Annotated in this window: 47 protein-coding genes (1 of these 47 cut by a window edge); 29 read left to right on the plus strand and 18 right to left on the minus strand. The window is 54.8% G+C overall.

Translation table 11 applies throughout. From position 1 onward, the window contains the following. On the minus strand, window positions 1-119 hold the 5' portion of the coding sequence (locus WKI47_RS20920) for a TetR/AcrR family transcriptional regulator (RefSeq protein ID WP_340229129.1). 448 nt of this gene lie to the left of the window's left edge; the window shows 119 of its 567 coding nt (coding positions 1-119); its start codon is at window positions 117-119; the stop codon falls past the left edge of the window. Window positions 120-348: 229 nt separating this feature from the next. Next, window positions 349-1,257 carry an NAD(P)H-binding protein gene (locus WKI47_RS20925; RefSeq protein ID WP_340229130.1) on the minus strand — a complete coding sequence of 303 codons (909 nt, stop codon included), beginning with the start codon at window positions 1,255-1,257 and terminating at the stop codon, window positions 349-351. A gap of 94 nt (window positions 1,258-1,351) precedes the next feature. On the opposite strand from WKI47_RS20925, the gene WKI47_RS20930 reads away from it, so the two are divergent. Next, complete coding sequence (locus tag WKI47_RS20930; RefSeq protein WP_340229131.1) at window positions 1,352-1,729, plus strand: helix-turn-helix domain-containing protein; 378 nt, start codon at window positions 1,352-1,354, stop codon at window positions 1,727-1,729. A gap of 220 nt (window positions 1,730-1,949) precedes the next feature. Here the strand turns inward: WKI47_RS20930 and WKI47_RS20935 are convergent, their stop codons facing one another. Together WKI47_RS20935 and WKI47_RS20940 are read right to left on the minus strand one after the other, a co-directional pair. Beyond that, window positions 1,950-3,719, minus strand: coding sequence for a carboxylesterase family protein (locus WKI47_RS20935; RefSeq protein ID WP_340229132.1), 1,770 nt, complete (start codon window positions 3,717-3,719; stop codon window positions 1,950-1,952). A gap of 235 nt (window positions 3,720-3,954) precedes the next feature. After that, complete coding sequence (locus WKI47_RS20940; RefSeq protein WP_340229133.1) at window positions 3,955-4,980, minus strand: PocR ligand-binding domain-containing protein; 1,026 nt, start codon at window positions 4,978-4,980, stop codon at window positions 3,955-3,957. A gap of 205 nt (window positions 4,981-5,185) precedes the next feature. Between WKI47_RS20940 and WKI47_RS20945 the strand changes: the two genes are divergently transcribed. From WKI47_RS20945 to WKI47_RS20980, 8 genes are all read left to right on the plus strand, one after another. Beyond that, entirely contained in the window at window positions 5,186-6,322 is a 1,137-nt protein-coding gene (locus WKI47_RS20945; RefSeq protein WP_340229134.1) for a glycerol dehydrogenase, read from the plus strand. Window positions 6,323-6,352: 30 nt separating this feature from the next. Further along, complete coding sequence (gene dhaK / locus WKI47_RS20950; RefSeq protein ID WP_340229135.1) at window positions 6,353-8,107, plus strand: dihydroxyacetone kinase subunit DhaK; 1,755 nt, start codon at window positions 6,353-6,355, stop codon at window positions 8,105-8,107. A gap of 163 nt (window positions 8,108-8,270) precedes the next feature. Continuing rightward, complete coding sequence (locus tag WKI47_RS20955) at window positions 8,271-10,403, plus strand: hypothetical protein (RefSeq protein WP_340229136.1); 2,133 nt, start codon at window positions 8,271-8,273, stop codon at window positions 10,401-10,403. A 1,014-nt stretch (window positions 10,404-11,417) separates the two neighbouring features. Then, the gene (locus WKI47_RS20960; RefSeq protein ID WP_340229137.1) at window positions 11,418-13,238 is read left to right on the plus strand and encodes a diguanylate cyclase; all 1,821 of its coding nucleotides are present in this window, start codon (window positions 11,418-11,420) and stop codon (window positions 13,236-13,238) included. Window positions 13,239-13,430: 192 nt separating this feature from the next. Then, entirely contained in the window at window positions 13,431-15,491 is a 2,061-nt protein-coding gene (locus tag WKI47_RS20965; RefSeq protein ID WP_340229138.1) for a beta-galactosidase, read from the plus strand. 55 nt (window positions 15,492-15,546) lie between these two features. Then, complete coding sequence (locus tag WKI47_RS20970; RefSeq protein ID WP_340229139.1) at window positions 15,547-16,257, plus strand: pirin family protein; 711 nt, start codon at window positions 15,547-15,549, stop codon at window positions 16,255-16,257. Between the two features lie 20 nt (window positions 16,258-16,277). Further along, window positions 16,278-16,628, plus strand: coding sequence for a hypothetical protein (locus WKI47_RS20975; protein WP_340229140.1), 351 nt, complete (start codon window positions 16,278-16,280; stop codon window positions 16,626-16,628). A gap of 310 nt (window positions 16,629-16,938) precedes the next feature. Further along, a complete protein-coding gene (locus tag WKI47_RS20980; protein ID WP_340229141.1) occupies window positions 16,939-17,835 on the plus strand; it encodes a hypothetical protein in 897 nt (298 codons plus the stop codon). Between the two features lie 713 nt (window positions 17,836-18,548). Here WKI47_RS20980 and WKI47_RS20985 read toward each other — a convergent pair. The 3 genes from WKI47_RS20985 to WKI47_RS20995 all read right to left on the minus strand — a co-directional run bounded on the left by WKI47_RS20985 (window position 18,549) and on the right by WKI47_RS20995 (window position 23,115). Continuing rightward, window positions 18,549-21,359 (minus strand): endo-beta-N-acetylglucosaminidase, encoded by a 2,811-nt coding sequence (locus WKI47_RS20985; protein ID WP_340229142.1) that lies wholly within the window; start codon window positions 21,357-21,359, stop codon window positions 18,549-18,551. Window positions 21,360-21,685: 326 nt separating this feature from the next. Continuing rightward, on the minus strand, window positions 21,686-22,642 hold the full coding sequence (locus WKI47_RS20990; protein WP_340229143.1) for an NAD-dependent epimerase/dehydratase family protein: 957 nt from the start codon (window positions 22,640-22,642) through the stop codon (window positions 21,686-21,688). After that, on the minus strand, window positions 22,639-23,115 hold the full coding sequence (locus tag WKI47_RS20995) for a MerR family transcriptional regulator (protein ID WP_340229144.1): 477 nt from the start codon (window positions 23,113-23,115) through the stop codon (window positions 22,639-22,641). Before WKI47_RS20995 ends, WKI47_RS20990 begins: the two co-directional genes overlap by 4 nt. A gap of 397 nt (window positions 23,116-23,512) precedes the next feature. Here WKI47_RS20995 and WKI47_RS21000 point away from each other — a divergent pair, with 397 nt between their 5' ends. Together WKI47_RS21000 and WKI47_RS21005 are read left to right on the plus strand one after the other, a co-directional pair. Beyond that, a complete protein-coding gene (locus WKI47_RS21000) occupies window positions 23,513-24,307 on the plus strand; it encodes a MerR family transcriptional regulator (protein ID WP_340229145.1) in 795 nt (264 codons plus the stop codon). After that, window positions 24,294-24,797 carry a hypothetical protein gene (locus WKI47_RS21005; protein WP_340229146.1) on the plus strand — a complete coding sequence of 168 codons (504 nt, stop codon included), beginning with the start codon at window positions 24,294-24,296 and terminating at the stop codon, window positions 24,795-24,797. The genes WKI47_RS21000 and WKI47_RS21005 overlap by 14 nt, the downstream gene beginning before the upstream one ends. A 307-nt stretch (window positions 24,798-25,104) precedes the next feature. On the opposite strand, the gene WKI47_RS21010 is transcribed toward WKI47_RS21005, so the two are convergent. Both WKI47_RS21010 and WKI47_RS21015 read right to left on the minus strand, forming a co-directional pair. Then, the gene (locus WKI47_RS21010) at window positions 25,105-27,540 is read right to left on the minus strand and encodes a GH36-type glycosyl hydrolase domain-containing protein (protein WP_340229147.1); all 2,436 of its coding nucleotides are present in this window, start codon (window positions 27,538-27,540) and stop codon (window positions 25,105-25,107) included. Between the two features lie 430 nt (window positions 27,541-27,970). Beyond that, the gene (locus tag WKI47_RS21015; RefSeq protein ID WP_340229148.1) at window positions 27,971-28,699 is read right to left on the minus strand and encodes a hypothetical protein; all 729 of its coding nucleotides are present in this window, start codon (window positions 28,697-28,699) and stop codon (window positions 27,971-27,973) included. Window positions 28,700-28,846: 147 nt separating this feature from the next. Between WKI47_RS21015 and WKI47_RS21020 the strand changes: the two genes are divergently transcribed. Continuing rightward, a complete protein-coding gene (locus WKI47_RS21020) occupies window positions 28,847-29,638 on the plus strand; it encodes a DUF3891 family protein (RefSeq protein WP_340229149.1) in 792 nt (263 codons plus the stop codon). A gap of 96 nt (window positions 29,639-29,734) precedes the next feature. On the opposite strand, the gene WKI47_RS21025 is transcribed toward WKI47_RS21020, so the two are convergent. The 5 genes from WKI47_RS21025 to WKI47_RS21045 form a co-directional block, all read right to left on the minus strand. After that, window positions 29,735-30,316 (minus strand): hypothetical protein, encoded by a 582-nt coding sequence (locus tag WKI47_RS21025; protein ID WP_340229150.1) that lies wholly within the window; start codon window positions 30,314-30,316, stop codon window positions 29,735-29,737. A gap of 66 nt (window positions 30,317-30,382) precedes the next feature. Further along, window positions 30,383-31,237 (minus strand): WYL domain-containing protein, encoded by an 855-nt coding sequence (locus tag WKI47_RS21030; protein ID WP_340229151.1) that lies wholly within the window; start codon window positions 31,235-31,237, stop codon window positions 30,383-30,385. Beyond that, complete coding sequence (locus tag WKI47_RS21035; protein ID WP_340229152.1) at window positions 31,230-32,516, minus strand: helix-turn-helix transcriptional regulator; 1,287 nt, start codon at window positions 32,514-32,516, stop codon at window positions 31,230-31,232. Before WKI47_RS21035 ends, WKI47_RS21030 begins: the two co-directional genes overlap by 8 nt. Window positions 32,517-32,753: 237 nt before the next feature. Beyond that, on the minus strand, window positions 32,754-33,356 hold the full coding sequence (locus tag WKI47_RS21040; protein ID WP_340229153.1) for a PBECR4 domain-containing protein: 603 nt from the start codon (window positions 33,354-33,356) through the stop codon (window positions 32,754-32,756). Between the two features lie 290 nt (window positions 33,357-33,646). Continuing rightward, on the minus strand, window positions 33,647-34,027 hold the full coding sequence (locus WKI47_RS21045; protein ID WP_340229154.1) for a hypothetical protein: 381 nt from the start codon (window positions 34,025-34,027) through the stop codon (window positions 33,647-33,649). Between the two features lie 605 nt (window positions 34,028-34,632). Between WKI47_RS21045 and WKI47_RS21050 the strand changes: the two genes are divergently transcribed. From WKI47_RS21050 to WKI47_RS21080, 7 genes are all read left to right on the plus strand, one after another. Next, window positions 34,633-36,156, plus strand: a complete 1,524-nt coding sequence (locus WKI47_RS21050) for a TROVE domain-containing protein (protein ID WP_340229155.1) — start codon at window positions 34,633-34,635, stop codon at window positions 36,154-36,156. Continuing rightward, window positions 36,153-37,379, plus strand: a complete 1,227-nt coding sequence (locus tag WKI47_RS21055; RefSeq protein WP_340229156.1) for an RtcB family protein — start codon at window positions 36,153-36,155, stop codon at window positions 37,377-37,379. The genes WKI47_RS21050 and WKI47_RS21055 overlap by 4 nt, the downstream gene beginning before the upstream one ends. A 108-nt stretch (window positions 37,380-37,487) precedes the next feature. Continuing rightward, on the plus strand, window positions 37,488-37,799 hold the full coding sequence (locus WKI47_RS21060) for a hypothetical protein (protein ID WP_340229157.1): 312 nt from the start codon (window positions 37,488-37,490) through the stop codon (window positions 37,797-37,799). Then, window positions 37,783-38,484 carry an RNA 2'-phosphotransferase gene (locus tag WKI47_RS21065; RefSeq protein WP_340229158.1) on the plus strand — a complete coding sequence of 234 codons (702 nt, stop codon included), beginning with the start codon at window positions 37,783-37,785 and terminating at the stop codon, window positions 38,482-38,484. Before WKI47_RS21060 ends, WKI47_RS21065 begins: the two co-directional genes overlap by 17 nt. 29 nt (window positions 38,485-38,513) lie before the next feature. Continuing rightward, window positions 38,514-39,350: a TatD family hydrolase gene (locus tag WKI47_RS21070; protein WP_340229159.1), complete on the plus strand. Its 837-nt coding sequence runs from the start codon at window positions 38,514-38,516 to the stop codon at window positions 39,348-39,350. Between the two features lie 420 nt (window positions 39,351-39,770). Continuing rightward, a complete protein-coding gene (locus WKI47_RS21075) occupies window positions 39,771-40,139 on the plus strand; it encodes a hypothetical protein (protein ID WP_340229160.1) in 369 nt (122 codons plus the stop codon). Window positions 40,140-40,233: 94 nt separating this feature from the next. Continuing rightward, window positions 40,234-40,866 (plus strand): AAA family ATPase, encoded by a 633-nt coding sequence (locus WKI47_RS21080; RefSeq protein ID WP_340229161.1) that lies wholly within the window; start codon window positions 40,234-40,236, stop codon window positions 40,864-40,866. Between the two features lie 81 nt (window positions 40,867-40,947). Here the strand turns inward: WKI47_RS21080 and WKI47_RS21085 are convergent, their stop codons facing one another. The 3 genes from WKI47_RS21085 to WKI47_RS21095 all read right to left on the minus strand — a co-directional run bounded on the left by WKI47_RS21085 (window position 40,948) and on the right by WKI47_RS21095 (window position 42,967). Next, complete coding sequence (locus WKI47_RS21085) at window positions 40,948-41,199, minus strand: hypothetical protein (protein WP_340229162.1); 252 nt, start codon at window positions 41,197-41,199, stop codon at window positions 40,948-40,950. After that, window positions 41,192-42,169: an exonuclease domain-containing protein gene (locus tag WKI47_RS21090; protein WP_340229163.1), complete on the minus strand. Its 978-nt coding sequence runs from the start codon at window positions 42,167-42,169 to the stop codon at window positions 41,192-41,194. The genes WKI47_RS21085 and WKI47_RS21090 overlap by 8 nt, the downstream gene beginning before the upstream one ends. A gap of 153 nt (window positions 42,170-42,322) precedes the next feature. Beyond that, window positions 42,323-42,967, minus strand: coding sequence for an NAD(P)-dependent oxidoreductase (locus WKI47_RS21095; protein WP_340229164.1), 645 nt, complete (start codon window positions 42,965-42,967; stop codon window positions 42,323-42,325). Between the two features lie 305 nt (window positions 42,968-43,272). Between WKI47_RS21095 and WKI47_RS21100 the strand changes: the two genes are divergently transcribed. The 3 genes from WKI47_RS21100 (at window position 43,273) to WKI47_RS21110 (ending at window position 46,402) form a co-directional block, all read left to right on the plus strand. Continuing rightward, window positions 43,273-44,253, plus strand: coding sequence for an ABC transporter ATP-binding protein (locus WKI47_RS21100; RefSeq protein ID WP_340229165.1), 981 nt, complete (start codon window positions 43,273-43,275; stop codon window positions 44,251-44,253). After that, window positions 44,253-45,779, plus strand: a complete 1,527-nt coding sequence (locus tag WKI47_RS21105; RefSeq protein WP_340229166.1) for an ABC transporter permease/substrate-binding protein — start codon at window positions 44,253-44,255, stop codon at window positions 45,777-45,779. Before WKI47_RS21100 ends, WKI47_RS21105 begins: the two co-directional genes overlap by 1 nt. Before the next feature lie 68 nt (window positions 45,780-45,847). After that, entirely contained in the window at window positions 45,848-46,402 is a 555-nt protein-coding gene (locus tag WKI47_RS21110; RefSeq protein ID WP_340229167.1) for an STM3941 family protein, read from the plus strand. A gap of 323 nt (window positions 46,403-46,725) precedes the next feature. Here WKI47_RS21110 and WKI47_RS21115 read toward each other — a convergent pair whose 3' ends face one another. Continuing rightward, the gene (locus tag WKI47_RS21115; RefSeq protein ID WP_340229168.1) at window positions 46,726-47,463 is read right to left on the minus strand and encodes a superoxide dismutase family protein; all 738 of its coding nucleotides are present in this window, start codon (window positions 47,461-47,463) and stop codon (window positions 46,726-46,728) included. 270 nt (window positions 47,464-47,733) lie between these two features. On the opposite strand from WKI47_RS21115, the gene WKI47_RS21120 reads away from it, so the two are divergent. The 7 genes from WKI47_RS21120 (at window position 47,734) to WKI47_RS21150 (ending at window position 57,597) form a co-directional block, all read left to right on the plus strand. Beyond that, on the plus strand, window positions 47,734-48,711 hold the full coding sequence (locus tag WKI47_RS21120) for a sugar ABC transporter substrate-binding protein (protein WP_340229169.1): 978 nt from the start codon (window positions 47,734-47,736) through the stop codon (window positions 48,709-48,711). Then, window positions 48,708-50,174, plus strand: coding sequence for a sensor histidine kinase (locus tag WKI47_RS21125; RefSeq protein ID WP_340229170.1), 1,467 nt, complete (start codon window positions 48,708-48,710; stop codon window positions 50,172-50,174). Before WKI47_RS21120 ends, WKI47_RS21125 begins: the two co-directional genes overlap by 4 nt. Continuing rightward, the gene (locus WKI47_RS21130) at window positions 50,149-51,705 is read left to right on the plus strand and encodes a response regulator (RefSeq protein WP_340229171.1); all 1,557 of its coding nucleotides are present in this window, start codon (window positions 50,149-50,151) and stop codon (window positions 51,703-51,705) included. Before WKI47_RS21125 ends, WKI47_RS21130 begins: the two co-directional genes overlap by 26 nt. Further along, window positions 51,702-53,003 carry a D-xylose ABC transporter substrate-binding protein gene (gene xylF, locus WKI47_RS21135; protein ID WP_340229172.1) on the plus strand — a complete coding sequence of 434 codons (1,302 nt, stop codon included), beginning with the start codon at window positions 51,702-51,704 and terminating at the stop codon, window positions 53,001-53,003. Before WKI47_RS21130 ends, xylF begins: the two co-directional genes overlap by 4 nt. A gap of 621 nt (window positions 53,004-53,624) precedes the next feature. Next, entirely contained in the window at window positions 53,625-54,701 is a 1,077-nt protein-coding gene (locus tag WKI47_RS21140; protein ID WP_425355495.1) for a sugar ABC transporter substrate-binding protein, read from the plus strand. An 88-nt stretch (window positions 54,702-54,789) separates the two neighbouring features. Further along, window positions 54,790-56,358, plus strand: a complete 1,569-nt coding sequence (locus tag WKI47_RS21145; RefSeq protein ID WP_340229174.1) for a sugar ABC transporter ATP-binding protein — start codon at window positions 54,790-54,792, stop codon at window positions 56,356-56,358. A gap of 63 nt (window positions 56,359-56,421) precedes the next feature. Next, complete coding sequence (locus tag WKI47_RS21150) at window positions 56,422-57,597, plus strand: sugar ABC transporter permease (protein WP_340229175.1); 1,176 nt, start codon at window positions 56,422-56,424, stop codon at window positions 57,595-57,597. Window positions 57,598-57,671 lie beyond the last annotated feature (74 nt).

Genomic DNA, 57,671 nt, shown 5'->3' on the forward strand with positions numbered 1-57,671 from the left:
AACGTCATCATCGCGATGCCGGACTCGCTGACGATTTTTTTTAACCCGATTGCATGAAAGCCGTGATTGTAAAAAAGTATTTCCGCGACATGAAGCAGGTCTTCTTTTTTCGCGCTCATGGTGAAGCCTCCTTTTTAGATAGAACGTTCATTCTATTTTAACGGCAAAACGGCTTTGCGAAAAAGAAAGAATATACCGGCGGCTTGCCTAATTTAATTTTTTCGTTTGTCTGAATCGCACATCTCTCATAAAAAGCAAAAAGAGCAGAGCGACATGCGCTGCTCTTTTTTGAAGCTTTTCCACATATCGTCCTCTTCAAAATATCGCCTTCAAAGCATCGTCTGCCGCTTAAGGCATATCCGTATCCGAAGTAAAAGCTTCTTCCAATACGCTTGCCAGACTGCGCGGACGCCGGCCGGACAAGCGCTCGACGTCGCCGGTCACGATATCGAACAGACCGTTCGCGAAGTCGCGTTGGATATCGAGAATGGCGTTTGTCGCGATATCGGGCAGACCCGCGGCTTGAAACCCGGCGATCATGTCGGCTTCCGGCACGATCGCGAAAGTCACGGGACGGCCGCTTGCCCGCGATACGGCTTCGGCGCGCTGCGCGCCGGTCAACGAACGGTCGCCGGTGATCGCGTAGAAAGCGCTGCGGCGAACGCTACCTGCCAGCAGTCCGGCGGCAGCGGCGGCCAGATCGTCCCGCGAAACGAACGCCGCTTTATTTTCCGCCAATCCGTTCAAAACGCCGGTGTGTGCCGCGATCTGCGCTTCCTGGGCAAACGTCTCGGCAAAATAATTCATCCGTAAGATGCTCCACGAAGGCGCGTGATGAATCAAATGACGTTCGCTCGACCAATAGGTTGAAGCGTTGCTCGGCGTCTCTGTCTCGTACGCGGTAGTCGAAGACACCAGCACGATATGGCCGACTCCCGCTTTCATCGCCGCGTCGATCGCCGTATTGAGCTGCTCGGCGCGTCTGCCCGGCAGCAGTTCCGGCGAAGGAATCAGCAGCAGTCGATCCAGTCCGGCGTAAGCCGCGGGAAGCGTTCCCGGACGATCGTAGTCGCCGATGCGCCATTCGAGGCTCGCAAGTTCCGCCGCAGCGGCAGCGTCGCCGGAACGTGGAACGGAAACCGGCTGTTTCGGCGATCGGCTGATCGCGATCAAGGCATGAGCCGCCGTTCCCTTTTTCAAATCGTCCAATACCGCCGAGCCTAACTGACCATTGGCCCCGCTTATGCCGATATTCATGAATGATCGCTCCGTTCTGGTAGATTTAATGGTATACGTTGTATACTTGGTTTATTCTAAATACCGCTTGGGAAGCTGACAAGGAGGCACATTTTTGACACCAGAGCACATTCTTGATCCCGACGAGCGCGTCAACTGCCAGGCATTGGGCGGCGTGTTGGCGCTAATCGGGGACAAATGGACGATCATGATCGTAGGGGAGTTGTCGGACGGCCCTGTGCGTTTCAACGAATTGAAACGACGGATCGGAGGGATTACGCAGCGGATGCTGACATTGGCTTTACGACGTTTGGAGCAGGAAGGACTGGTTTCCAGAACCGTGTTGCCGACCGTTCCGCCGGGCGTCGATTACGAGCTGACGGAATACGGAAAAACGCTGATCGAACCGCTGACAGCGCTCGGCGACTGGGCGGGCAAGCATCACGCGCGCCGCCGGAACGAAGAATGGCACGCTGCGCGAAGCGAGGAGTAAGTGCAAGTTTCGTGCGGAAGGAAGCCGTAAATAAGCCGGGAACCCTAACGGATACAACCTTTTTCGCGAACAGCAAAAAGACTGCCGATAGCTTGCCGGCAGTCTTGACTTAGCGGGAAAGCTTGACGCGGCCGAAACCTTTCGGGTTCCCGCGACCGCGAGGCTTTTCCGGTTGCTTTTTTGCGTTTCGCTGTTCACGCTTGCGCCGAGGCACCGCTTTTTACTGCTGCACCCACATCGACTTGTTGCCGAAGCTTTGGTCGAGCTTGCCGCTGAACCAGCGGCCGTTCAGCACTTTGGCGATCAGCTCGGCTTTGTCGGCTTCGGAGACCGTGCGGTCGGCGCGCATGGCGGCCAGCACCTGGTCGTAGCTGAAGTCCGGCGAAGACGCGTACGCGATCGCTTTGCGGCGGTTGGCGTCCAAGATCAGCATGGATTCGCCGTTCAGCGAAGATTGCGGCGTCCAGGTGTTCCATTCCGTCAGTCCGGCGCCGTTCGGATCGCCGTTATGCACGAAGTTCGAGATGTATTTGCGGAATACTTTGCCCAGATCCACCGCGCCCGGCAGATCGTACGCGCTGCCGATCACCGAATCGTAGTTGGCATTGTCGGGCGAGAGCAGCGGCACGAACACGCCGTGGAACGCGCCCAGCGGACTCATCGCGCTTCCGGCCACGTACGCGTCGCTGCCGAAGTCGATCTGCATGCCGTAGATGTCCGCGCCGTAGCTGCCGAACATTTTTTGCGCCGAATCCTGCACGTTGAACAGGCTGTACAGTTCGCCGCCGTATTTATTGATAAAGTCGTATTTGGCGATCACGTTCGCGTCCGTATTGATCGAGCCGTCCGCGATATTTTTCGCGAAATACGTATCGAAGCGGCCGAACAGCGAAAATTCGTTGGCGCCCGTCAGCATCAGCAACGGCACGTCGTTATACGTTTTCGTGTCGAAACCTTCTTTCGGCAAAACGGTTCCGTCCGTGTACAGATGCGGGAACACGCTCATGCGGATACCGGCGTTGCCCATCAGCATCGACAGCTTTTCGGCCGGGATCGAGTACAGGTAATCGCGGACGTCGGAGCTTGGGGTGAGCAGCCAATCGTACGCTTCTTGTTCCGTCGCTTTTTTGCCGTCGGCGACGGCGAGCGGAGCGATCGCTTTGGCGAACGTCGCGGCGCTTGCGTCTTCGTCCGCCACGGTCATGCCGCCGCTAAGCGAGATCGCTTTATCGAATTTGCCTTCGAAGATCGGGGAGATCAGCATCGCCATCACGTCGCGTCCGCCCGCCGAGAATCCCGCCACGGTCACGTTGTCCGCATCGCCGCCGAACTGTTCGATATTGGCTTTGACCCAGTCGAGCGATTTGGCGATATCGAGCAGGGCGTAGTTGCCGGAATTTTCTTCGTCCGTGCCGGTTTTCAGCGCCGGAAGCGGGTTGAAGCCGAGCGGTCCGAGACGGTAATTGACGGAAACGAAGATCGCGTTCGTATCGTTAACCATCGAACTGCCCGTGATTTCGGTCGATTTGCCGGTCTGGTTATTGCCGCCGTGTATGTAAACGATGACCGGGAGTTCGGATTTCGTATTGTCCGGACGGTAAATATCGAGATTCAGCGCGTCTTCCGTGCCGACGGTCGTTTTGCCCGAAGCCTGGATCGCGACGCTGCCCGGCTTGGTCGCGTCCAGCACGCCGCTCCACGGCTGCGGATCGGACGGCGCTTTCCAGCGCTGGGCGCCCGACGTCGGCGCGGCGTACGGGATGCCTTGCCAGACCAGCGCGCGGTTGGCTTCGTCGCGAACGCCTTGTACCTGGCCGAACTGCGTATTTTGCAGCGTCGACGGCGCGAACGCGCCGGACGTCGCGGTTGTTTGCGCAGCTTTCGTCGAAGCCGCCGCCGCGAACGCCGTTTGCGGCACGTTGTATACGCCCAATACTCCCGCCGCGAGCGTGGACGCCAGCAGCAACGAACCCCATTTTTTCATGTTCATCAAGAACCCCTCCTTGAGATGCAATCGCAGGATAGCGTACGGAAACAGCCCGCAGGGCATAAAAAAAACCCAAACCGATGCACAAGGCATCAGCTTAGGTTACGCCCGAAAAAAGGTCACGTTCCTGTTCGCAGTCGTAGTCTAACACAATGTTGTAAGCGTTTCAAATTCTTTTTTGCGAAATCGCTTTAGAGAGGTAAAGAGTGGTAAACAAGGATTTTCATGCTGCAAAAAACTACGATTTATAGTATTTTCGGTACACGGCGGGCGTGATGTTTTCGTACTTTTTGAACGTTTTGATAAAGTAACCCGGTTCGTTGAAGCCCAGTTCGCCGCTGATCCGGGCAATCGGCAGATCCGTGTTTTCGAGCAGGGTTTTGGCCCATTCGATCTTCAGGCGCGCGGTGTAGCCCGAGTAGCTTTCCCCGGTTTCTTTGGCGAACAGGCGGCTGAAATAGCTGGGACTGAGATGACAAAGGTCGGCCATTTTTTTCAAAGGCACCGATTCGCTTTTGTGCGTGTACAGATAGTCGAAAGCCGGTTGCAAAACAGCATTGGCGCAACGTTCGCGGCTATCGCTTCCGGTCGGCAAAGCGGCGAGAATATGCGTCATTTCTTTGCGGGCGCTTTCGAGATTCTGCATGGCGTACCCGGGCAAAATATCGGACAGGCGCGGCGACGTTCCCGAAGCGGACGCTTGTTCGAACAGATCGGCCAGCAGGTTTTTGTTAAGCGCTTCTTCCACGATATAGCTGCACAGCAGCGACAGCATCTCGGAGATTTTGAGAATTTCCTCATACGACATGACCGGAAGATCCGCGTAGTGGTCTTTGAGCTTTTCCCATTTTTCGTCGTATAGCTTTTTGTTTTTCGAAGTCAGGATCTGCTCCAGCTCCGCCGAACCGGAAGGATCGGACAAACGCACCTGACCCGCCATGACGGCCCCGATATATTTGTCGTCGATGATAACGGGAACCGCGATATCGATAATGTTGTAATGGCACAGATAGATGTAGGGTTTGTTCGAACGGACCGCTTCCAGCCCGCCGCGCGAATCGCATTTTTGACAGTACGGCAGCAAATCTTGATCTTGGCGCACCGCTTTGCAAAACGATTGGCAGCCGCTATGATCCGTAACCGCGTTGCCTTTGTAATCGACGGTCAGGATCGCCAGCTTGGTCACGGACGCCAGAGAGTCTTGAAGGCGCTCCCATTTTTGCAGATCGAAAATCTTCTGGATGCCGAGATGTTCGCCGATCACGAGCATTCCTTCTTTCGGTATAAGGTAAACGATGACAAAAAGATACTATTCAGCCTTGCGAGGACATCAAATTCCGATTGCAAATTATAATATATTGCTTAAAAAGTCCAATGTAAACTTAAAATTTGTAGTTTATGATAGAAGAAAGCGTTAACAAGTCTATTTATCAACCGATATCTTATATTCCAAAATGGAGGTTTTTATTATGAGAAAAGCTTTTATCAGCCCTTCCAAGTATGTGCAAGGCGAAAACGAACTGCTAAACCTCGGTTATTTCGTCGGCTCTTTCGGCAAGTCGGCTTTGCTGATCGCGCATCCCGACGATGCCGCCCGCGTCAAAGACAAACTGGATGCCACTTCGGAAAAATTCGGGGTCAAGTTCGTTGAAAGCGGTTTTATGGGCGAATGTTCCCGGCAGGAAGTGGCGCGGCTCGAACAGATCGCGGCGGATCACGGCTGCGACTGTATCGTGGGGCTGGGCGGAGGCAAAGCGATCGACGCGGCCAAATGCGTGGCAAAAGGCGAAAAGTTGATTATCTGCCCGACGATCGCCGCCACCGACGCGCCGACCAGCCATTCGGCCGTGTTGTACACGCCGGAAGGGGCTTTTGACGATTACGCTTACTTCAAGCAAAGCCCGAGCGTGGTGCTGGTCGACACGACCGTGATCGCCAACGCGCCGACGCGCTTTCTCGTGTCCGGCATGGGCGATGCGCTGTCGACGTATTTCGAAGCTCGCGCGACGTCGCGTTCTTACTCCCGGGTCAACGCGGGACTGCCGAGCGGCGTGCGCGAAGGGCTGACGGCTCCGGCGTTCGGCACAAACGCGGCGCTGGCGCTGGCGACGCTGTGCTACGAGATGCTGCTGCGCGACGGGGTTAATGCCAAAGCCGCTTGCGACGCCAACGTCGTGACCCAGGCGCTGGAAAATATCGTGGAAACGAATATCCTGCTGTCCGGGCTGGGCTTCGAAAGCGGCGGTCTGGCCGGAGCGCACGCGATCCATGACGGACTGACGATTCTCGAAGGCGCGCATCATTATTTCCACGGCGAAAAAGTGGCGTTCGGCACGATCGCGCAGTTGGTGCTCGAAAACGCGCCGACCGAAGAATTGAACACGGTGATGGATTTCTGCTTGGCCGTCGGGCTTCCGGTCTGCCTGGCCGATATCGGCGTAGAGTCGATTACCCGCGAAGAACTGCTTCAGGTGGCGGAAAAAGCCTGCATCCCGGAAGAGTCGATTCACGCCATGCCTTTCCCGGTTACGGTAGAAGAGGTGGCGGCAGCCGTTCAGGCGGCCGACCGTATCGGCAGCGCGTACAAAGCGTCCAAAAGACCGTAGGCCCGAAAACCGACAGGGAGGGAATATGTTTTGAAAAAAATCATCAACAAACCGGAAGATCTGGTCATGGAAATGTGCAGCGGTCTCGTGCTTGCGCATCCCGAGCTGGAATTCGTACAGAAGTATAAAGTCGTCAAAAAGAAACAACTGAATGCAAACAAAGTCACGCTGGTCAGCGGCGGAGGCAGCGGCCACGAACCGGCGCACGCGGGCTTTATCGGCAAAGGGATGCTGGACGCCGCCGTTTGCGGCGACGTATTCGCTTCGCCGTCGCAGATTCAGGTGTACCAGGCGATCAAGTCGACCGCCGGGGAAAAAGGCACGCTGCTGATTATCAAAAACTACAGCGGCGACATGATGAACTTCAAAAACGCCGCGCATCTGGCGAGCGAAGACGGCATCGAAGTCGATTACGTCCGCGTCGACGACGACATCGCGGTCGAAGACAGCCTGTACACCGTCGGGCGCCGCGGCGTGGCGGGTACGGTGCTGGTGCACAAGATCGCGGGCGCGGCGGCCGAAGAAGGCCGCAGCCTGGCGGAAGTGAAAGCGGCCGCCGAGAAAGCCGCGGCGAACGTGCGCAGCATCGGCTTCGCGCTGACGTCCTGCACCGTTCCCGCCAAAGGCACGCCGACTTTCAAGCTCGGCGAAGACGAGATCGAATACGGCGTCGGCATCCACGGCGAGCCGGGCATCCGCCGGGAACGGATGGTGACCGCCGACGAGCTGGCGGCGCATACCGTTTCCGACCTGATCCGCGACATGAAGCTGCAAGGCGGCGAAGAGATCGCGCTGCTCATCAACGGCTTCGGCGCGACGCCGCTTCAGGAGCTGTATCTGTTCAACCGCGCGGTCACGCGCGAACTGACGGAGAAGAACGTCCAGATCAACCGTACATTCGTCGGCAATTACATGACGAGCATCGACATGGCGGGCATCTCGGTCACGTTCATGAAACTGGACGACGAACTGCGCGAGCTGCTGTCTCGCGAAAGCGACACGCCCGCATTCAAAGTATCCGGCCCGGTCACGCAGCCGGCTTACGAAGAGCTGCGCGTCTCCGATCCCGAAGAAGTTCCGGCTTCGTTCAAAGTCGAGACGCCGGATTCGTACGCGATCGTCGGCGCGGACGTGATCACGCGCGACAATCTTCTGTACTTGATCGACAAGATGAGCGAAGTCATCATCGACAACGAAGTGCCGTTTTGCGAGTTGGATTCGCAAGCGGGCGACGGCGATTTCGGCATGAGCGTCGCCAAAGGCTTCAAGCAGCTCAAACGCGAATGGAGCGAAATCCTCTCGCATGACGACAAGTCGATCGGCGGTTTCCTGAACGAGTGCTCGCTCGTCATCATGGAATACTGCGGCGGCGCGTCGGGGCCGATCTGGGGTTCCGCGTTCCGCGCGGCCGGACGTTCGGCCGGCGAGCGGACGGAACTGGACGTGGCGGGGTTCGCGGAGCTGCTGCAAGCGGCCGCAGCGGGCATTCAAGCGACCGGCGAGCGCTCTTTCGGGCGCGGGGCGGTCGTCGGCGACAAGACGCTGATCGACGCGCTGGTACCGTGCGCCGATGCCTGGACGGCGAGCGCGGCCGCCGGGGACGACGTGAAAACGGCGTTCGCCAAAGGCGCGGAAGCGGCCGTGGCGGGCGCGAAAAAAACGGAGGAGATCGTGGCGCGGATGGGTCGCGCGGGCACGGTCGGCGAACGCAGCATCGGGTACCCGGATGCGGGCGCGCACGCGCTCGGCGTGATCTTCACGGCGCTGTCGGACAGTCTGAAGTAAGCGCGGAACGAACAAGCAAAGGTTCGAAGAAACGGCAGACGGCTTGTCCGGCTCGCCGCTTCTTTGCCCTGCGCGAATACGCGGGCAACGGGCGCGTAGAGAACGTTTTGCCGTGTTAAACGGATTCTATTCTGATGCGGCATCGCCGCGGGGAGACGCAAACGTGAAAACGTTATTAACCGTATTCAAAAAACCGACGGGACTGTTGGCTTTGTCTTTGGTTCTGATCTTGGCCGGAAGCTGGCTGGCGGGACTGTTCAATACGTCTTTTTACAAAGTCGACGTCAAAGAAATCTCGTTCAAAGCCGACCACGGCACGCTGCACGGCTTGCTGTACATGCCCAAAGGCGCCGGAGCCGACGATCCCCGTCCGGTCATCGTGACCACCCACGGCTATCTGAACACCAAAGAAATGCAGGACGCTCCGGCGATCGAAATGTCCCGGCGCGGCTATATCGTGCTGGCGCTGGATATGTACGATCACGGCGATTCCCGCTGGGCGGGCGATATCAAGGTCGGCGAGCAGTTCTCGACGTTCTGGATCTACTCCCAATTCGATGCCGCCAAATACATGTACGACCAGCCGTATACGAAAAAAGACGCCGACGGCAACGCGTATCTTGCGGTCAGCGGACACTCGATGGGCGGCTTCTCCACGCTGCTCGCCATGTACATGGATGAGATGAACGCGCTGCAAGCCGGACACCGGATGATCTACGCGGGCATCTCGGTCGGCGCCGATTATTCGTACGCCGCCGCCGTCGCGCCGCAGGATCAGTTGACGGCCGCTTACGGCAGCCGTACGGTCGGCATGATCGCGGGCCGTTACGACGAATTCTTTTTCAACAAATCGGATGAAGAAAAAACGGCCGAAGAAAAAGCGGTCGTCGGCACCGTCATGCGCAAAGACTTCGCCAAAACGCTGTCGGGACGCACGTTCCTCGGTCTCGGCGCGGACAGCGCGGAAGCGGCGCAGCCCGGACAGTTTTACGAGGCGGATTCGGGCGAAGTGAAAGTCGACGGTCAAACGGTGCGTCCGTCGCAGACGGGCGAACGTATCCTGTACACGCCGAACCAGACGCATCCGTGGAACCATTTTTCGAGGGAAACGACCGGGGATCTGATCGACTTTTACGCGCATGCGTTTCAGGGCGTGACGGCGGCCAGCCAGGTCGATGCCGGCCTGCCGTCCGGCAATCAGATCTGGTGGCTGAAAGAAGCGTTCAACTTCGTGGCGATGATCGGCTTTTTCCTGTTGATCGTGCCGCTCGCCACGCTGCTGCTCCGTTTGCCTTTCTTCAAACGGGCGATCACCGGCGCGACCGCGCCGCTCGCCAAGCCGCTCGGCCGCGGGCAAAAAGCGGCTTACTGGATCGCCGTCGCGTTCAGCGCGTTGATCCCGGCGATCCTGTTCCCGACGCTGATGGACAAGCAGCCGGGCGGTCTGCACGCGCTGACCGTCGCCGCGATCGTGCTGCTGGCGCTGTCGGTCGTCGCGGCCGTGATCGGCTTCGCCCGTTCGGGCGGCTCGCCGGCCATACGCCATATCGGAATCGGCGGCTCGGTCTTGGCGGCCGTGTCCGCGATCTTGTGGGTCCTGTTCGCCCAAGCGGACGGCATTGTGCCGCTCAGTCCGTTTTTCAACGAGCCGACGACCAACCAGATCGTATACTGGGCGCTCGTGTCCGCTTGCATCACGGCGTTTATCACGTTCGGCTTTTACTATTTCAACAAAAAGCGTTCCGGCGCGAGCTTCGCGGATTACGGCATCAGCCTGAAGCCTGTCGCGATCATCGCCAGTCTGTGCACCGCCGTCGCTTCGGTCGCGATCGGGTATCTGCTGCTGTTCGCCGTGCAGGCGGTCTTCGGCACCGATTTCCGTCTGTGGACGTTCGCGGTACGCACGTTCACGTTTGAGCATTTCGTGACGGCGCTGCGCTACATGCCGCTGTTCCTGATCTATTACTTCGTCAGCGCGATTGCGCTGAACGCCGATACCCGCTCGCGCAAAGGCGGCTATCTGCTCGCGATCTTCCTGAACGTGGGCGGCCTGATCCTCTGGCTTATCGTCCAATACGGTTTCGATTTCGCCCGAGGAGTCGCGCTGTACCCGGCTCAGGCACTGAATGGCATCTTGCTGTTCGCGCTCGTTCCGGTGCTGGTCATCGCCGCCGTCTACGCGCGCAAGCTGTTCGAAAAAACGAACAACGTCTGGCTTCCGGCTTTCGTGAACACGATCCTGTTCACGATGGTGACCGCCGCCAACACGGTCATGTTCTGGAATCTGGTACGTTGAACGCGCTCGATATGAAATTTACGTTCGATTCGAACCGTTTACGTTTTAAGAATGGTTCGCTGGGCCGACTCGGCGAGTGAATACGTTCAACTTACACGTACTTTAGATTTTCTCGGCAGATTTTCTTTGTCTCTTCTTCGGTTAACGCTGAGCTTTACCTTATGTCCGCCCGAGTAGAGATGTGACCCTCCGGTGCGCCGATAAGCAAACGCCTTACAAGGATCGGGGACATGCAAAGAAAACCGGCTCAAAATCTGGAATCGGGACACTCTGCGATCAAATTGTTGAGAATAAGTGCGTATATGCACTTAATTTCTTCGAATTCTTCTATTTTGGAAAAATAGTTGCGTATGTGCACTTAATTACTCTGCATTTTGCTCTTTTACGCGTATTATCTTCAAATAAGTGCATATACGCGCTTATTTGAAAATTCGGGAACAAATCGATCGAAATAAGTGCATTTGAGCATTTATTTCGACCAATTTAGCTCGCGTCTTCCTTGAATCTTGCTCCAAAAAAGTTCAAATCGAAAAACGCGCTTTTCCTGCATTTCGGAAGAATGGGATTTCAGCAGCTTGCGCCAGCCAACTTTTCTCGCAGTCCTCTCGTACCTGCACCTATATGATTTTCTCCACAGCCTGACGTTCAACGCACAGGTCTGTCGAACGCTAAGAGTAAGGGGAAGACCGTCTCAGATTTCGTATTTAAACCGCATACGAAGTCTTCGTCTGAAACGCATGTAAAGCACGCACTTTTCGGAAAATCGTAATCCTCTGATTAAAAGTTGGCCGGATATCAGCCGTCGGAACCCCTGTTCCGGCGGCTTTTTGCTGTCCGCACGGCGCGTACACTTTTTAAATGCTCGCGATCTCGTTTTACGCCTAACAAAAAAGTCCCGAAAAACAGATAATAATAAGGAGGAATGCAAACAGGAATCGCCTCCGGAGAAGACGCCGCGGCCCGATCGGGCCGCCGCGTATCCGCCGATCCGGGAAGGCTGAAGGAGATTCGAACATGAATAAGATGCTTAAAGATCTTTTTCGGGGAAAAAAGTTTGTCGGGTCCGGTCTGGTTAAGGCCAGTCTCGGTTTTATGATCGTGTTCGTGCTGATTGTCGGACTCGGCTTCGGCTATATCGTGAAGTCGCTGTTCGCGAATTACGAAGGCGTGCGGCAAACGGCCGATCTGAGAACGCAACTGTTGCAGTTGGAAAGCTCGTTGATCAATCAGGAAACGGGACAGCGCGGGTATTTATTGAGTCGGCGTTCGGAGTTTTTGGAACCGTTTGATCAAGGGTCGTCGAGTTATGAGGCGATTTCGACCGCGGTGATCGACCAGGTGCGCGAGATGGAGGCCGACGCGTCGCTTGAAGCTGCGATATTGGAGCTGACCGAGATCGGCAAAACGTGGAAATCGCAGTTCGGGGATACCCAGATTCAAAAAACGCAGGCCGGAGGAACGGTGACGGAGCAGGAACTGACGGATGCGAAGCGTCAATTCGATCTGTTCCGCGCCAAAAAAGAAACGTTGATGGAACAGGTGGAAGTGCTGCGTGCCGAACGCCGAAACGCGATGCTCAATCATCTGTACATTTTGTTCGCCGCGATGGGCACGTTGTTCGTCGTCGTTCAGATGCTGATGCTGAATTATTTGCAAAAAGGACTGATGCGCATCACCCGCCCGATCATTCAGTTGGATCGCGCCGTGATGTCGTACGAAGACGGCAATATGCAGGAACGGCTGCCGGATTACCGCGAAGACAACGAAATCGGCCGTCTGGTCGACAATTTCAGACGGATGCACGACGAGATGGAAAAAGAAAAGCGAACGCTCGAAAACACATACCGCATGATCAATACGTTATACCAATCGCGCGATCTGGAAGAAGCGTACCGCAATATTTTAAAATCGCTCGAAACGTTGATGGCTTGCGACCGCATGTCGGTCATCACGCAAAACGCCGACGGCGGCTTTTCGATCAAAGCGGTCTGTTTCGACGGCAACGTCTCGCTGGAAGAACGCCCGTTGCCGGACGAAGCGGACGACGTGAACGAGCTGCTTCGCGGCGGCGTATCGGCGACGCACGACGACTGGTCGAAACACCGGGCCAAAGGCGCGATTACGGACGGGCTTTACGCGATCGGCATCCGCTCGTCCATGCACATTTTGCTGCGAAAAGAAAACCGGGTCATGGGCTTGCTGAATCTGATGTCGACCGAAGCCGGATTTTTCACCGCGCAAAAAAGGGACCGGTTGGAGATGCTGTCGCCAATGATCGTGACCGCGCTCGAAAACGCCAGCGAAACGCTGCGGATTCAGGATATGGCGATGCGCGACGGGCTGACGGGACTGTGGAATCGCCGTTATTTCGAGCAGGCGTTCGACGCGCAGTTGTCCAGGCAGGGAAATGCCAAGGCCGAACGCCCGCTGAGTCTGATCCTGCTGGACGTCGACCATTTCAAAACGTTCAACGACACGTGGGGACACTCCGAAGGCGACCTGGTGCTCAAGCACGTCTCGCAGTTACTGCAACAGCAGGTTCGCAGTGGCGATATCCCGGTCCGTTTCGGCGGGGAGGAATTCGCGATCTTGCTACCGGACACGTCAACCGAAGAAGCGACGGCCGCGGCGGAACGGTTCCGCGAATCTCTGGAATCGCAATCGCTGTCGCGTAAATACCGGATCACGGCCAGCTTCGGCGTCGCGACGAGCGTCGGCGACCGTACCAAAGCGCAATTGGTGGAAGCCGCCGACCGGGCGCTCTATCGGGCCAAAGACGAAGGGCGAAACCGCGTTTGCGCGGATGTCGAACCGGGCGCGCAGCGTTTGGTTTGAGTATGAACTTCGAGCGTGAAAGCCGCCGAACGATCCGCAAGCCGCGTCGAACCCTGCGTTCGGCGCGGCTTTTTTGCGCGTTTGCGGAAAACGTTTGCGAAAGGGCAGGGATCGGCGGGAAAAGCGCGAATGTGTGTAAGACGAAAATGCCGACCCGTCGGCAAAGATCGAAAAGGGAAAGGGGCTATCGCAATGGCAGCGCAGCAACAAAAAGTTTACGAACGCGTCCGCATGGGCGTCGATTATTACCCGGAGCATTGGGAGGAGTCGATGTGGGAAAAAGATGCCGCGCTGATGAAACAGTCGGGCGTGGCGCTGGTCCGCGTCGGCGAATTTGCCTGGAGCCGGATGGAGCCGCGCGAAGGGGAGTTCGATCTCGGTTGGCTGGATCGGGCGATCGACCTGTTCGGCCGTTACGGCATCGACGTGGTGATCGGCACGCCGACCCATACGCCGCCGAGATGGCTGACCGACAAATACCCGGACGTGCTGCCGATCACGCCGGGCGGCGGCGTGTACCAACCGGGCGTGCGCGGACATCGCTGCTTCAACAGCCGTTCGCTGCGCAAATTCGGCGAACGCATCGTCGAGAAGCTGGCCGAGCGTTACGCCGGGCATCCGGCCGTGATCGGCTGGCAGACGGACAACGAGTTCGGCATGCTCGACAGCCAAAGTCCGCAAGCGGCCGAAGATTTTCGCGATTGGGCGTACCGCAAATACGGTACGCTGGACAAACTGAACCGGGAATGGGGCACGGTCGTCTGGAGCGGGGAATATTCGGATTGGAGCGAGCTGACGCCGCCGCTCGGCGGATCGCCGTTTCAGAATCCGTCGTTCCTGTTGGACTTTGCGCGTTTCCAATGGGAAACGGTCGCCGATTTCCAGGCCGGGCAGATCGCCGCGATCCGCAGGCATTGCCCGGGGCATTTTATTACGCATAATTTCCATACGTATCCGCAGCGGCTGGATTTGTATACGGTCGGCAACGATCTGGATTTCGCGTCGTTCGATTATTATCCGAACACGTCCCCGGACAAAGCGGCGACTTCGCCTTACAGCGGCGCGTTGTCGCTGGACGTGACGCGCGGCATCAAGCGCAAAAACTTCTGGATCATGGAGCAGCTTAGCGGCTCGCCGGGCGCCTGGATGCCGATGTGGCGCATGCCGCAGCCGGGGTATATCCGCGCCTATGTCTGGCAAGCGATCGCGCGCGGCGCGGACACGGTCGTGCATTTCCGCTGGCGCAGCGCCAATATCGGCGCGGAGCAGTTCTGGCACGGCCTGATCGACCACAGCAACGTGCCGGGCCGCCGCTTGGCGGAGTTCGCGCGGACGAGCGAAGAAGTACGGCGCCTCGCGCCGCTGCTGGAAGGCACGTCGCCGGACGCGGAGGTGGCGATCCTGATGTCGCACGAACAGCTTGAAGCGCTGCGCGTGCAAAAGCAGACGGACAATTTCGATTACTACGAAAATCTCAAAACGTACCATCGCGCGCTGACCAAGCTGGGCATCGCTTGCGACGTGATCGACTGGCGCCAGCCGCTGGAAGGCTACCGCGTCGTCGTCGCGCCGCATCTGTACCTGCTGGACGACGAAGCGGCGGAGCGGCTGTCGCGCTTCGCCGCCGACGGCGGAACGCTGGTGACGACCGCGCGCACGGGCGTGAAAAACATGAACAACGTATGCGTCATGCAGCCGCTTCCGGGATTGCTGGCCGATTGCGCGGGCGTGACCGTGAGCGAATACGATCCGCTCGGCAGCGACGTCGTGCGACTCGACGACGCGGAGGGCGAACAATTCGCGTGCAGCCAATGGGCGGATATTTTGGACCCGGCCGAAGACGGACGCACCGAAGTGCTGGCCCGTTACGGCGGCTCCGTCTTTTTCGCGGGCGAAGCGGCGGTCACGCGGCATCCATTCGGACGCGGCGAAACGTATTACCTCGGCACGCACCCGGAAGAAGCTTATTTGCGCAGCCTGTTGCTGCGCATCGCGCAGGATCGCGGCGTGGCGCATACGGAAGGATTGCCGGCCGGCGTGCAGGTATCCGTGCGCGGCGGCGATAGCGGCGCGTATCTGTTCGTGCTGAACCTGGGCCGCGAACCGCGCCGCGTCAAGCTGACGGGCGAATACGCCGAAGCCGCGCGCGGCGAAGGACTGCTGAGCGGCAAACGCCACCACGGCGCGGAGATCGAACTGGAGCCTTACGGCGTAGAGATTTTCCTATTGAAAAATCGCACCGAACAGGAATAATAGAAAGAGCAGTTTAAAAATCGAAGTTTAAAAAGGGAAAGGGGCTCGCCACACGATGATTCAAGTCTATCCGGCAAGTTCGCGTTTTGAATACGATAAAGGCTGGCTCAAAGGCGGACACAGCTTTTCGTTCGCCGAATACTACGATCCCGAGAACGTGAAGTTCGGTCCCATGCGCGTATGCAACGACGACGTGATCGCTCCGGGCAAAGGCTTCGGCGCCCATCCGCACAGCGACATGGAGATCATCTCGATCATTTTGTCCGGTCGTCTGCGCCATGAAGACAGTCTCGGCAACGTGGCCGTGACCGGCTTCGGCGGCGTGCAGCGCATGAGCGCGGGCACCGGCGTGATCCATACCGAACACAATCCGTCCGAGCACGAAGACGTGCATATTCTTCAGCTCTGGTTCGAACCGACCGAACGTGGCAAGACGCCTTCGTACGCCACGGGCGAATTCGATACGGCGGCGCTCGACGGCGCCCTGGTTCCCGTCGCTTCCGGTCAAGGGCTGGAAGGTGTGACCGATCTGGGCCAGGATATGACGATCTATCTAAGTCGCCTGGAAGCCGGGCAGAGCCTTTCTTTCCGGCAAGAAGCGGGACGCCGCGCGTTTCTGTTCGTGATCGAAGGCGAACTGCAAGTGTCGGGGGCGGACGAACAGGTCGCGCTGGGACGCCGCGATACGGCCCGGATCACCGAAGCGCCGGAGCTTGAGCTAAACGGTTCCAGCCCCGTATTTTATATGTTGGTCGATCTGCCGTGAACGAAAAGGAGGAAGCCGCAATGAGCGATATGCCGCAAGACCATGAACGCATTCTCGTGAAGCACGCCGTGACGGGCCGCATGTTCGTCAACAGCGGAACCGACGACGTCACGTACGAATTGGAGCGCTCCGGCGAAAACGGCGAAGCCGTGTTGAGCATTCGCGGCGTCGCGCCGTGGCTCGCCGAAGAAATCCGAGGCGTGCAGCGAGAATTGAACGTGTTCCACTTCGAAGAACCTCCCGGTTCGCCGCCGATCAAACACTGGTTCTACGTGGGCGAACACGATGTCTTCTATGACGAAGCCACGTCTACGCTGACGATTCATACCGGCTCCGGGATTACGTACAAGCCGGACGAATATTGGGCTTGACGGGCATCGGGCGATTCCGGCCGTGACGCACGCTTCGTCGCCCCGGATCGGCCGCTGGCCGGTATTCGTCTGTTCGAACTCCGGTCCCGCTTCGAAAAACCGACGCCGCATAGCGTCGGTTTTTTTGTTTTTTGCTTTTGTGCTCCTTTCAGCAAACATTCAGCCCAGACTCAGCATTTTCTAAAAAAGGCCGTTTAGTATGTAGAAGTCACCCGTCGTCGAGATCAACGGAAAAAGCCTATCACCGATTTGTCCGAGGCGGCTGCCGATTCGCCGCGCAATCTCGGACCCATACAAGGAGGACTTGACCATGAACAAGAAAATCGCAACCGGAGCGCTGGCATTGGCGCTCGCGGCGGGAGGCACCGCCGCCGTTTCGCATACCTACGCCGCTTCGTCCACGGATTCGTCTTCGTCGAACCGTTCCGCGACCGCAACGACTCCGACAGCTCCGACAGCCGATCCGTTGCAAGCCGGCAAAAAAGGTCCGGGCGTCGGCGGTCCGATCGGCGGTCCCGCCGTCGACCGCGCCGAACTGGCTTCGCTGCTCAAGCTGACGGAAGCCGAGTTGAAGACCCGTCAGGAAGCGGGCGAGACGCTGGCCGCGATCGCGACCGCGCAAGGCGTGGACAAGCAATCCGTGATCGACCTGCTCGTATCGAAGCACGAAACGAAGCTCAAAGAAGAATTGGCCGCAGGCGATATTACGCAAACGCAGTATAACGAGCGTCTGGCGAAAGCGCAGGAACGCGCGCAAAAAGAAGTCGAGCAAGTCTTCGACGCTTCGAAAAAAGGTCCGGGCAAAGGCGCTCACGGCGGTCCCGGTGCCGGAACAGGACCGAAAGAAGAACGCGAAGCGGTCGCTTCGCTGCTCGGCTTGACGGCCGATCAGTTGAAAACGCGCCAGGAAGCCGGAGAATCGCTCGAAGCGATTGCGACCGCGCAAGGCGTGGACAAGCAAAAAGTGATCGACCTGCTGGTGTCCGATCGCGAAACGAAGCTCAAAGAAGAATTGGCCGCAGGCGAGATCACGCAAGCGCAGTATGACGAGCGCGCGGCCGAAGCGCGCGAACACGCCGGCGAACATATCGCCCGCGTGATCGACCCCGCCGCTGCCGTTCCGGCCGAAGGCCAAAAACGTCCGGGCGGCCCTCGCGGCGAACGCGATGGCGAAGACGCCGACGCGGCGACTCCCGAAACGCCTTAATCCGCCGCTTGTTCGCAGCCCGCTCCGCGACGGGACGCTTCTGGAACGCCACCGGACCGCGACCCGGCTGGGCGGATGCGATAACGGGATTGATCGTTTCGTCGGCAGATGGAGAAGTAACGTGCCTGAAGATATGCCGAAATGTACGCGGAGGCAGTTACCGGAATACGTATCGAAATATGTGCCGAAAGCCGAAACAGCTTCCGAATGACATTGAATAACGTACTGAATAAGGCTGTACCGAAATCCGTCATCGGATTTCGGTACAGCCTTTATCTTTTGCTTTTAAGCTTTTTATCAGCCCAACTCGAACCGACCCGTCCAAAATCTCCAAGTCGTTCTGTTTTCGCACCCCTGTTATAAAATAAGTGCGGAAGTGCATTTATTTCGTCCCTTTTTTACGGAAACATCGAAATAGGTGCTCAAATGCAACTATTTCGAGAAAAGAAGCGAAAAAAGGCATAAGGGAGAGCTGTTAGTTGCATATTCGTACTTATTTGCTTGAAATCGCAGAATTTGATCGGAATAAGTGTATATTCGCACTTATTTCCGATAATTGGTATCGACCTCGGGGTACGGAGAGCAAAAAAAGCTATCCGAGCGCCATATACACGCCAGCGTTCGAGATAGCCTTTTTCGTCATACAAATCTGTAAGCTACCGTGAGCCTACAGATTCACTCTTCATCAATCTGCGTCCCATGTTTCCCCAACACTATTCGCCTTTCAACACCACCGGTTCCGACTTGTTGCCGCTGTAGTCTTCCAGCACGACTTCGACTTTCGCCGCCGTCGACGTGAAGTTCAAGCTGGCTTTGGTCGTGCGTCCACGGATGATACGGTCGCGGTCGCCGACGTTGTACGTGGTCGGGAAGGAGCGCAGTTTGCCGTCTTCGTACACGTACAGATAGCGCCAATCGCGACTGTTCGGCATCGGCAGGTTGAGCGTATTGCCGCTCCACGACCAATCTTCGGCGTATGGCTCGGCGATCGTGTCGGCAAAGGTGCCGGAGATCGACACCGGCGTCAAGCCGTTTTTGCTCACGGTCACGATATATTCGTCGCCGTTGACCGGCATGTTCGCGAACACTGCTGTCGTTTGCCCGTGCGGGACGGTCAGCGTCTCGTCGATCGGCTGCGGGGTGGTCGTCCAGTTGACGGAGCGGACGTTCACGGTCGTATCGCCTTTGACGCTGCGAGGAACCGTCCATTTGACCGTCAACCCGCCGTTTGCCGCCGCAGTCGCTTTCAATTGTTCCGGCGCGGTGTTTAGGTTGAACGGCACTTCGGCCTTCGCGCTTTCCGTGCCGTCCGGTCCGACCGCCGCGACTTTCACGACGCCGGATTGAGACGGAAAGTTTTTGATATAAAACGTTTCGTCGTATTTGCCGCCTACAAACGTATCGTTGACATACACATTGTACAATTGCACCTCGTCGTAGTTGTCGTCCAGGTTCCAGTTCACGAGCATCTCGCCGCTTTCCGGGTAGACGGCTTCGATCGCGAGTCCGGTCGGCGCGGAAGGCGCGGCCTGCGTCTTGTTCGAGATTTGCAGTTCGCCGATATTCATCCGGTAATCGGCGATCGGCGTCGCGCCCGGTTCGAACACGAGGCCGAAAGCGGCGATCTCGCGGCCCGCGTACGCGCCGAGATCGACCGAGGTCGTTTTCCACCCTTGCGTTTTGCCGCCGCTGTCCGGTACGGTTACTTTGACCACGTCGTCCGGGGCATCCGCGAAGATCAGTCCGACGCTCATCAGGGAATCGTCGCTTTTGACCGTTTTGTTGTATGTCACACTCAATTCGGAAGCGGAAGCGACGGACAGATCGGTTTTGTACAGCCGCAGGAACGTCTCCGCATCAAGCGATCCGCGCAGCGCCAGCGAGCTTCCGCCTTCGTACGCGCCGATCAGCGGATGGTCGAATCTCGTGCCGGTCTCGTACTGACGCCCGTAATCGAACGCCACGTCCAGCTTGCTGCCCGACGTTTCCTGCCACCATTGCCAGCTCGGAAGGATGTCCTGCAAGCTCATGTTGGACCATTCTTCGTCGTTCGATACTTTGCCGTTCACATAGTAATCCAGCCCGTGCCCGGTATTGAAATTCGTGTAAAAGGTATCGCCGCCGACGACCGAACGTTCCGCGATGACGGAAGCGACGCCCGGCCAATACCGCGTATCCGCGTAGACGTCGGCCGCCGCGTTTTGCGCCGTGACCGCCGTGTTGGCCGGATCGAGGTTCGGCCCCGACCACCACAGACGTTCGCGGATATCCGTCATCCACTGGAAGCCGTTTTCGTTGCGTTTGCGGCTCGGCCAGCCCTGGTTCATATCCTCGTCCAGTCCGGCATGCACGAAGTCGGCGCCGAGCGTCGCCAGACTGGTGCGCATGTTGCCTTCGGCGTCGAGTTTGGCGTTCAGCGCCGAACCTTGCACGTTTTTGAACCGGTCGCGGCCCGCTTCCAATCCGGCGTAGCCGTTTTCGAACAAACTGTAATCGGTACCGTACTGCGCGTTCCAGTTGTTCAGGAAACTCGCGGCGGCGTCGATCTGGCTTTTGCCCATCCCGTAATCGAAAAAGAACGAATCCGATACCTGCTGCCCGTCTTCCGAATCGTGCAGGAACTTGATATTGTTGCCCCGGAACGTACGCGCGAACGTGTTCGAGCCGTTATCCGTGTTGAGCGAGTCGTACCACTGGATATACAGCCCGGAAGCTTTAAGCGTTTTCACGAATTCCTGATAATCGGGGATATCCGCCACGGCGACGTTCGGCCCGATCTCTTCCTGATTCACGAAATAACCGTCGTACCCGAAGTATTCGGCCATCTCGATCAGCTTCTCGGCGACGGGGAAATTGCCGTTTGCGTCTTTGACGATCATCTGCTTGTAGGTCTGTTGGCCGCGGTCGTTATTGGAGAAAAAGATGCCCGCCAGCGACAAAACGCCGTTTTTGTGCGCCGCGTCGGTGTAGGTCGGATTCGGAATATTGAGCATGCCGAACTCGAACCATTTTTGCTGCCAGTCTTTTTGCGCCAGTTCGTCATAGTATTCCGGCGGCGTATACGCGGTCGCGGTGCCGTGCCAATACGAGTAATAGTCCGTGTACTGCCAGAAGTTGAAATGGTACTGCGCGAATTTGTTCGTATACGGTGCATTTTCGATAAACGCGTTCCCGTAATCGCCCGCCACGTTCATCATATGTACGTCGGAGCTGATCGTCGGGTCGGCCTGGGTGGCGGCAAAAGGAGCGATACGCGGTTGGAGCGGCACGCGCGAACGCAGCAGTTCGGCATCGCGGTCGCGCTCCGGTGTCCAGTCGAGGATATGCCCGCTGGTGTAGCCATGCACGCTCGGTTGGTTCAGTCCCTGGGCGCTATCGCCGGTAAACGGCCAAGTGTCTCCGGCGCTGGCTTGCAGCGGCAGGGCGGACGCGATCAAAGACAAGGCGAGAGCGGCGGAAGCGGCCTTACGCGGAAAACGTGCCAAAGGACGACGGGAAGGTTTGATCCTTTTTCGGGTGCTCATGAGATTCCTCCGTTTCGATAAGTGGTCAAACATTCAGGCAGGGAGCGCCAAACGAAAATACTGCAGCGCCGACGACTGGAAAAGAGTTCCCTATTAAGCTATCCGATGAAAGCCTTTACATAAAGAGTTGAAATTAAAGAAGAAGGGTTCAAAATAAAGAAAAAGCCCCGAACTTGAAAAAGTGAGGGGCAAGGCAGACTCAAAAGCCGAATAGCGGGTCAGGGGAAAACCTGTCCGGCAAAGGGCAAGCAATCGAAAGATCGATAGAGGCGGCAAAGTCCGGCAGATTGCTCGAAGTATTGAATTTTGGCGGCAATGCGTGCAAGTTACTTTTCGAACCAGCCGTTTTGCACCATGTAGCCGACGCTTTCCTGCACCGTTTCCAGCAGCGTGTGTCTAGGCGCGTATCCGATTAGCCGTTTTCCTTTTTCGATACTGAAATGGCCGCTTCGGGCGATATGATGGTAGCTGCCGTCGATCAACTCTTGCTCGCCGGTATGCCGACACCATTCGGTCCACGGCAGCAGCTTGATCCGTTCTTCCTGACCGAACCAGCGATACATGGCTTGCGCGTAACCGAGCAGCGTGATCGATTCGTTGCCGACCGCATGGAAGCTTTCGCCCAGAGCCGACTGACGATGAGTAATCGCGTTGAAAAAGACCTGAGCGACGTCGTCGGCGTGCACATGGTGCAGCGTTTCCATTCCGAAGTTGGGCAGCACGATTTCTTCGCCGCGCCGGATTTTGCCGAACGTGCGATGATCCGCGTTGGCCGTAGGGGTGATGATCGCCCAACCCGGTCCCGAAATTTGCCCCGGCATCACTACCGTTTCCGGGAAGCTTTCCAGGCGATGCAGCCGGTGCAGATACTCTTCGCTGTGCGCTTTTTGGCGTCCGTATTCATCCAGCGGGAACTTCGGTTGGTCTTCGAGCATCGGCAGGCGGGTGGCTTGACCGTGTGCCCAGATCGACGAGCAGAACAGATAATGGGACAGGTTCGTATGTTGGAGCGCCTGCGTCATGGTTTTTGTATCCTCTAGCGAAAAGTTGATCAGATCGACTACGATATCCGCGTTCAATCCGGCTATTTTTTGCTCGAACGCGCCTTTGTCTTCTTGTTCGCGATCAAGCACGACCGATTGCACTTCGCGCCAGATGGGGTCCGCGGTATACGGTTTGCTTTTGCCGCGAGAGATATTGACGACCTGATGCCCCGCGTAGATCAATTTGGGAATCAGGTAACTTCCGATATGTCCCGAACCTCCGATGACGACTGTTTTCATTTTAATTCCTCCTTGTTTATGTTTTTCTGTTCGCTTTCCGTCCGATCGACGATTCTGCCGAGCACCATATCCGCTTCGGGAGCGTTGGGATCTCGATGCACGGCTTCCGTTTTTGCTTTGACAGCTTCGGTGTAGTAGTTATGTTTGAACTCGATACATTCTTTATACAGCAAAAGTTGGGCAATCTGCAGATCGACGGCCTTTTTCCGTTCTTCGAATAACGCCAGACGTTGCCCCAGCGAAGCATCGCCTTCTTTGGTCCATTCGATAAAGCTGCGAATCTCGCCGATCGACATTCCCGTATTTTTAAGGCAATCGATCACTCGCAAAAATTCAAGATCCGATTCTTCGAACAGCCGAACGCCGTTTGCCGAACGCTTCACAAAAGGCAATAACCCTTCGCGGTCGTAATAACGCAGCGCGAACGTTGAAACATTCATTTTTTTGGCAACTTGTCCGATCGTGTAGCTCATGGCTTTCCTCGCTTTCCTGGAGATAGCGTGCGCGTGTCCGCAAGCCCAGTACCATGACCGCTTAATATGTAAGTTTACGCTCCTCGAAAACCCGCTTGAACCGTGCATGTTTCCGACGAACGTAAACTTTAAATTTGATGCGGTCAAGGTACTAGTATCTTGTCTCGAATTAATGTAGGGTTACACTTTCCTGAAACGTACTAGAACCATGCACGTTTCAGGAAAGCGCAAACCCCGGATTAAAGCAAGACAAGCTACTAGTATAGAGGTTACAGCGCGGTGTAAGGCAAGTTTGTTTTTAAGCCAAAATGCGGAATTTTCTCGACGGTTTCGAAAAAAACGATTGACCGTAACGTATACGTTATTGTTTAGACTGAAAACGAAAGGAGCGGCAAACATGATTCGGATCGGAGAGTTGGCGCGCAAAGCAGGGGTTAGCAAAAGAACGTTACATTATTACGAACAGATCGGGCTGTTGAAGCCGACCTTGATCTCGGAGAACGGTTATCGGCATTACGACGAACAAGCCGTGTTCCGGTTGCAAAAAATAATGTTGCTCAAGTCGATCGGCTATACGCTGCAACAAATCAAAACGCTGCTTCACACGCAAAAAGACGACGGCGAACATCAGGATTGGCTGCATTCGCTGCACGAACAAATCAATTTGTTGGAAACGAAAAAAGAAGAATTAAGCCGCAAACAATATTATCTGCGGTCGGCGGTCGATGTTCTTCGTCTTCGCGGCATGGGCGGCATGAACGATTTGTTGAAGGTGATCGAAGATATGAACGAGCGTCCTCTGGTCGAAGGCGTCGTGCCGGCCGAATTCGGTAACGGTAGGGCGGCTTCGCGACATGAAAAAGAAATTTTGGCGAACCTTCCGGTATGGGGCAGCGGCGACGAGCGTCTGGAACAACTGACGCTTCTGCTGGAGCAGGCCGCGCAGATGATGCCTCGATCGTCTCCGCATTCCGCCGAAGCCCAAAGTCTTGCCGCACAGTTGCATGCAAAAGCGTTGGCATTGTTCGAAGGCGACGAGAACGTTATGGACACGTATTGGTCATGGATCACGCCCCGGGAAGGCCAAGAGCCTGCGGTTATCGGGTTGCCAAGCGAATTGATGGCTTACGTAGAGCAGATAATCGACCTTTACCGAAAACAAAAAGAAGGTGGAAAAGATGACAACCCGTAGACAAACAACGAAGACGGAACAAGCTATTGCCTGGCTGACCCTCTCATTGATTCTGCTGCTTCTTCCGGCTTGCGCAGCTTGGGAAAGCACAAGCGAAACCGAAACCGTATCAGCACCGGCGCAGCAGCAGGAAACCGACCAGAATCGCAACGATCAACATATCGCCGCACACGACGTTATCGAAGTCGAAGTGATCGTCGAAAGCGACAGCGATTCGGCTTCGCACTTCAAAGCGGAAATCAACGCACGCAAAAATCCGCAAAGCGCCTCATACGACACCATCGACCTGCCTTACCGTCAAACGTTCGAGGTCAGCAAAAACGCCTTTATCCCGCTTCCATCCGTCCGGCTTCAAGCCGACGCCGCCGAAAACGCCGATTGGATCAGCTGCACGATCCTTTACGACGGCGAAGAAGTCGCTACCCACTTATCCCGCGGCAACGCCGCACAGGCTGTGTGCGAAAAAAACTTCCATCTAGGCCCGGGCTGATCTTGAGCCCGGATTCATTTCCAAACTCTCATCCCCTCTTTTTAAAATAAAAAAAGACCGCTGCGATAGCGATCTTTTTGTCGAGAAACTCCAACGTAGCTGGAAGCGAGAAGACGGAGAGAAAAATTCAGTGAAAGACGCCTTTGAACTCGGAAAATTCCTTATTCAAATTCCATCCATTTTCCGAGTGAGACAGCGAATTGAACTGAATTTCTCTCGGAGTCTTCTCGCTTCCCGCACCAACGTAACTTTCTCGACTGTCTAAAGAACGCTAACAAAGCGGTCTTTTAGCAAATTTTAAAAAACGTCAACCCAATACCACTACAACCTCATGGCTCGTCCCCGCCTCGAACACCGGCAGCACATTGCCTTCCACCGTTTCCCCGTCCACGGTCACGGACTTCACGCCTTTCGAGACGTGATGCGGATTGCGAATCTCGATCTTGTACTCCGCGCCGCGGAACGAACGCGAAACGCTGTAACCGTCCCACGCTTGCGGGATACACGGATCGACGCGCAGACCGTCGTAATCCGGCTGGATACCGAGGATCGCTTGCGTGATCGCGACGTAGTTCCAGGCCGCCGTGCCGGTGAGCCAGGAATTTTTCGCTTCGCCTTCGCGCACGGCGTCGCGGCCCGCGATCATTTGCGAGTACACGTAAGGCTCCATGCGATGCACTTCGCTGATGTCTTCCAAATAAGCCGGAGCGATCTTGGCGTACGTCTCGAACGCGCGGTCGCCGCGTCCGATCACCGTCTCGGCGATCGTCACCCACGGGTTGTTGTGGCAGAAGATACCGGCGTTTTCTTTGTAGCCCGGCGGGTAGGTCGAAATTTCGCCGAGGTTCAGATAATACTTCGAATAAGCCGGTTGTTGGAGCATGATGCCGTAATCCGTTTCCAGACGGTCGCGGACGGAGTTGAGCGCTTTTTCCGCCAAGCCTTCTTCGACGCCGATACCGGCCATCACGCAGAAGCCTTGCGGTTCGATAAAGATCTGGCCTTCTTCGTTCTCATGGCTGCCGATCTTTTCGCCGTGGTAATCGTAAGCGCGCAGGAACCAGTCGCCGTCGAAGCCGTGCTCGATGGTAATTTTGCGCATATTTTCGATTTCGCGTTCAGCGCGTGCCGCTTCGTCTTCAAGCCCGCGTCTGCGCGCAAGTTCCGCGTAATCCGGTCCGGCGAACACGAACAATCCGGCGATAAACACGGACTCCGCCGTTTTCCCGTCCAGGTTCGTGGTCGTCTGGAACGATTCGCCCGGCTCATTCGAGAAGCAGTTCAGGTTGAGGCAGTCGTTCCAGTCGGCGCGTCCGATCAGCGGCAGGCCATGCGGACCAAGGTTATTCGTGACATGGTCGAACGAACGCTTTAAATGCTCGAACAGCGTCGCGCTGCCTTGCCGTCCGCTGTCGAACGGCACGTCCTCGTCGAGAATACCGTAGTCGCCCGTTTCTTTGATATAAGCGGCCGTACCGGTAATGAGCCACAGCGGATCGTCGTTAAAGCCGCTGCCGACTTCGTTGTTGCCCTGTTTGGTCAGCGGTTGATACTGGTGGTACGCGCCGCCGTCGTCGAACTGCGTGGACGCGATATCGATGATCCGTTCGCGGGCGCGGTCCGGAATCTGATGCACAAAGCCGAGCAGATCCTGGTTGGAGTCGCGGAAGCCCATGCCCCGGCCGATGCCGGATTCGAAATACGACGCCGAACGCGACATATTGAACGTGACCATGCACTGATACGGGTTCCAGATATTAACCATCCGGCTGAGCTTGTCGTCGCTGCTTTGAATCGAGTATTTGCCCAGCAATCCGTCCCAATAAGCGGCCAGATCGGCTAGCGCGGAGTCGACCTGCGCGTCTGTCGCGAAAGCTTCGATCATGGCTTTGGCCGGCTTTTTGTTGATGACGTTCAGGCTTTCCCATTTCTCTTCCTGCGGGTTCTCGACATAGCCGAGCATGAAGATCAGGGATTGTTCTTCGCCCGGAGCGAGTTCGAGATTGATGCCGTGCGACGCGATCGGGGACCAGCCGCTGGCGACGGAGTTGCCGGACTTGCCTTCCGAAGCAACCTGCGGCGTATCGAGTCCGTTGAACGCGCCGAGGAACGTATCGCGATCGGTGTCGAAGCCGTCGATTTGGCGGTTGACAGAGTAGTAGGCGTAATGGTTGCGGCGCTCGCGGTATTCCGTTTTATGATAAATGACGGAGTCTTCGATCTCGACTTCGCCGATGCTCAGATTCCGTTGGAAGTTGGTCATATCGTCATGCGCGTTCCACAGACAAAATTCCAGATAAGAAAACAACGAAACCCTTTTCGGAGAATCGCTGACGTTGCTGACTTTTACACGATACACTTCGGCGTTGAATCCGAGCGGCACGAAAGCCAACTGGTTGACCCGCAGACCGTTCCGTTCGCCGGTAATCGAAGTGTAACCGAGACCGTGGCGGCATTCGTAAAATTCGAGATCGCGCTTGACCGGCATCCAGCCCGGCGTCCAGTAATCGCCTTCGTCATGCACATAGAAATAACGGCCGCCGTTGTCGAGCGGAACGTTGTTGTACCGGTAGCGGGTCAGACGTCTCAGTCTGGCATCGCGGTAAAACGAATAACCGCCCGCCGTGTTGGAGATCAGGCCGAAGAATTGTTCATTCCCCAGATAGTTGATCCACGGGTAAGGCGTTTTAGGCGTTTGAATGACGTATTCCTTGTTAGCGTCGTCGAAGTAACCGAATTTCATCGTGTGAACTCCTCTCAAATAAACCCTCGATTGGTCATAAACAACTAGAGTATAATAGGGATGTAAGCGGTTTACAATAGGGCGCGTACAAATGACATGAAATGTTCGGAAATCGTTTTCGGAAAAAGTTGCGTGGGAGCGGGACGCGAGAAGACTGCGAGAAAAATTCAGTTCAGTTCGCTGTCTCACTCGGAAAATGGATAGGATTTGAATTAAGGAGTTTTCCGAGTTCAAAGGCGGGAACATCGCGCTGGATGTTCCCGCAGGCTTTCTTCGAAATCCTGTATTTCACTGGATTTTTCTCTCCGTCTTCTCGCTTCCAGCTACGGTCGGCTTTTTTGGAACGATAGTAAAGGGAGTGGCGAAAAAGGGATAGACCCAAATCAGGCAGATCGGGACGGAGTAGATCAAGGCAAAATCAATTCGTCTTTTAGTTTCCCCACACGCGCTCGCGTTTACCGTCGTTCATCGTTAATTTCATCGAGCCGGACTCAAGCGGATTGTTCCATGTCAAGTTGCTCGTGATATCGGCTAATTCGGGAACCTGTTGAGTGAAATGAGTCCCGATCACTTCGATGCTGCGCGTCCCGATACGCTTGTTTTCCAGCGGGATATCGAGCGTATAGGTGCCTCGGGTCGGCAGCTCGATATCAAAAGCAAGCGTAGATTGAAGATCGATCGGTTGGCTGCCCCGGTTACTCACCACGAAGGAGCAATTGCCGGAGGCTACTCCCGCTTCAAGGTTAACAGTACAAGCCGTTTGCTTCTGATCGACGGCTACTGCATATACACCTGGAGGAATGGTGGCCTGATAGCCGAGCAGAGCCGTTTTTCCCAGCATAGGCAGCAGCCACAATAACGCAATACAGAAAATAATACGGTGACGATCAAGCGAGTCCCAGATCAGATACAAAGCCCAAAACGCGAAGCCGGTGAAAATGAAGTTGGCGTACATGATACTGCCGTTTCCCGGGATCGGAATAGTCAGAGGCAAACGGATGAGCAGCAGCGCCTCCTCGTACAGCGGTCTGACTCCGGGATATCGAATCGACAGAAACGTAAGGATAGCGGTTAGGATCATGGCTTTTCGGAAACGCTTGGGATCACGTATCCACGGAGCTGCTTTGGGAGACGTGCGAGCAGCAGAATCAAGGTTCATATCAAGTCTCCTTTCCCGATAATCATTGCAGTTTATAAACGTTCGGGCTAAGCTATTCGTTACGGCTAAGTCAAAATTCGGGTAATAACCATCATAGCCAGAGAAAAAGCAATGCGGCGCAAGCCGAGAAGAATGGGGGATTTATCAATGATTATACGTGAAACGGAAACAGCATTCGTCCTTGTCAAACAGCATGACCATGCCGCGTTTTCGGGAGAAACGGCCGCGCAATTTCAGGATCGGTTTTATATGATGGAGAGGGTGGAAGAATCGCCGGGAATGCCTGCGGTCACGAAAGAAGCGATCGTGTTCGGCGTGACCGAGCATGACCGGGGCTGGATTCGGCCCGACGATACGCCGGTGTGGGACGACCATCTGCATGCGCCGTATTCGTTCAACGAATATCCGCTGCTGCCGAAAGTCACCTTTTACCGCATGGGAATCGACGAATTGGAAGAAAAGCATCCGTACGCCGCCCTGCTCAGCAGTCTGTATTACAGCGTATTCGAGGATTTGCAGACGTCCGAGCGCGAAGATTGCATCGCGTTCGTGCATAACGAAGAAGAACGTCAGCAGCGGATTAGTCAAAAGTATACGGGCGTGCAGCAGGAAACGCTGGTATTGCACCGCCAGATTTTGCAAACCTGCGACGGATTATCGTTGTACGTATGCTTGAACGCGCCAGGAATAGGCAAAGAAGACGAACATCCGTGGTTCAAAGACGGCATTCCAGGCTCCGAGCCGTTTGGCGGCGGCGGATTGTTGCAGTTGAGCTGGGCGGACGAGAAGACGGTCAAAGCCGATCCTTCGCCTTTTGTCGGAGAGTTCGTCGCCACGCTGCGCGAAAAGCATGTGCCGAAATCGCGGATCGCGGAAGTCGGCATCGCGCAAGCGTACGAAGAAACGGAATGGACGGAGCGGGAGATTACATTCGTTTGAGCGTTCGTGACGAAAATGGATTTTTGAATAGCCAAAAGACGCCTCGCGCAATCGTTGCGCAGGCGTCTTTTCACGAGTTGGGCCGTTTCCGGTCTATTATTTTTCTTCAAAGGTCACATAAATCTGCACGTCCGAACTTCGAATCACCGGCAGAGTCTCCGCGTATTGAATCCCCAGAAAATCCAGTTTTTCGCTCCAAGCCGTCCGCTCCGCATCATCGAACGCGTCTCCGTAACGATCCAGCACATAGGTCAGCGTATAGATATCGATCAACGCCTTGCTGTTCTCCATTTTCGACCAGGTAGCGGGCAGCACGATTTCTCCTTGTTTAGCCGCAATCTTTTTACCGGAAAAGTTGAGAATGGCCGTCTTGCCTTTGTTCACGATAGATACGGTTTTGGCGGCCGCGTTCCATCGGATGGCTTCGACTTGTCCGCCGAACAGGTCTTTGACCGGGATATAACGGCTATCGTACGATGTGGCTTTCTGTGCTTCTTCCGGCGTAAAATCGCTTCCCAGCCGATGCAGCTTAATACTGTCGACATCCGTGAAATAGGCGATTTCGGCACGCGTTCGAAGCGAAGCTTCGGCGTGGGCACGATCGTAAGGGAGTCCAGTCAACAGAAGCGCCAACGCGGCAGCGACAAGAAACGGCTTTTTGATCCGGGAAACGTTCATCTGCAAGCTCCTTTCGTGATAGACCTACAGAGGATAAACGTATAGACTTCCGATTATGTTTGGCAATCAGCCCGGAATCTTTGTTTCTTCATTGTTAGCTGTGCCTGCTGCTTCCTCGGCTTCTACGCCATACAAAGCCAAAGCTTTCCTCGCCGTTTCCCGCATGCGGTATTTGAGGTAACGTCCCTCGACAACGCGAACCCGCTTGCCCAGAAAACGCAGCTTGGTCAGCACGAATTGCCCTTCGCTGTCGGTAAACGTCAGATGGATGCGGTACGTCCGTTCTTCTTCGTCGTATTCGACGCGTTTGTCAAAGCAGGAAAAAGCATGCAGAATCCGTGTCAACTCGGCGTTGAATATACGAATGACCTCAACTACGGCTTCATGACGGGGCGCTTCGAACAGCTTTTGCGCGCGCGTCATCTGTTCTTCGTAATACGTACGCGATCTGCGCGACTGCTCGACCGACAATATATGGCATAGCCGCGTATGCAGAATCGAGCGCGTCGACGAATTGTACCAGTGCAGATACCATTCGCGTTTGACCATCGAATACTCCAGCTTGTAAGGAATGCCGGGTTGCGGATCATTCAGCTTGCCTTTTTTGGTGCGGCATTGGATGGTCATTCCTTGACGGTTGCGCATGATCCGGCGGATCGGAGACAGCAGGGGATGCACGATCTGCGTTTCAAGGCTGCCGGCTTTTTGCTCCAGTCCATCCAGCAGATTCGACATTTCCTCGTCCAGCACGCATTCTTGCAGCTTGGCAATCGTACGCGGTTCCAAAGCTTCAAGCGCCGCCGGATGCTCCAGCATCGACTTCAGCCAGGAGCGTTCCTGCGACGTAAGCGTGTAAACGCCCGTTTCTTCCAGTCGCGAGGAGAGCTGGTAGTTGAATATTTTTTCAAACGGATTATTCATAGTAGTCTCCGATCTCCTTCCATTCGTCGATAAACGATTGTCTCAGATCCGCGGGAGCCAGCACTTCGCAACTTGATCCGAACCCTCGCAGCCACGGCCGGATTTCCGTCACGCCGTTGACCTGAATCTCATAGATAAAGAACTCTTCGTTCTCTTCCACGATCTCTCCCCACTGGCCTTGCAGCCGCACGCGTTCCGCGATGAAGTCGGCTTGTCCGCGAGGACGGTAAAACTTGGCGCGTACCGTGACGGTATCGCCCGTGTCGATCAGCCAACTGTAACGCATCCGCTCGTTGAGCTGCTGCTTTTTAAGCGCGAAATATTCTTCCGGCGCTTCCTGATCTTCCGCAATATCGATCATGCCCTCCATGCGGAATTTGACGAACCGGCCTTTGGCGGCGGCGCCGATCAGATACCATCTGCCGTATTGGTGATCGTAAACGACCTTCAGAGGCAGCGTCGTCTCGCGGCGAACCTCCGTTTCACGGCCGAATAACGGATTGGTTTCTTTGGCCGAATAGCTTTTCCGGTTTTTCGGCGAAAAGTATTGGAAAGAGATGCGTTTGCGCAGATGGATCGTCCGCAGCAGCGTGTAGAGATGGGCTTCGTCCAGAATACGCGCGTCGTAATGATATTTATAGGAAAAGGGTTCCAACAAACCGTCGTCCCATTCGTGCTCGGGAACAGTGGATTTGAGCGCTTTTTTGAGGTTGTCGCGCAGCAAATAGCCTTGAACGGACGGAATCTGCGTGTTGGCCATGATATCGACGAACTCGTAGAGATCGACCAGTTCTTTTTGCGACAGGCATTCAGTCAAGTCGTTGTTTAGCACGTACCGATACGGCCGCCCGCCCGGTTCGCGCCGTACGACGCCGATCTCTTCCAGGTATCGCAGGTCGGAACGGACCGTTTTCTCGTCCGGCATGGCGGCATCCAGCGGCAGGCGTTCGCAGCAGGCGTCGAGCAGCTCGGCTGCGGTCTGCGGCGTGCCTTTGAGCGCGGTGAGGATCAGCGGCAGCCGGCGGCTTTCCGATTCCTTCATCGACTTGGCGCGATACAGGAATAGAAGCACCGGCTCGGCCGAATCGGCGTAACCGTAGCGGAACAGGTCGGCAAAGTCCGCGTCGCCGCTGATTTCGCGCAGTTTGCGGACCGTTTTGTCGAAGGTATGTACCGAGATGCCGAGGCGTCCCGCGAACTGCTGCCGATCGTAACCGCCTCCGGTCAGGGCAAGCAGGCGCAGGAACTGGATCTCTTTGTCGAAACTTTCTTTAGCCATGGGTCTTTCCTCCGTTTCTCGTCACTCTCCATTGTAGACAGTGGGAGTGGGTTTGTAAAAATCCGGGTGTTGCGGGTACGGATATTTTAAGCGGAAAGGGAGGAAGGCGGAAAGGGCGGAAGTATGGCGAACGGACATATCGCCTTGCATACTTCGCGCCTAGGCGGAAAGTATGGCGAACGGACATATTGCCTTGCATACTTCGCGCTTAGGCGGAAAGTATGGCGAGAGGGCTTTTTATCGAAAAAAGTATGTATGAGTTTCTTGATAGAGAATGAAATCTTGATGTTCGCAATATTTGAATATTTCTTTGTCGTCGAGAACTTCGTAAACGCAGTGAACCGGATATCCTGCGCCAATCGTGTTTGATTTGCTTGATTTTAAATTAAGTAACGATTTTGGAGCAAAGCATCCATCGTTTATCTGAGTAAGAGCTATACAAAAGATTGCTTTACTTGTACGAATTGCTGCATCGTATTCTAATTTTAAATATGTACCATTACCCAAAATTCTCAAGTTACAAGTTAAGATTTGATCCAGAGATGGAACGACTTCTAGCTTTTGATCTGTGGTACCGTCCGCTTTTTTCTTTATCCCTTCAGGAGATAGCTTATTCTTTTTCAACGCGCTATAGATCGAGGCAGAATTAAACTCTCGATTTGTTTTTGGATCTATATATTTTACTCCGAAAAAATGAGCAAAGTTTGCTTTTCCGGACTTTAGAATTAATTCGTGGTACTTTCCTTCTTTTTTATATACATAGTGAATCTCTTTATTTAGAAGCTTATCGTAGTGATGCTGTGCGGTTTTTAGAAATGAGATCGTTTTTTTAGTCTCCATGCTTCCTCCGAAATCATAAAGAAAGGGAAGAAGGTAGATCCCCTTCTTCCCTTTCGAGAGTATAAATGAATTAGGTTTTTATGTTGCTTGCCAACGCCTGGCACCCGAAGTCCAGGAAGAGTATCAGATTTTTACGTTGCCTGCCAACTGCCAGCACCCGAAGTCTGGTAAGAGTATCAAGTTTTTATGGTGCCTAATCACCATTGTTACACTTAATATTATACGTTAAAGTGCAGGGCATGGTCAAGAAATCAGATTCCTAAATATACACAAAAAAACTCCAATCCCTATCAACGCTGCGGATAAATCAGAACATGATCTTCCCCGTACTTAAGATAGACGCGGTCGACTTGCGAGAAGTCATCGTTTTGAATCGAAATATCGAAATCACCAGTCGGATGCTTTTTCGTGACTGTTCCGCCTTGCAGCGTGACATACAGATTGCTGCCTTCCTGTTCGTATTCGCAACCCCGATAGCTGAACGCACTGGCCAACAGCGTTCCGCTAAGCTTTAACGTATTTGGCGTCAATTCGATCAGGTTAAACGCGATTGCTTCTCTCGATAGCTCGGATTTGTTCATGCCCAGCACCGACGGAAACACCAAAATGCCGCTCAGAATCACAGCAAGGAGAATCGCGGCTGTCCAGATGAACCGTTTCTTTTTGACCATGATGTGCACACCCCTCTATTGAAGATCGCCCTTTAAGATCGCATCACTATTTTTTAAACGCAATCCGATGAAATTAAGTTATTGTCGTAAAAAATAATAAACGATCCCCGTACTTTTGCTGTTTGCCATACTTTCGCCCTGTTGCCGTCCCCTCCGCCATGCGAAGATGAAACCAGGCAAACGAGAGCGTCAAAGCCAAACGGCCTTGAGCGTGATCTCTATTGTCCGAGGCGCCAGGAAGGGTTACTTCGACTTCTAATCGGCAGGTCGCCGGTTCGAATCCGGCTTCCGTCATACGCGGCGGAATAGCTCAGCGGACAGAGCAGCAACGTTCCTTTCCACCACTTTCCTCGGACTTGCCTGTCACCGTAAAAACTGCACACGAAACGTCGGCGAGGCGCGGGAGAGGATTCCTTCGACCCTAAACGAGCAAAAAACGGCAGCAAAAGGTTTCGAGCCCTTTTCATCTTCTCCGTTTTTCTTCGCCGGCGATCCGTGTCAGTCCTTAAAATGCTGCTTAAACGCAAGAAGTTCATGAATGCAGTCGCGCGAAGACATGAACGTTTCGCGTGTGAGCAGCACAACATCCGAAGGAGGTCATCGACATGAGTCGTGCCGTGCAACGTTTTACGCAATCCCTGTTCAATGCCGAAGGGTATCGCGCCCACAACCGAAGTTTCGAAGAAGAATATATGCAGATGCTGCTGACGAATACGCTCGGCAATACTTTTTACGCGGATGCCCACGATCTGCTGGCCCAAGCCGCCGACACGCACGAAGCGATGGTCGAGCTGAATCCGGAATTTATGGCGAAAGCGCTGGTTTTTGCCCGTCAAAAAGGCTTTATGCGTTTGCAGCCGGTCTACGGGTTGGCGGTGCTGTCGAAAGCGCGTCCCGACTTATTCGCCAAAGTATTCGCGCACGTCGTGTTGATTCCGCCCGACCTGTCCGACTTCCTGACGATCCTGCGCGGCATGGGACGGGGTCAGGGAGGCCGTGCGGTCAAGCGCCAGATCGCGGCTTTCCTGCAAAAAACGTCGGAATATTGGGCGATCAAATACGGCGGCCGCGGTCGGGGGTATAATCTGGGAGACGCGATCGCGACGGCGCATCCGGTTCCGATCGACGAACGCCAGCAAGCGCTGTTCCGTTACCTGCGGGGCCATGAGACGACGCTCGACGGTCTGCCGCAGATCCAAGCCGTCGAACAGTTGAAAAAAGCCACCAAAGACAAAACGCGCATCCGTCTGATCCGTGAAGGCAAATTGCCGTACGAAACGGTGACGGGAGCGATCAAGACCGATAAAAAGATCTGGGAAGCGTTGCTGTACCAGATGCCTTTATTCGCGCTGCTGCGCCATTTGAACACGTTCGAGCGCGAAGGGCTGTTGGAGCGTCCGCAGCATCTGCGTTACGTGGTCGAGCGTCTGAACGATGCCGAAGCGCTGCGCAAATCGAAGATTTTACCGCTGCGTTTCGCTACGGCTTACGGTCAGGTGAAGCATCCGGTCATCAAGGAAGCGTTGGCGGAAGCGGTCGATCTGACGTTTGCCAATCTGCCGAATTTGCCGGGACGCACCGCGATCCTGCTCGATATTTCGGGTTCGATGGAAGGCGACTATTTGCGGACGGGTTCCGTTTTCGCTTTGGCTTTGTATAAAAAGACGGGTGGACGCTCGATTTTTCTCACATTCGACCACGAGGTGCATGATCCGCAGCCTTCGCGCAACGCGGGCATCATGGGACAGGCATCGCGGATCAAAGCCCGAGGCGGAACGGATACGGGACTGCCGGTGCGGCGTCTGACCGAACTGCGCGAGAACGTGGATCAGATCGTGATTGTGACGGATGAGCAGCAGAACGAGGGCAGTCCTTTTTACACCGAGCTTCAACGTTACCGGGCCAAAATCAACCAGCACGCCAAAGCGTTCGTCGTCGATCTGTCGCCGTATCGCGGAGCGATGGTGCCGAAGGAAGATCTGAACACGCATTATGTCTACGGTTGGAGCGATCAGGTACTGTCTTACATTTCGGCGGCGGCGCGCGGCTTCGATTCGATGAGCGCCCATGTGGCGAAGATGGATCTGGATCGGTTGTCGGATGATCAAGAAGGGAATGAAAAGTTATGAGTTACGAAACGATAGATCAAGTACGCGTATGGGGAAAAGTGGACGAAAGCGCGTTAAAACAGGCTCAGACGTGCGCGAATCACGGCAATGTGGTGCAAGCGCTGCTGATGGCCGATCATCATAAAGGCTACAGCCAGCCGATCGGCGGCGTGATCGCGTACGAAGGACAGATCTCCCCGAGCGGCGTCGGTTACGATATCGGTTGCGGCAACAAAGCGGTCCGCACCAATCTGATGGTCGAAGACGTGAAGCCGCGCATCAAGGCCATCATGGACGAGATCGCCCGCAAAGTCGAGTTCGGCGTCGGACGCGTCAATCAAACGAAAGTGGATCACGAGCTGTTCGACGATCCCGATTGGTCGGTGTACCGGCAGATCGGCGGAAACGTGCATGACAAGTTGAAAAAGTTGGCCCGCGACCAGCTCGGCACCGTCGGCAGCGGCAACCATTACGTCGATATTTTCGAAGAGCCGTCGACGGGGCGCATCTGGGTCGGCAACCATTTCGGCAGCCGGGGCTTCGGCCACAAAACGGCGAGCGGCTTTCTCAATCTGGCGGCAGGCCGCGACTTCTTGGGCAAAGCGCCGGGCGAAAGCATGGATCAGCCGCCGGTATTGTTCGATCTGCACAGCGAGACGGGCGACCTGTATTACCGCGCGATGAAGCTGGCCGGACGTTACGCATATGCGGGACGGGATTACGTGATCGGGCAGGTGCTGGACATTTTGGGAGCGACAAGCGATTTCGAGGTGCATAACCATCACAACTTCGCTTGGCAAGAAAAGCACGAAGGCAAAGACTGCATCGTCGTGCGCAAAGGAGCGACGCCTTCGGCCCCGGGACAGCTCGGTTTTATCGGCGGGAGCATGGCGGATATTTCGGTGATCGTGCGCGGGAAAAACACGGCAGAGAACGGAGAATCCTTTTACAGCACGGTGCATGGAGCAGGCCGCATCATGAGCCGAACGCAGGCTGCGGGCAAAATGAACTGGAAAACGCGGGTGCGGATCGGTGGCGAGATTACCGAAGAACGCATGATGAACGCGGTCAATCAGTTCGACGTGGAGCTGCGGGGCGCGGGGACGGACGAAAGTCCTTTTGTCTACCGGAAGCTTCAGGAGGTGTTGGACGCGCATTCGGAAACGATCGACGTGCTGCATACGTTGAAGCCGATCGGCGTCGCCATGGCGGGGGCGAACGAGTTCGATCCGTATAAAGATTAAAGCGAAGCGGACGAACGCAGCGAGACGAACAAAGCGCAAATGTAGCTCCGGGGAAACAAACGGGGCTGTATTTGCGTTTATATAGATAGCAGGGAGGCGTTCGGGGTCATGGAATCGGACATTCATGAATTGTATAAGCGTCTGGATCAGCTGACCGAACATCTGGACGAGGAATGGGCTGTCGTCGCGCTGATCGATTTGTATGCGGAGGCTTCGGGTTTTGCGGGCACGCATGACATTACGGATTTCATTCCTATGGCGATCGACAAAAAAGCATCTTTGAACGTGATCGAAGCGCTGCATCGGAAGATCGCTACCGAAAGCGACCCCTGGCTCCGGAAAGAGTATGCCAGTTGGTTCCGGATGCCCGGCGTAAGACAAGCAGAAATGAGGAGAACGACTGATGAGCAAAAACAATAAAAACAAAGGCGGAGGCAATCCTTATCGGGGACAAAGCCAAACTCCAAAATTATCGATTGCCGAACGGGACAAAAAGATCAGTAAGCTGATGTCTATGATGCTGCGGCATTCGCCGGAGGATTTCGGGCTGACGCTTGATCCGGAAGACGGTTCTTGCAGGCTCGACGAGCTGCTAGCCGCGGTTCGCAAACGGACGGGCTACGCGGATACGACCGAGCAAGACATTCGGGACGTGGTGCGTCGTTCGGACAAGCAGCGTTTTGAAATTCTGGAATCTACGGACGGCGTGGAAAACGAATCGTCCGTAGAAAAGGAATCTGAGCCGCGTATCCGTGCGCGTTACGGCCATAGCTTCGGACGCGTAACCTATCCGCAAGGCACGCCTCCGACCGTCCTGTACCACGGAACGGGGCGGCAAGCTTTGCCTTCTATCGAAGAACACGGACTGCTGCCGATGGGGCGGGAATATGTACATTTATCGGCCGAAACTTCGTTTGCGGCTTTGGCCGGACGGCGTAAAGGCAAACTGATCATGCTGAATATCGACTCCGTGGCGGCTACAAACGAAGGCATTGTTTTTTACGACGCGGGCAGTGGGGTTTGGTTGGCCGAGCGTATCCCGTCCAACCTGATTAAGCTGGACGAGACCTACGAAGACAAGCCGGAACCTCGTACCAAGCGATAGTTAAACGAACAGCCAAAGGAGCTTTGAACATGTCATTTTCTAATCCTGATCAAAACCGTCATCCGTACGGGCCGACAAGGCAGACGATCGATATCGGCCTCAATCTGATGCACCGCTCGTTCGGCTCGGATCGCGAGGAAGTCGTGCAAGCCGCGATCGAAGCCGGCGTATCCCCGATGATTATCACCGGAACGAGCGTCCGCAGCAGTGAAGCGGCCGCCGATTATGCGCGCCGTTATCCCGGCCGGCTCTACGCCACCGCCGGCGTGCATCCGCACGACGCCAAAAGCTGCGGCGAAAGTACGCTGCAAAGTTTGCGCGACCTCGCAGCGGGCGGGCAAGTGGTCGCGATCGGCGAATGCGGACTGGATTACAACCGCAATTTCTCGCCGCGCGACATCCAACTGGAATGGTTCGCCAAGCAGATCGAATTGGCGGAAGAACTGGACATGCCGTTGTTTCTGCACGAGCGGGACGCGCACGAAGACTTTGCCACCATTATTCGCCGGGTCAAACCCGCTGAACTTCCGGCCGTCGTCCATTGCTTTACCGGAACGGAAGACGAACTGCGCGCTTACCTGGACATGGGTCTGCATATCGGGATCACGGGCTGGATCTGCGACGAACGCCGCGGCAAACATCTGCGCGAGCTGGTGCGACTGATCCCGCCGGATCGGCTGATGATCGAGACGGATGCGCCATTCTTGACCCCGAGAGATCTGGTACCGAAGCCGAAAGACGGCCGCAACGAGCCTGCTTACCTGCCGCATATCGCGCGAGCCGTCGCGGAATGTACGGGGAGAAGCGCCGCGGCGGTCATGGAGCAGACGACGGAGACGGCTAGGAGGTTTTTTGATATTGAATAGTGAAAAAAGTCCAATTATTTTGGACATAAGGCAGGAATTTTTGAAATACTACAAAAAAAATGTGTCGACTGGTGAGTTAGTTTTTAAGTATATGCGAGGTTTATACTGGTTTACGCGTACATCGTTGATTGGTTTAACTCTAACTTTTATCTTTTTAATGGCCAGTTTAATTATATTTGCCATTCTTATTTTCGTTACTAAAACTTTTGAATTTTCTTATATTGTTTTGCCTTTCTTTTATTTAATGCTTTTGTTTTTATTTACTACTTTAATTTCACTTCATTTTTTCATTAAAAAGCCAAATCGATTATTTTTAAACGTTATTCTTGTAAGTACGAAAAATCGGATAAAGGATGGAGAAGTGTTTCATTTCAACTTTACCAAGATCGGGAATTTGATTTGCAGCTGTCTTACTTCAATATGAATATTCAAGATCAGAATTCTGAAAAGAAAATACGTAACTTAATTGAAATGTATGAGCGATTTATTCAAAGATCAGCTCGAACAAGATATATAGGTCTTTCATTTTTTATACCTACAATGGCAGCGATTTGGGCATCTTTTCTATTCAATGCTCTTATTGCGAGACCAGAATACAAATCGCACGATCAATTTCTTTTGTTAATACTAATAAGTATTGTTGCAGTCGTTCTGGTGCTTTTTTCGAAAATGGTATATTCGATGATTGGCGAAATTAAAGAAATTTTAAAATCTAATGATGCGTACTTCATTCGACAAGTGGTTCAGCGTTTAGAAGAGAAGATGTTAGAAATTAATCATATTCAATAGATGATTTTATGACGGAATTTCTTTAATTACGTATAATGATAGTAAGCTATAAAATCTATATTATGATTGGTTAATTAAAGAAGAGGAGATAGCTATGCGTAAACTGGTATTTTTCGTAGGGGGAGCCGGCAGCGGCAAAACGACGATCGCCAAAGGCATTACGATCAAGGAACATCCGGTCTTTCTGGATATGGACACGGCATCCCGTCCGGCGAGCGAGAAGATCATGACCCTGATGGGACACGATCCGCATGACCGCGATTCGGCTGCATATAAGTTGCTGTGCCGCGATCTGGGCTATCGTTTGACGATGGACTCGGCTTTGGAAAACCTGGAGCTGGGTTCCGATGTGTTCGCGGTCGGCCCGTTTACCAGCGAGATTCGCAACCCGAACTGGATTCATGAAGAACTGGCGAAGATCGGCGCAACCGTGAACGACGTCGAGGTCAAAGTGATTTACGTGTATCTGGAGGACATGACCCAGTACAAAAAACGCATCCAAGATCGCGGGCACAAAGCCGACGAATGGAAGCTGGCGAACTGGGATGAATTTGTGCAGCGCATGCAGCGCACCGAAGTCCAGTGGGAGCTTCCGGGCCGCTCGGTCCTGTATTTCGATAATTCCCAAGGCACGTTGGAGGAAAATATCATCAGCGTCGAACACTTCATTTACGGCGAACCGGATGCGACTGAAGACGGGATTCCGGTGTCGATCGGCGAAGCCTGACGGATTCAAAAGCATGCAGCAATACAAAGAAGCGGAATGGCTCTCGATGATGAGAGTTATTCCGCTTCTTTTTGCATGAATCTAATCGTCTTCGTCTTGTTGGTATAGTCGGCTTTTGGGCTGCTCGTTTTTAAGTTCGGCGGATACACGGCGAAAGCGTCGCATATTGAGCGTAAATGTGTACCCCCGAAGCGCCGCGAGTAAAAGAGGAAGCAGAATCCCAGGCAGCGTATACAGTTCGAAATAAAAAATCGCGGCAATCGCCAAAGCCACAAAAAGAAGGTCGAACATCATTTTTCGTTGTAGACGCAGCTGTAATTTTTCCTTATCCATACATCTTGGCCTCCTGTAGAAGCCGGGCAAATTCGACTTCTGACAAAATGAGTATGGAACTGCCGCCGGAAGCGAGTTTACCAGCCAATTGGATTTTACTGTTAGTGCTTGTTCCTGCTTCATAACGTTCGTAATCCCGGCGCCCAACGACCAGATAATCCGTTTTCCATTCGATCGACACGCCGCAAAATGCGCCAAGTTCGGTAGCACTCTGTTCAGCGTCCGTTTTCTTGAGATGGCTAAGTCGCCCGGCGAACGCAACGCGCTTGCCGTAAAATGGGTTGCTGCGATCCGCATCGACGTTTGTGATCGTCTTAGTGTCAGCGACTCTGGTTGTATCGCTTTTGGACTTCAAACCGGCACGTGTCCGACCACGCTTGGGTGCCGAAGCCGAGAACGTCACATGCTCGCCGCTTTGCGTAATCTGCCCGATTCGGTAGCCGTAACGATCTGCCAAGCCATCACAATCCGAAGCTTCGCCTTCCGCCATGCAGCGCAGCATGATTTTGGCCGAAGTTCGTGCATCCTCGATGGCATCGTGATGCTTGAATGCGCTGAGGCCCAACTGGCTGGCTACGGTATTCAGTTTATGATTCGGCATCGCCGGCCAGATTTTGCGCGAGAGCAGGAAGGAGCACATATATTGAATATGGGGCAGCTCCAGCCCGTATTCTTCGGTGCTGCGGCGCAAGACGCTCATATCGAATGAAGCGTTATGGGCGACTAGCACGCGGCCTTCGATCCGGCTGCGCATTTCCGGCCAGATGTCAGCGAACGAAGGCGCATCCTCCACCTGATCGGGCGTGATGCCGTGTACCGCAATACAGAAATAATCAAAATCATCGTGCGGATTGACGAGCGTATAATATTCGTCGACGATGCGTCCGCCACGCACCTCGACCAGACCTACCGCGCAGACGCTTGCCCGCTTGGAGTTGGCCGTTTCGAAGTCGATTGCGACAAAGTCCATGACTCCGATTCCTCCCCTTTTATCGGCACGGACGCAAACTCGCCGCTTCGAACGGGCCTGCATTCTTCCGTCCGGAGCGGCATCGGAAAAGACCGGGTTGCGCACGCGCCTAAGTCTATTTGTTTGTTCGTGCAAGCTGGAATGTGTCGCGACTTAACTTCCGATAAACGGACAACGGCGCACATATTCCGCTTCGTCGACCTGTTTGACGAGGAAACGGGCAACGTCTCCGTTATAGATCCGGTTTCCCGTCATCCGATCCGCGTTGGCTTTGACGGCACAACCGCCCTGACCTTCCTTCACGACGGGCAGCCGGACAAGCGTCCATTCGACAGAGCTGCTCTGAAGCACGGCCAGTTCCGCCAAGCGATCTTGGGCAAACTGGGGATGCAGGGAACGCAGCATGCGTGAAACCACGCGTCCGCCGATCGACTTATGGTCGCCCTGAAGCTTCAGGGATAACCCCGTGACACCGATGTAGCGCCGGACTCCGGCTCGTTCCATTTCTTCGAGTACCCGCCGTGTGACGGCACTGTATAGGGGTTCCTCTTGCGGGGGGCGTCCGAAGGTGTTGATCACCGCGGAGCAGCCGTGCAGTAGATCGCGCAGCGAATCGAAGCGCGTCGCGTCGCCTTGGATGACAGACAATCTGGCTGCCATTTCCGGAGGCAATTGCATGCTTCTTACGCTACGCGCGAGCATACGCACCCGATAGCCCTGTTGCAGTGCGCAACTGACGACATAACGACCCACGCTGCCGGTTCCGCCGATCACGGCAATGAGCTTGGATTGATTCATGTGACCCTCCATCTATATCGATCCTGGAAATTCAATGAGCAGGCTCTGCGACCGAAGTCACGAGCCTCTTTCTATTATGCGTTTCCGGCGGGATTGTTTCAACTTTGCGAAGCGATAGGTAGCGAGGGGGGATTTTTTATCAATGCTCCCAACGTAGCAGTCTTCTCGCTTCCCCCACCTACGTACCTCCCCCGAAACAACCAAATTCGATATTTCCGCCTTCTGTGATACCAAGCCGCCTCAATCGGGTATTGATAAAAGAGAATAACAGATGAATTCCACGACAATCTACTTGGGAGACGACTATGATCCTTTTTGAGCAGGTAACCAAAACGTATAAGGATGGCCGCACGGCTATCGACGGATTGTCTTTTGAGATTCAAAAGGGCGAATTTTTTGTCCTGATCGGCCCTAGCGGCTGCGGCAAAACGACGGTGCTCAAAACGATCAATCGTCTGATTGAAACCAGCAGCGGGCAGATCCGCATCGAAGGACGTCCGATTGAGGATTACAAGTTAAGCGAGCTTCGTTGGAATATCGGTTACGTGCTTCAGCAAATCGCATTGTTCCCGCATATGACGGTAGGAGAAAATGTAGCCGTAGTCCCTGAATTGATGAAAAAGCCGCGCGAGGAGATCGACAAAACGATCAATCGTCTGCTGGGCATGGTCGGGCTTGACCCGGACATCTATCGCGACAAGCTTCCTTCCGAGCTGTCCGGCGGACAACAGCAGCGCGTAGGGGTTGTGCGGGCCTTGGCCGCCGATCCGGATATTTTGCTGATGGACGAACCGTTCAGCGCACTGGATCCGGTGACGCGCGAAAAGCTGCAAAACGATCTGCTGGAGCTTCAACGCTCGATTCGGAAAACGATTGTTTTCGTCACGCATGATATGCGCGAAGCCATCAAATTGGGCGATCGTGTCTGCCTGATGAACAGTGGGAAAATCGTGCAAATGGGTTCGCCGGACGAGATCGTGCAGCATCCAGCCAACGATTTTGTTCGGGAGTTTCTGGGGGATGCCGTCGGCTCGGGCAAACACCATCCATTAGCCTCCCAGCTGACGGCGGAAGAATTGGCGGAACCGTTGGAGGCGGATAGCCGACTTGCCGTCGAAGGCGCCGTGACGATTGGCGCGGAGACCGAATTGGGCGAACTGCTATGGCATTTTGCAGCGGAAGAACGTCTGTTGGTACGAAGAGGCGACGCCGTGATCGGCCTGCTGGATCGGGAGCGTACGCTTAAACGAATCGCACGCGAGATCGAAGAAGGGGGCGAAGCCTAATGAATACTTTCTTCGACGTACTCGCGGAACGGCAGGATCAATTGTGGAGCACGCTGGGCGAACATATTGCGTTATCCTTCGTTTCTCTGCTGATTGCTGCATTGATTGCGGTACCGCTGGGCCTGCTGCTGGCGAGAACGCCGCGCGCCGCGGAAGGCATCATCGGCATAACCGCGGTGCTTCAGACGATTCCGTCATTGGCGCTGCTGGGACTGATGATTCCGCTGCTCGGTATCGGGCGCGTACCCGCGGTCGTGGCGCTTGTGATCTATGCCCTGCTTCCGATCCTGCGTAACACATACACAGGGGTGCGCGGCGTCGATCCTTCGCTGATCGAAGCGGCCGACGCAATGGGCATGAATCGACGCAAGCGTCTGTTCAAAGTCGAATTGCCGCTGGCGATGCCTGTGATCATGGCCGGGATTCGCACCGCAACCGTGTTGATTATCGGTACGGCCACGCTGGCCGCACTGATCGGCGGGGGCGGTCTGGGCGAACTGATTCTGCTCGGGATCGACCGCAACGACACCGACCTGATTCTGATCGGGGCGATTCCTGCGGCGTTACTCGCGATTGTTTTCGATTTTGTTCTGCGCTTCTTGGAAAAGTTGTCGCTCAAGCGTTCGCTTGCGGCGCTTGGCGGCTTTGCGATTATTATCGCGGCTTTCCTGATCATTCCGCTGTTCGCTCAACCCGCCAAAGCAGATCTGGTTCTTGGCGCCAAGCTGGGTCCCGAACCGGAAATTTTGATCAACATGTACAAAGAACTGATCGAACAGGACACGGAGCTGACCGTAGAGCTGAAGCCGGGTCTCGGCAAAACGTCATTCGTATTCGCGGCTTTGCAAAACGGCGATATCGACATTTACCCGGAGTTTACCGGCACGGCTATCAGCGAATTTTTGAAAACGACCGCAACCAGCACGGACGCCGCGGAAGTGTACGCCCAAGCGCGGGATGGGCTGAAAGCCGATTTTGATATGGCGCTGCTTGAGCCGATGGCGTACAACAATACGTATGCTTTGGCGATGTCCAAGCGTCTTGCGGACCAATATCAGGTGGCGACGATCTCGGACCTCAAACCGATCGAGAACAATGTCGAAGCCGGCTTCACGCTGGAGTTCTCGGATCGCGAAGACGGCTACCTGGGCATACAGCAGTTGTACGGCATCCAATTCCATACGGTATCCACGATGGAACCGAAGCTGCGTTATCAAGCGATCGAGAGCGGCGATATCGATCTGCTCGACGCGTATTCGACGGACAGCGAATTGGCGCAGTACGATCTGACCGTGTTGGAAGACGACAAGGGTCTGTTCCCTCCTTATCAGGGCGCGCCGTTGATGCTTCAGAAAACGCTGGACAAATACCCGGAGCTGGCGGACACGTTGAACGTGCTGAGCGGGCAAATCACGGACGACGAGATGCGCAAAATGAACTATGAGGTGAACGCGGAAGGACGCTCGGCAGGAGACGTGGCTCGGGAATATTTGACCGAAAAAGGCTTGCTGAAATCGGCTGAGTAACAGAGCGGTAAGCGAGAAGGCGAGCGAAAAGCAAGACAACGAAACGATAACAAAAAGGAGAACCGTTTATGGAGCGCGATAACATGATGCAGGGAAGCCGAACGCTTCATTTTTACCAAAAGCCGGGGAAAGCCTTGCAAATCGCTTTGTTCGGTCTGCTATTCGTCGCCGCAGGCATTTATCTGATGTTTCTCGGCTTCAGTCCGGGACCGGACCATTCGATCTTCGGCGGCATCATGGGCATCTTGTCGCTGCTGATGGGCGTAACCGGCATGGGATTCGGCATTCGCCGCGCTTTTCGGTTCTCACCGATTCTGATACTGGACGAAAAAGGCTTACACGATCGGGTGGCGGCAGCCAATGCCGGTTTCGTAGCCTGGAACGAGATCAGCCGAATCGAACCTTACGCACTGATGAACCAACCGTATATCGGGATCGATCTGTACGACGCGCAAGATTTCCTGGCGCGCCGAAGCGGCTTTATGCGAGGATTGATGAAAGCCAACCGGGGTCTCGTCTCTATGCCGGTCAATATCCCAATGCAGGGATTCGGGGCGCAGGCGCCGGAGATTTTGCGGGAGATGGAACTGCGATGGCAGCGGTACGGACGCTTTGAAGAATAAGCAGTACGCCAACCCAAAATCGAACATGTAAAAAAGGAGACGGCCGAGTCAATTCGGTTGTCTCCTTTTTTGCGCTTGTCTCAACGGTTAACGTTCCGATATCCAAAATAAAATAACAGCATATATCCAGTTAAAGGATTCGAATTTCTTATCGCTGAAAAAATAACGACATATATCCTTTTAAATCGTAAATTTTATAACTTTTTTTGTGTCCGGCGATCAATTAGCTGTAGGTATGCAGTGATTTCGATTGCGCAGGTCAAATTGCGAAAAATAACTGGATATGCGCAGGCATTTGAACGATCGGTCTGTATTCTGATGTGTTACTTCGGCACGTTCCCGCCCGCGATCCGGTCTCCCGAATCTCCGGCCGGATCGGTCTTCTGATCGTCCGGTCCCGCGTGAACGATAATCGAGCGGCCCGCAATCGACATCGGGCTATCCGGTTGCAGGTTGGCGCCTTCAAGGAAAAATTCCTGCACGGCTTTGCCGTTTTTGTCGGCGGTCAAGTTTTTCGTAAAGTCGCCGATATGGGCGCCTTGCGGATTGTCGTGGCCGTGTTCGTGCTGGGTCGGGTTGAAATGGCCGAGCGCGGTCGCGAAGTCGTTATTTTTGATCGGCATTTGGTGAACGTGGATGCCGTGCGGCCCCGCAGGAATATTCATCAAGCTCACCTTGACGCGTACGCCGCCTTTTTCCTCCGTCAAATCGATGCTGCCGTGAACCGTACCGTCTGCGCTTTTCACGATCGTTTTGGCCGTGCCTGTAGAGATCGCGTTATTGGTGCCGTCCCAATACACCGGAACGTCGAGCATTTCGCCGATCGCGCGTACCGGAACGTAGGTCGTGCCGTTGTAGGTCAGTGCGGCCGGAGATTTTTTGCCGTTGCTGCCTGTCGGCGCAGGGGCCGCTTGGCGTTCCCCGAACGCGAAAAACGTCGCTTTGGAAATCATCGCGGATACCGACGTATCGGCCGCTACCGCGGAAAGTCCGGAAAACAATACGGCACCGCACACAAATGAGGCGACCAGATGCTTTTTGCCTAAAGGTTTTTTCGTCATACTCAGTTCCTCCTCGGTTCGATTTTTAACGCATGTTCAGACAACGTTCCGACATTTCTTCTTCGTTGGACCCTTACCCTTGCCGGAAAACTCCGAAACGAATTGTAAAAACAGTTTTATAGTCAATTCTGCAAAAAAAATCTATTCAGACGCCGACCGATTTGCTACAGTAGACAAACTGCTAAGAACGCGAAGAAGTCTTGTTGGCTTTCGATGAAATGGAATAAAATGTTATAATTTGATTATCCGCTTGGAAAAGAGGGATACAGTGTGCATAAAACAATCAGCTTGGCGTTGGGTTCGATCTGCGCCATTTTTCTTTTCTTTACCATGATCTCCGCGATTCGATTCGTCCAATCCGCTTGGCAGCCGCCGCAGCTTCAGCATCGGGAGGAGGATCGTTATCGGCTCGTGCTCGTCACTCAGGATCTCGGTACGCCTTTCTGGAACGAGGTCGGTGAAGGCGCGCAAAACGAAGCCCAGCGCCTAGGCGCGAACCTGGAGGTGTGGGGAACCTACGGGGAAGACCGCGAAGACTTTCTCAAACAGCTTGAAATCGCGATCGATTCGAAGGTGGACGGCATTATCGTGCAGGGGATGGACGAGGATGCGTTCGACAATCTAACCAAGGTAAAAGCAGCCTTTTACGGGATTCCGATCATCACCGTGGCAAGCGACGTGCCGATGTCCGAAAGCATGCGCAAAACGTACGTCGGCTCGGATGCGCTGGCGGCTGGCGAGATGATCGCCAATACGCTGATCGCCGGTATGGGGGACACGGGTACAGTGGTGCTCATGGGCGATCAACGCGAAGAGTACGATCAACGCCAGCGCGTGGCAGGCATTCGCCGCATCCTGGATCAGTATCCGGGCATTCGCACGGAATACGTGACCAGTTCGGATGAAGAAGAGAAGATTGTTGCCGCGACGCAAAACGTGATGAACCATTTCCCTGATGTAAACGCCTTCATCTCTGTGGATGCCAATTTGACGCCGGCTATGGTGCAGGAGATCGGCCGACGTTCGCAGGTGGAGCCGTATCATATTTATTCTTTTGACGACAATCCCGATATTCTGGCTTTGTTGCGGCAAGGAAAGTTGGATGGCGTTATTCAACAGTCGCCGTCTGCGATGGGGGAAACCGGCGTGCGAATGATGGTGCAGTGGCTGGAGGGCGAGACCGTTCCGCTTGATGCCGAAGGTTATCTGACCGATATTCGCTTGTTGACGACGGAGGATGCCCAATGATCGGGATTCAGCGAAAAATCTGGACGTTGGCCGCCATTGTCATGTTTATCATGGCTTCGATCTGGATCATGCTCACCTACTACAATCAGAAAACGCAGGATCAATACAACGAGATTCTGCAACGCTATCTGCTCATGAACGAGGTCACCACGGCGAGTCGCCAGACGGTCAATGCGCTCAACATCTACCTGCTGACGCCGACGGAAGGGAATCTGAGCAGCTTAAGGCGCGGCGAACAGCAATTGCGGGACGCACAAAGCTCGGTCGGCGTGCTGCGCAACGAAGAGAACGACTTTGCGTTGACCAGTTACATGAATCTGATCGATAGTTTGATCGAAACGACGGACCGGTCGGTCATGTTCAAGTCCGAGCGAGAGACCGAGGAATCGTCGAAAGCTTTTGCGGAGGCGACGCGCATTTCCCGTTACATCGCGGAGATGACGCTGCAATTGATCGATATCGAGTTGAACACGTACGAACGGTTCTACCGCAGCATTATCGAGCAAGCCGAAGAGTTGAAAAAGCTCGGGATCTGGATTCTGCTTGCGATCACGTTCGGCCTGCTGTTGTTCACCTATTGGTTCTCGCTCAGCATCACAAGGCCGGTTCAACAATTGACCAAAGCGGCGCAGGAGCTGGCCAAAGGCAAATTCGAACGGCAGATCGTCGTGAATTCGTCGGACGAGATTGCTTTTCTGGCGACGACGTTCGAGCGTATGCGGGTCAATATCAACAATCTGATTGTCGAAATGAAAGAAAAAGCCCGGCTAAAAAGCGAACTTCAACAAAGTCAATTATTGCTCCAGGAAAGCCAGCTTCGCAGTTTGCAAAGCCAGATCAATCCGCATTTCCTGTTCAATATCCTCGATACGCTGTCCAAAAAAGCTTTTCTGGAAGGAGCGGAGGAGACGAGCGACCTGCTGGTGAGCGTGGCTGGGCTGCTGCGTTACAATCTCAAACGGCTGGATCGGGCAGTGACGCTGTACGACGAGGTGCGCGTCATGCGGCAGTATATGGAGATTCAATCGGCGCGCTTTACGGAGCGGTTGAATCTGGTCACGGAGATCGACGAGCGCTGCCTGGCGGTGCAGATGCCGGGATTGACGCTGCAACCGATCGTGGAAAATGCAGTCATTCACGCGATCGAGCCTTCGGAAGACGGAGGAACGATTACGGTGACGATCGCGGATGCGGGCGAGTCTGTCACGGTAGAGATTGCCGACAATGGGCCGGGGATGAACGAAGAGAAGATTCGCGGCATTCTTGAAGAACGCGACATGCAACCGGAAGGCCATTCGACAGGAATCGGCTTCGGCAATGTGGTACGGCGGCTGAGATTGTTCTACGGCGTATCGGACGTGATCGAGATTCATAGCGGACAAGGCCGCGGCGTGCGGGTTCTGCTCAAATTACCGAAGACAAGGAGAAGCGACACCTATGATAAAGCTATTGATCGTGGATGACGAACAGGTCGGCCGCGAAGGGCTGGAGGCTATTTTGCGCAAAGGATTCCCGGATCTGGCTATCGAGCAGGCGAAAAACGGCAAAATGGCGGTGGAGTTGGCCGAGTCTTTCGAACCGGACCTTATTCTGATGGATATCAAAATGCCGGGCATGGACGGGCTGGAAGCGACAGAGATTATCGGCGGAAAGTACCCGAATATCAAGATCGTGATGGTTACCGCCTACGATACGTTCGATTACGCTCGCCGTGCGCTCAAGCTGGGTGTGAAAGATTATCTGCTTAAACCAAGCAAAGCGACGGAGATTAAAAAGACGGTCGGCCGGGTGTTGGAGCAGATCGAGGAAGAGACGCGCGAGCGCGAACACAGTCGTTTGCGCGAAGACGCACTGGAACGGGTCATGCCGGTGATCGAGACGGATATTGTCACGCAGCTGTTATTCGACCATGTGCACGAAGTGCATTCGGACGAGTTGGTGTCGTGGCTTGGCGCGGATGCGGGCAGCGAGACGTTTGCGTTGTCGGTGCTGGTTCCCGAAGGATCGGACGGCGCTTACGGAGCGATCCGCGATCTGGTAAGGCGCGAAGGCGCGGGATGGGTAGGCGCTTTATATGGTCGCCAAATTCCGATCATCGCTTTCCGCGACAACACCCGTTCGTTCCGCGTGCAGGCATCGGAACTTGCGAAGATGGTGCTGGAAACGGGAGGGCGCCATGTACGGGACGGATGGTTCGTCGGCGTAGGCAATATGTGCGAATCGCTGTCGCAGGTACGCCAATCTTATCGCGAAGCGCTGCTGGCGACACCAGATCCGACCCAGCCGGTACGCTATCGGTTGTACGTCGATAAGCCGGAGCCCGGCGCGATCGGGACGGCAGAGTCGCTGCTGGACCTGCCGGACAAGCGCTGGGAGCAGCACTTTTTCGAGCAGATTCGCTTGGGGGACTGGGACGGCATACGTACCGAAACGCTCGACTTCCTGCGTCGCTGCGAGAACGAAGGTGCCGACCGCCTGCATGCGCAGCAGCGCGTGTCGGAACGTCTATGGGTATCGTCGCGCGTGCTGGCGGAGATGGGCGTGGAGATCGGGACGCCTACGTTTTCGTTTCAGGCGCAGGATTACCGTCAGTTGCGGGCGGAAACCGGCGCGATTTTGGACCGGATCAAGCAGGCGTACGCGGAGCATTTGGAGCGGGTCAAACCGGATACGGTGCGGCGGATCAAACAATACATTGCCGAGCATTCGCATGAAGACATTTCGCTCGAAGGGATCGGAGAAAAGTTCGAACTCAGTCCTTTTTATATCAGCAAATTGTTCAAAGAACAGGTCGGCGTGAACTACATCGACTTCCTGACCGAATGCCGGATCGATAAAGCGAAAAAGCTGATGAGCGATCCGTCCCGCAGTTTGAAGGAAATTACGTTCGAGGTGGGTTATCACGATCCGAACTATTTCAGCAAGGTATTCAAAAAGATGTGCGACCTGTCGCCGACGGAATACCGGAAGGCGCTGCTGGGAGGTGGCGAATGACAGTTGCGGAAAGCGGAAAAGGCGGCAGCAACCGTGAACGGACCTTTTTCATGCGATATCCGCTGGTGCTGCTATGGATGGTGTCGGCAATCGTGATCATGCTGTTGTCAGCCTGCTCGGGCGGTGCGCCTTCGTCGCAATCCGGGGATGAACGTTCCGCCACGGCGATCACGGAGAACGAAAGCGGAAACGGCATAGACGACGAAGCTTCTACGAACGTAAACGCAACCGGAGAAAAGGAGACGCCAAACGGCACGGGTACAGATCAGGAAACTTCCGAAGCAACAGTTGCTGTAACAGGCTCGGGCGAGGATACGGTTGCTGCGGCGTTGCCCGGTCTGAAGCCGTCCGGCGAACCGCTGGTGATCGGCTTCACGATGGACACTTTGCTTGAAGAACGCTGGAAAAAGGACCGTGATCTGTTCGTGGAAGCGGCGGAGAAGCTGGGCGCGAAAGTGGTCGTCAAATCGGCCAACGGCGACGACGCCAGGCAGATCGCGCAAGCCGAGACGATGATCAGCCAGGGCGTCGACGTGCTGGTGATCGTGCCTCATAACGCCGAAGCGACCGCCGCTATCGTCGCCAAAGCGCATAAAGCCGGGATCAAGGTGCTGTCTTACGATCGGCTCGTGACTAACGCGGACGTCGATCTGTATGTGTCGTTCGATAATATCGAGGTAGGGCGCTTGCAGGCCGAGGCGATCCTGAAGCTTGTGCCGAAAGGCAACTACGTCTACATCGGCGGTGCGGATACGGACAACAATGCCCGCCAGTTCAAAGAAGGAGCGTTTAACGCGTTGCAGCGGTCGATCAACCGGGGCGATATTCGCGTCGTGTACGATCAATGGTCGAAAGACTGGAAGCCCGTCTACGCGTTGGAAAATATGCAGGAAGCTTTGGCAGCCAACGGAGCCGCCGGCATAGACGCCGTTATCGTCGCCAACGACGCCACCGCCGGCAGCGCCGTGCAGGTGCTGGCGGAGCACGGATTGGCGGGGCGTATTCCGGTCGCGGGTCAGGATGCCGATCTGGCTGCGATCCGCCGCATCGTGGCGGGCACGCAGACGATGACCGTTTATAAGCCGATCGGGCGTTTGGCGGAGCAAACGGCGCAGCTTGCGATCGCGTTGGCCAAAGGCGAGCAGCCGGTTACGACGAGACGCGTGAACAACGGCAAGATCGAAGTCCCGTCCATATTGCTGCCGCCGATAGCCGTCGACGCGTCGAATATCGACAAAACGGTGATCGCGGACGGGTTTCATACGCGGGAAGAGGTGTATGGGGCGGCAGGGGAATAGGCGGATCAACGAATAGGCGGAGCAAAGGAATAGTCACATAAGCGGATAGGTGAGAGCTGAGGTGTGAAAAAGTTCGGTTCGATAGGGAAGCCTGTTTTGAAATGTGCGCAATACGTCAACATTTTTTGCGTTTTTTGCTTTTTGCAACGCAATTGTTGACGTTTTGCGCACATTTTTGTCCGAATCCGCTCCAAATCTTCGATAGGCGCTGGAATTTTTGACGTTACGTCAACATTTTGAAGCAAAACCGAATTTCGGGCTTAAAATGTGAGCGAAACGTTAACATTTTACGGGCATCGGGAACGCTGCATCTGCTCGGGGCTCTCGATAGATTCCACGATTCGTATCAACGTTTCGATAGGAAGCTTCAGTTGAGTAAGTGATCCAAGCCTTATTCCGGGCACCGATCCGCACTTTTTTGCAAGCGCTTTCTATTTAGCCTTAAAAAAGTACAGACGGTAACAAAAGAGTGCTAATGATAAGCGCTTACACCTGTCCGATGCGATGCTATAGTTGATCTTGCCAGAAGAAAACAACACATTGCAACCTACTCAGATAAACCGAAAGGGGATTGTTCAGTTGAGAAAACAGGTTAAGGGGATTGCGCTTCTGATTGCGGTCATGGTGTTCTCGATCGTCGCGACAGCTTGCGGCAACGGAGGCGGAACAAGCGGAAGCGGAGGCAGCGTCAGCGTCGGGATCGTACTGCCGACGAAAGACGAGCCAAGATGGGTGCAGGACGAACAGCGTTTCAAAGACGCGCTCGCAGGCACCGACTACACGACGGAAATTTTGTTCAGCCAAGGCTCTTCCGCGAAAGAAAAAGAGAACGTGGAAACGCTGCTGAACAAAGGCATCAAAATTCTCATCATCTGCCCACAGGACGGCGACGCCGCGGCGGCAGCAGTCGAAGCAGCGAAAAAAGACGGCGTAACCGTCATCGCTTACGACCGTCTGATCACGAATACCGACGCAGTTGACTACTATGTGACATTCGATAGTTTGGCAGTGGGCGCGGCTCAAGGCCAATACCTGATCGACAACGCAAAAGCAAGCGGACAACCGCTCTACCTGTACGCAGGCGCGGCAACGGATAACAACGCATTCCTGTTCTTCCAAGGCGCTTGGGAAGTGCTGCAACCGAAAATCGCGGACGGCACATTCAAAATCGCAAACTCTTCGGAAGCTGAAAAGCTGAAAGACACCAAAGACCTGTCCCGCGACCAAATGAGCAGCATCATCGGCCAGGTTACGACCAACTGGGACCCGAACGAAGCGAAGAACAAAGCCCAAACCCACCTGACGGCAGCAGCCGCAGACATGAAGGGCGATGTATCCATTCTCGCTCCGAACGACGGTACGGCACGCTCGATCGCAGACGTATTCGGTTCCGACAGCGAAGTGACCAGCTATGTAATTACGGGCCAAGACGCCGAGCAAGCTTCGATTCAGTACATCATCGACGGCAAACAATCCATGACCGTATTCAAAGACGTGCGTACGCTCGTTAAAGACGCAATGGGCATGGCAGTCGAAGTGCTGGACGGCAAAACGCCGGAAACAACCGGTTCGTACAACAACGGCAGCGTAGACGTTAAAGCGAAACAAACGGACGTTATCGTGGTCGATAAAGAAAACCTGCAAAAAGAATTGATCGATTCCGACTACTACAAAGCAGAAGATTTCAAAGGACTGTAAGTTCAACAAACAGCCGGCTGAACAGCAGGGACGGGGACGCTCCCGTTCCTGTTTCTCAGTAAACCGGGCGGTAAGGGGTGCGATAGAAATGGGCGGAAATATCCTACAAAAAACAAGCGGACCGAAATCCGAAGGCCCGGGCGGCAATATTTTGGAGATGCGCGGCATTTCCAAAAATTTCACCGGCGTCAAAGCGTTGTCCGACGTGAATTTTCAGGTCAAAAAAGGCGAGATTCATTTCCTGGTCGGCGAAAACGGCGCAGGCAAATCGACATTGATGAAGGTGTTGAGCGGGGTCTACCCGTACGGCACATATGAGGGCGACATCGTCTACGAAGGCACGGTGCAGCAATTCGGCAAGATCACGGACAGCGTCAAAACGGGTATCGCGATCATTTATCAGGAGCTGGCTTTGTTCCCGGATCTCAGCGTGTACGAGAATATTTTCGCAGGCAACGAAGTCAAGCGCGGCGGCGTGATCGATTGGAACGAGACGATCATCGAAGCGCGGAAAATGCTGCAAAAAGTGAAGCTGAACGTGAATCCCGAGACGCTGATCCGCGACCTCGGCGTCGGCAAGCAGCAGCTCGTCGAGATCGCCAAAGCGCTTAGCAAAGACGTTAAGCTGCTCATTTTGGACGAACCGACGGCGGCGCTCAACGAAAACGACAGCGAAAATCTGCTCGACCTGCTGCGCGAACTGAAAAGCCAGGGCATTACCTGCATCATGATCTCCCACAAGCTGAAAGAAGTCATTGCGATCGCGGACAAAGCGACGGTCATTCGCGACGGTAAAACGATCTGCACGTTGGACGCGTCGAAAGGCGAAATCACCGAAGCTTCGATCATCAAAAACATGGTCGGACGCGATATCGAAGACATCTATCCGAAGCGGCCCGACAAAAAGTTCGGTGACCACATTCTTGAAGTGAAAAACTGGACCGCCTACGATCCGCAGCTTGGCCGAAACATCGTCAAGAACGTCGACCTCTATGTGAAAAAAGGCGAAATCGTCGGTATCGCGGGCCTGATGGGCTCGGGCCGTACGGAGTTCGCGCTCAGCATTTTCGGCAATCCAAGAAACTATAAGCTGGACGGCGAGTTGTATGTGGACGGCAAACGTACGCGCTTCAGCCATACCAGCGACGCCATCAAAGCCGGTATCGCTTACGTTACGGAAGACCGCAAAGGCGACGGGCTGTTCCTGATCCAGGATATTAAAAGCAACGTCAGCGCGGCGAATCTCAAAGGCATCGCGCCGGGCGGCGTGATTAACGACAACGAAGAAGTCAAAGTCGCCAACGATTACAAATCGTCGATGAACATCAAAGCGCCTTCGGTGGAGCAGATCGTCGGCAACCTCAGCGGCGGCAACCAGCAGAAAGTATCGCTGGGCAAATGGCTGTTCGTCGGCCCGCAATTGCTCATTCTCGACGAGCCGACGCGCGGCATCGACGTCGGCGCCAAATTCGAAATCTACACCATCATGAACAAGCTGATTGCCCAGGGCATGAGCATCATCATGATTTCCTCCGAACTCGGCGAAGTGCTCGGCATGAGCGACCGCATCTACGTCATGGCCGAAGGCCGGATCAAAGGCGAAATCGCGGCCGAAGACGCGGATCAGGAAAAAATCATGGAGTTTGCGACGCAGTAAGATCTTGTCGGCGTTTAAAGGTATGGATTGCGCTCGACAAGCTAATAGTAGGAGGGGAAAACCGTGAACTTCTTTCAAGAAGCCAAATCTTTGCTCAAAGTAAATATTCGCGATTACGGGATGTATATCGCTTTGTTCGTCATCATGCTTACCTTTACGATCCTGACCGACGGGCTGTTTATGTCCTCGCGGAATATCAGCAACCTGCTCGACGCTACCGGTTATATCGCCGTATTGGCCGTTGGCATGACGCTCGTTATCGTCATCCGGCATATCGACTTGTCGGTCGGTTTCGCCGCCGGCTTTATGGGCGCGATCGCCGCGATCATGCTATCGCAGCTCGGCGTCCCGGTCTACTTCACCATTCCGATCATTCTGATCCTCGGGATCGTGATCGGCATGTTCAACGGCGTGCTCGTTGCGTCCGTCGGCATTCCGGCGTTCGTTTCGTCGCTCGCGGCGATGCTGATCTTCCGCGGCGCGCTGCTGCAAGTGACGGAAAAAACAGGCACGATCATCGTGCGCGACGATACGTTCAACGCGCTCGGCAACGGCTTCCTGCCCGCTCTGGGCCATGTCGCCGGATTGAATCTGCTGTCGCTGATCCTGGGCGCGCTGGTTATCCTGTACTTCATCTACGCCGAAATCTCCAAACGCAACCAGAAGATCAAATACAAATTCGAAGTGCCTTCCAACAAAATTTTCGCCATCAAACTGATCTTCGTATCGGCGATTATCGCGTATCTGACTTGGATTCTTGCAGGCTACAACGGCTTCTCCTGGACCGTCGTGATCACGCTGCTGGTTGTGGCGATCTACCATTTCCTGACCACCAAAACGGTGCTGGGCCGCCATATCTACGCGGTCGGCAGCAATCCGGAAGCGGCGCATCTGACCGGGATCAACGTCAAAAAGATTACCTACATCGTGTTCGGTTCCATGGGTATGTTATCCGCTTTGTCCGGCATCTTGTATACGGCCCGTTTGCAATCGGCAACGACGACCGCAGGCACGCTGTTCGAACTTGACGCGATCGCGGCCGCTTACGTCGGCGGCGTATCCGCAGCCGGCGGCGTCGGCAAAGTCACCGGCTCGATCATCGGCGCGGTCGTTATGGCTTCGCTGTCCAGCGGCATGAACCTGCTGGGCGTCGGCATCTCGTACCAGTACATGATCCGCGGCGGCGTCTTGGCCGCAGCCGTGATCTTCGACGTCATGACACGTCGGAAAAGAGGCTAAGCCGAAGTTCCTGTTCGTTTGGGGAAGCTGGGCAGGCGGCTGCGGGGGAATTCGTTCAAGCCGCTGTCTCACCC

It is taken from the genome of Saccharibacillus sacchari (assembly GCF_037722395.1).
GTDB lineage: Bacteria > Bacillota > Bacilli > Paenibacillales > Paenibacillaceae > Saccharibacillus > Saccharibacillus sacchari_A.

What these genes read in the sequence shown, in the direction of transcription:
- WKI47_RS20925 (WP_340229130.1), bottom strand. Translation starts at nt 1,257, where the DNA reads ATGAATATCGGCATAAGCGGGGCCAATGGTCAGTTAGGCTCGGCGGTA.
- WKI47_RS20935 (WP_340229132.1), bottom strand. Translation starts at nt 3,719, where the DNA reads ATGAACATGAAAAAATGGGGTTCGTTGCTGCTGGCGTCCACGCTCGCG.
- WKI47_RS20945 (WP_340229134.1), top strand. Translation starts at nt 5,186, where the DNA reads ATGAGAAAAGCTTTTATCAGCCCTTCCAAGTATGTGCAAGGCGAAAAC.
- WKI47_RS20960 (WP_340229137.1), top strand. Translation starts at nt 11,418, where the DNA reads ATGAATAAGATGCTTAAAGATCTTTTTCGGGGAAAAAAGTTTGTCGGG.
- WKI47_RS20965 (WP_340229138.1), top strand. Translation starts at nt 13,431, where the DNA reads ATGGCAGCGCAGCAACAAAAAGTTTACGAACGCGTCCGCATGGGCGTC.
- WKI47_RS20970 (WP_340229139.1), top strand. Translation starts at nt 15,547, where the DNA reads ATGATTCAAGTCTATCCGGCAAGTTCGCGTTTTGAATACGATAAAGGC.
- WKI47_RS20975 (WP_340229140.1), top strand. Translation starts at nt 16,278, where the DNA reads ATGAGCGATATGCCGCAAGACCATGAACGCATTCTCGTGAAGCACGCC.
- WKI47_RS20980 (WP_340229141.1), top strand. Translation starts at nt 16,939, where the DNA reads ATGAACAAGAAAATCGCAACCGGAGCGCTGGCATTGGCGCTCGCGGCG.
- WKI47_RS20985 (WP_340229142.1), bottom strand. Translation starts at nt 21,359, where the DNA reads ATGAGCACCCGAAAAAGGATCAAACCTTCCCGTCGTCCTTTGGCACGT.
- WKI47_RS20990 (WP_340229143.1), bottom strand. Translation starts at nt 22,642, where the DNA reads ATGAAAACAGTCGTCATCGGAGGTTCGGGACATATCGGAAGTTACCTG.
- WKI47_RS20995 (WP_340229144.1), bottom strand. Translation starts at nt 23,115, where the DNA reads ATGAGCTACACGATCGGACAAGTTGCCAAAAAAATGAATGTTTCAACG.
- WKI47_RS21000 (WP_340229145.1), top strand. Translation starts at nt 23,513, where the DNA reads ATGATTCGGATCGGAGAGTTGGCGCGCAAAGCAGGGGTTAGCAAAAGA.
- WKI47_RS21005 (WP_340229146.1), top strand. Translation starts at nt 24,294, where the DNA reads ATGACAACCCGTAGACAAACAACGAAGACGGAACAAGCTATTGCCTGG.
- WKI47_RS21010 (WP_340229147.1), bottom strand. Translation starts at nt 27,540, where the DNA reads ATGAAATTCGGTTACTTCGACGACGCTAACAAGGAATACGTCATTCAA.
- WKI47_RS21015 (WP_340229148.1), bottom strand. Translation starts at nt 28,699, where the DNA reads ATGAACCTTGATTCTGCTGCTCGCACGTCTCCCAAAGCAGCTCCGTGG.
- WKI47_RS21020 (WP_340229149.1), top strand. Translation starts at nt 28,847, where the DNA reads ATGATTATACGTGAAACGGAAACAGCATTCGTCCTTGTCAAACAGCAT.
- WKI47_RS21025 (WP_340229150.1), bottom strand. Translation starts at nt 30,316, where the DNA reads ATGAACGTTTCCCGGATCAAAAAGCCGTTTCTTGTCGCTGCCGCGTTG.
- WKI47_RS21030 (WP_340229151.1), bottom strand. Translation starts at nt 31,237, where the DNA reads ATGAATAATCCGTTTGAAAAAATATTCAACTACCAGCTCTCCTCGCGA.
- WKI47_RS21035 (WP_340229152.1), bottom strand. Translation starts at nt 32,516, where the DNA reads ATGGCTAAAGAAAGTTTCGACAAAGAGATCCAGTTCCTGCGCCTGCTT.
- WKI47_RS21040 (WP_340229153.1), bottom strand. Translation starts at nt 33,356, where the DNA reads ATGGAGACTAAAAAAACGATCTCATTTCTAAAAACCGCACAGCATCAC.
- WKI47_RS21045 (WP_340229154.1), bottom strand. Translation starts at nt 34,027, where the DNA reads ATGGTCAAAAAGAAACGGTTCATCTGGACAGCCGCGATTCTCCTTGCT.
- WKI47_RS21050 (WP_340229155.1), top strand. Translation starts at nt 34,633, where the DNA reads ATGAGTCGTGCCGTGCAACGTTTTACGCAATCCCTGTTCAATGCCGAA.
- WKI47_RS21055 (WP_340229156.1), top strand. Translation starts at nt 36,153, where the DNA reads ATGAGTTACGAAACGATAGATCAAGTACGCGTATGGGGAAAAGTGGAC.
- WKI47_RS21060 (WP_340229157.1), top strand. Translation starts at nt 37,488, where the DNA reads ATGGAATCGGACATTCATGAATTGTATAAGCGTCTGGATCAGCTGACC.
- WKI47_RS21065 (WP_340229158.1), top strand. Translation starts at nt 37,783, where the DNA reads ATGAGCAAAAACAATAAAAACAAAGGCGGAGGCAATCCTTATCGGGGA.
- WKI47_RS21070 (WP_340229159.1), top strand. Translation starts at nt 38,514, where the DNA reads ATGTCATTTTCTAATCCTGATCAAAACCGTCATCCGTACGGGCCGACA.
- WKI47_RS21075 (WP_340229160.1), top strand. Translation starts at nt 39,771, where the DNA reads ATGAATATTCAAGATCAGAATTCTGAAAAGAAAATACGTAACTTAATT.
- WKI47_RS21080 (WP_340229161.1), top strand. Translation starts at nt 40,234, where the DNA reads ATGCGTAAACTGGTATTTTTCGTAGGGGGAGCCGGCAGCGGCAAAACG.
- WKI47_RS21085 (WP_340229162.1), bottom strand. Translation starts at nt 41,199, where the DNA reads ATGGATAAGGAAAAATTACAGCTGCGTCTACAACGAAAAATGATGTTC.
- WKI47_RS21090 (WP_340229163.1), bottom strand. Translation starts at nt 42,169, where the DNA reads ATGGACTTTGTCGCAATCGACTTCGAAACGGCCAACTCCAAGCGGGCA.
- WKI47_RS21095 (WP_340229164.1), bottom strand. Translation starts at nt 42,967, where the DNA reads ATGAATCAATCCAAGCTCATTGCCGTGATCGGCGGAACCGGCAGCGTG.
- WKI47_RS21100 (WP_340229165.1), top strand. Translation starts at nt 43,273, where the DNA reads ATGATCCTTTTTGAGCAGGTAACCAAAACGTATAAGGATGGCCGCACG.
- WKI47_RS21105 (WP_340229166.1), top strand. Translation starts at nt 44,253, where the DNA reads ATGAATACTTTCTTCGACGTACTCGCGGAACGGCAGGATCAATTGTGG.
- WKI47_RS21110 (WP_340229167.1), top strand. Translation starts at nt 45,848, where the DNA reads ATGGAGCGCGATAACATGATGCAGGGAAGCCGAACGCTTCATTTTTAC.
- WKI47_RS21115 (WP_340229168.1), bottom strand. Translation starts at nt 47,463, where the DNA reads ATGACGAAAAAACCTTTAGGCAAAAAGCATCTGGTCGCCTCATTTGTG.
- WKI47_RS21125 (WP_340229170.1), top strand. Translation starts at nt 48,708, where the DNA reads ATGATCGGGATTCAGCGAAAAATCTGGACGTTGGCCGCCATTGTCATG.
- WKI47_RS21130 (WP_340229171.1), top strand. Translation starts at nt 50,149, where the DNA reads ATGATAAAGCTATTGATCGTGGATGACGAACAGGTCGGCCGCGAAGGG.
- xylF (WP_340229172.1), top strand. Translation starts at nt 51,702, where the DNA reads ATGACAGTTGCGGAAAGCGGAAAAGGCGGCAGCAACCGTGAACGGACC.
- WKI47_RS21140 (WP_425355495.1), top strand. Translation starts at nt 53,625, where the DNA reads ATGGTGTTCTCGATCGTCGCGACAGCTTGCGGCAACGGAGGCGGAACA.
- WKI47_RS21145 (WP_340229174.1), top strand. Translation starts at nt 54,790, where the DNA reads ATGGGCGGAAATATCCTACAAAAAACAAGCGGACCGAAATCCGAAGGC.